Genomic DNA, 57,671 nt, shown 5'->3' on the forward strand with positions numbered 1-57,671 from the left:
CCCTTTATATGGCGGTACAGTTAGGTTTTAGCCAACAAGATGCACAGTATACCCAATATATGTACAACACACTTTCGGTTAATCCAGCTTATGCAGGTTCCCGAGATGTTCTGAGTATTGCGTTATTACATAGGTCCCAATGGTTAGGAAGGGACGGAGCGCCAAACACACAAACTTTAAACGTGCATGGACCTACCTCTGACCGAGTTGGTCTGGGATTGTCAATCGTACATGACGAAATTGGCAACAATACCACCCAGAACACTTATGTTGATGCTGCATTTTCCTACACTATAAACACCTCTGAATCCGATAAAATATCCTTCGGACTAAAAGCAGGAGGTCATTTGTTAAACGTTGATTTTAATAATCTGAGAAATTACAGTGCCAGTGCCAACACAATTACGGATACTGAATTGTACCGAAAGTTTACCCCTAATATTGGCGCGGGAATCTATTTTCATAACAACAAATTCTATACGGGTCTATCTGTCCCGAATATTTTACAGACCGAACATTTTGAGAGCGCGGGAGGAAATGACAATTTAGTCTCGGTGGATAGAATGACATGGTATCTAATTTCCGGATATGTTTTTGATCTATCCGAATCGTTAAAATTCAAACCTGCCTTTTTGTTGAAAGCTACCCCAGGTGCTCCGCTACAGGCGGATGTATCTGCCAATTTTTTAATGAACGACAAATTCACCCTTGGTGCGGCATACCGCTGGGATGCTGCTATAAGTGGTCTATTTGGTTTTCAGATGGCAAAGGAGTTCATGTTGGGGCTTGCCTATGATAGTGATATATCAGAATTGGGTGGGACCAAATTTAACAACGGCTCTTTTGAAGTGTTCTTGAGATATGAATTCATTAAAAAAGATAAAATCGATTTAACCCCTCGATTCTTTTAAAATACGAAGCATGAAACTCAATTTACATCACATAGGGATGATTTTATTACTGCTTCCGGTTTTCGCTCTGTCACAAAAGAAAACCAAGACCGCAGAAGATAATTTTGACCATTATGGATATATGGTGAACATGTCCACCTATGAAGAGTTGAGCAAGCAAGGGTTGACTGATGAGGAAATATGTAAGAACCTTGGAAATACGGCCTATTTAAATGCCAAATACGATGAGGCTACGTATTGGTTTTCAAAACTTTTTGAACTGAACGATAGTTCCATAGATTCAGACTATTTTTATCGTTATGCCCAAGCTTTAAAGTCGACCAAAAATTACCGCGAATCCGAAATTTGGATGAACAAGTTCAAAAAAGCCAATACGAACGATGTTAGGGCATTGAAACACAGCGAAGATGAAAATTATCTGAAAGAGTTGATGGCACCATCAATGGAGTTCACAGTCGAAAATTTAAGTTCCATCAATTCAAAGGAATCGGACTTTGCACCATCCTTTTATCAAAATCAGCTCATATTTTCAACCGCAAGGGACTTGGAAACTAGTAAAAGAACCTCAACCCCCTATTTGAATCTATATCAAGCTACAAAACCGAACGATGGAAAATATAGTACCGCCACCTCCTTTGATAAGGAACTAAAATCAATGGCCAATGAATCGTCCACAAGTTTTTCTAAAGATGGAAAAACGGTCTATTTCACTAGAAACAATTTCAAAAAAGGTGGTTTCAGTAGGGACAAAAAAGGAATAAGCAGGTTAAAAATTTACCGTGCAACATTAAACTCGGGTCTATGGGGGAATATTGAAGAACTGCCCTTTAATAGTGATTCGTATTCCGTAGCACATCCTTCAATGAACGAGGAGGGTACAAAATTATATTTCTCATCGGACATGCCTGGTTCTTTAGGCGCATCGGACATTTTTGTGGTAGACATACATCCCGACGGCTCTTTTGGAACCCCAGAAAACTTGGGCCCGAAAGTAAATACGGAGAGTAGAGAGTCTTTTCCCTTTATTTCCGAGTCCGGCATTTTATATTTTGCATCGGATGGTCATCAGGGGTTAGGTGGTCTTGACATCTTCTCTATCGATTTAAAAAAATATGATAATGTTACTAATCTCGGTAATCCCATAAATAGTCCCTATGATGACTTCTCGATGGTATTTGACGAGGAGCGGACCATCGGTTTTTTTGCTTCCAATCGGCCCGGTGGAATTGGAGGAGATGACATTTATTACCTGAAGACCATAGACTGTATGGTCACTATTTCTGGGATAGCTACCGATAAGGATAGTGAAAAAGCGATTCCAAACGTAATAATGACCGCTTATGATGCATCTGGTGGTACCATTGGGGAAACCATAGCCAATAGAGAAGGTGAGTTTGAGATACAAATACCTTGTCAGGAAAACCAATATTCAGTTGTCGGAAATCTGGAAGGTTATGAAGAAGGATCACTTTTGCTTTTCACATCACCAAATGAGAAATATATCAAGAATGTCAAAGTTGAGATGGAGGAAAGCAGCAAAAAAGCCGTATTGGGTGCCGATCTTGTAAAGGTCTTAAAATTAGATCCTATTTATTTTGACCTCAACAGTTCCTATCTTCGGGAGGATGCTTTTGAAAACTTGGACAAGGTCGTTGCCTATATGCAGAAAAGACCGGAGGTAAAGGTTGAAATTGGATCTCATACCGATAGTAGAGAGGAAGACAATTACAATCTATGGTTATCGGACAGAAGGGCAAAAAGAACCGTCTCCTATATCATCTCAAGAGGAATTGACGAGAATAGAATTTCCGGTAGAGGGTATGGTGAAACACAATTAATAAACCGATGTGCCAACGGTATTATATGTTCTGATAAAGATCACCAATTAAATAGACGCTCCGAATTTATTATTGTAGATTAAATCCCTATTTTTCAATTGATTTGTCGTAAAGGTGAATTGGGTGAAAAAAATGGGGTTTCCCCATTATTTTTTCAAAAGAGTGGTAATTTTGTATAAAGACTCCACCATGAAAATAACCTTTAGAAAACTTGCCAAACTAGCACTAATACTAGTGTATCTGGTCATTGTAGCAGGTGCGGTCGTACGTATGACCGGAAGCGGTATGGGTTGTCCGGATTGGCCAAAATGTTTTGGGTATTATATCCCTCCCACGGAAGCTTCTGAACTCCAGTGGCAACCGGAGAGCCCATATAAAAAAGGTCAGGTAATCATAAAGGATGAAACATTACGGGTAGCAGCCAAGGATTTTATATCCACTTCATCTTTTGATGAAACTAATTGGCAGATGTATACGAAGCATGATTATGCAATTTTTAACCCTTGGCATACGTGGATAGAATACATTAACCGACTCTTTGGTGCCCTAGCGGGTTTGGCTACCCTTGCTTTGGCCTTAAGTTCCATCACCTACTGGAAAAAACAAAAAAGAGTCACCATTTTCTCATGGCTGGTAGTATTTGGCATGGGTTTTCAGGCCTGGCTGGGGGCCACCGTAGTATATTCCGTCTTGGAACCTGTAAAAATAACCTTGCACATGCTTATGGCCTTGATCATCGTGGCAATACTACTTTATATTATTTACAGGGTAAACAATGAGGACAAGAGAATCATTTTTGACAAAACAATACTTGTTTTAGCTTGTTTTGCATTGATTTTGACCATCGTTCAAATAATTCTTGGCACGCAGGTCAGGCAGTTTGTGGACCATCAGATTGATATGGTAGGAGATACCGCTAAGAGGTTATGGCTGGCAGACCCAACATGGGTATTTTATGTACATCGAAGTTTTTCCATTATTGTCATTCTTTTAAATGCCTTTTTAGCCTACAGAATCTTCAAACTAAATCTAGGACATGTAAAAATCGTCTGGATTCTATTTCTCCTGGTGGTCGAGGCGTTCTCAGGAATGGCCATGTATTACTTGGATTTTCCCTTTGCCAGCCAACCGTTGCATCTCGTGGTAGCTTCCATTTTGTTCGGGGTGCAGTTCTATCTGGTTTTAGATGCCCTTAAGCCAAAAACAAGTCTCAATTCTTTGTAACTTTGGCATCCCACAAATTAATTAGGTATGGTCTATAAAATCAGGATAATACTGGATGCCGAAGAGGATATCTTCAGGGATTTGGAAATTGAAGCCCATGATACGTTGGAGGAATTTCATAATGCGATAACCCAAGCCTTTGGCTTTTTGGGGAACGAAATGGCATCCTTTTACACCTGCGATGAAAATTGGAAACAGGATGAGGAAATCGCCCTTTTCGATATGAGCGAAACAGGTTCTGATGTTCGATTAATGAACGAAACTTTTTTGGAGGATGTGTTGACCGAGGACAGTCCAAAAATGATCTATGTTTATGACTTCTTGAATATGTGGACCTTTTTTGTGGAACTGGCGGATATCGTGGAGAAAGAAGATGGCCGACCCTACCCCAATATATTGTTCGGCTTTGGGGAACTGCCCGAGTCGCCCCCGGAAAGAAAATTCGAATCTGAAAACAGTGCCTTCGACTTTGACGATACCTTTGAAAACTATGACGACCTCGACTTTGATGAGAATTGGAATTAGTTAGTTGTTAGTTGTTAGTTGTTAGTTGTTAGTTGTTAGTTGTTAGTTGTTAGTTGTTAGTTGAAGTAAAAAACATTTTACCTCAAAGCAATCCATTTAAACCATAAAATTTCATGATCAACTTATATGCCACCCAGATCGAACATATATCCATACACAGGGTAGGAAACAAAAATAAGGGCGAAGGAATATTTTTGTCCGCAGAACCGTTTGCACTAAACGACGAGACTACAGGTCTATTAAAAGAATACTTTTTTAAACCTTTTCGTGAAAAGGAGGAGAATTATTTTAAGCTCTCAAACGACGTGGATGTAGAATTCAACGAACTCTACAAGTTGGCCAGCACCGTTTTTCAGGATACCTCAAATGCACATGCGGCCTCCAAAAAAATAGCAACCTTATTGTTTGAACAGTCCAACCACCCCCATATTAAAAGCGGCGAGGTATATGTGACCTATTTGACAGGAGTGCATTTGGACAATGAAAAGGTTGACGCCTTGGGTATATTCAAAAGCGAGCTTAAACATGACTTCCTACAGTTCAAGGAGAATGAATCCAATTTGGACATTATCGTCCAACAAGGCATCAACATCAATAAGCTGGACAAAGGATGCCTGATCCTTAATGTCAACAAGGAAGATGGATATAAAGTACTCTCGGTTGACAGTAATAAATACGATACAAAATACTGGTTGGAAAACTTTTTGGGCGTGGAACCGCTGTCCGATGACAATTTCAAGACCAAGAACTACTTAAAATTCTGCCAGAACTTTGCCAAGGACGTGGTTTTACCTGCCGAAGACAAGCAACAAGAAGTGTTGTTCATGAACAGGGCCGTAAACCATTTTGCAAAGAACGACGCCTTTGAGGAAACAAATTTTCTAAACGAGGTTATGGAGAACCCGGCCCTGATACCGGAATTTAAACATTACAAAGTTGAGAAAGGCCCAAAATACAGTATTGAGGATGTTTCCAATTTCGATATTGCCAACAAGGCCGTTTCCGATGCTCGAAAAAAGATAAAAAACGTAATAAACCTCGACACGAATATCCAAATCAAATTGGATTTTATCAATCCAGAATCCGCCGAAAAATTTGTGGAAAAAGGTTGGGACGAGGAGCGACAGATGTATTACTACCTAGTCTATTTTAACAAGGAGCAGAAAAGTTGATGGTTGATGGTTGATGGTTGTAAAGATAATCATCTTAAATTCATATAGTTACATTCCTCACGCCAAATTTCTTTGGTATCCCAACCTAAAAACTAACAACTACGAACTAAAAACTATATTTTGATATTCTGCTCAATAATCTGTTTCATACTGACATCCTCATAGTTACGGCGTACAAAATTTAAGGCAAGGTCAAGCACTTCGCCCATCGTTTTGCATTTACTGAAATTCGAATCAGAGGTCAAGGTGCCAATCTGTTCCTTCAAAAGGGCGATATTCTCTTCCGTAGAAATCGTATCCTCCTTACAGATTGCCCGTAGTTTTTTGATTCGGTTTCCGGAACTAAGAATTCGCTTGGCCACCATGGAACGCTCCTCCAATTTGTATTGGTCGACCGAATCCCTAAGCAGTTTTTCCCGTACCATTTCTACCATTTGATAATTTTCCTTGAAAAACTGGGGTCGGTATACCTTTAGTTTTCCTTCAAAACACTGTTGGTCAAAATCGATGGCACGGATTTTATAGACCACATGGTCAAAATCATGGGTTGGTACGATGACATAATTGTAAGAACGCATATCTCCAAGCAACCGTATCATACATCGCTCATTGAATTTGACAAATTCCTTGGCAAGCTGGGCTTTTTCCGGTTCGGAACACTTGGGCAGCATATTTTTGATGAACTCATCGCCCGGAATCCCTGCGATGTGCTCCTCGATCAGCGTATCCTTGTATACCAAAAAGTTCAGGTTATAGGGAGAAAGCATGTGCTCCAATTCCAGCCCATAGATACGGGAGGCATCGGTACGTTTTATGTAGAAATAGGTAAAGTTGTCGTTCAGAATATTTCGGATCTTAATTCGAAAAGGTTTGGAGTTTCCAAAGGTGCAAAAGTCCACCGCATCCACATTTAGGTATTGATGGATGTTGTTACTACCATCGGAATGTAAAATCGAATAGACTTTTTTAAGACTATCGTCTATTTCCTTTCGGTCAAATTCGGAATAATACACCCGTATCCAAAGGGTATCCTCATCATTGTTGTCATACACCACGACCGAGCCTGAAAATCGGAGCAAATCATCATAAAATATCGGAATTTCGCTTTTCCTGTTGTAGTGTTTTAGATAACCGTCCAAGGCCTCGCTAACGGGATAGGCCGGCTTTTTTTTTGACATTAATTTTTCTTCCATGACACTTCAATTCATTCTTAAAGATACAACAATCGAAACACTAAGGTAAACAGCTCCTTTTATCGATAGGCAGTTGAAATCATTGGGTTTACTAATAACCATACTACAATAAAGCTTGCAGATACCACAAGAAAAATGGCATTGGCAACAATACATTGCCCATAATACTGTAATGAGTTTTTTTTGGGAGTTGTAACTCACGCTTTTATCAAAAATGAAAAGAATTCTCTTTGTTTTATTACTAGTCTTAGGGATAACCGGTAACGCGCAGTTGAGCGACCTTCACTATTTACCACCCTTAAAACAAGGACAGAACAACCAAGGTATACAGGAACAGGCAATCTATCTCTCCACGCCTGAGCCTACTACATTTACGGTAAATGCCTACAGAGGTACAAACCCAACCCCAATAGCTTCCTTTAACATCTCAAATATTAGTCCCGCCACTTGGACTCTGGCCAATGGAGATAACAATATTACCTTGGTGAACAATGCCAATACAGGCGTTGTTCTAAACAACAGTGGGTTACGTTTCGAATCCCCAAGCGGCAATCGATTCTACGTTAATTATCGAGGAAAATCATCTGCCCAAGCTGCATCATTGACGGCCAAAGGTAGGCAGGCAATGGGTACCCGATTTAAGTGGGGCGGTGTTCCCAATTTAGGGGGTAGGCACGCATCCAAATCCAATACCTTGGGTATCATGGCAACAGAGGATAACACTACGGTACGCGTATTTGGATATGATCCCAATTGTACGTTTCGTATTGGCAATAATGCAAACGCCATTACAGCCGATACCTACACCATCACTTTAGACGCCAACGAATCCTTTGTTTTTGAAAACTATATCGGAAATGTTAATCCGCCTTCTCTAGCGCAACAGCAAGGATGGATAGGAGCATCTATTGAATCCGACAAGAATATTGTTATAAGTAACGGCTCGGTCAACTTTGGTCGTCAAGTAAACAATAGTAATAGGGATGCGGGTATCGATCAACCGGTTCCTGAAAACCGACTCGGAAAAGATTATGTTTTCGTAAGGGGCAATGGTAATACTAATGGATGGACGGAATTTCCCTTGCTCATCGCTACGGAGGACAATACCCAAATATTTGTCAATGGCAGTACAACTCCATTGGCTACTCTTAATAACGGTGACTTTTTTGAAGTTCCCAGTAGTTATTATTCATCCAGTACTGTAGGGGCTAATATGTTTGTGCAAACTTCAAAGAACGTATATGCCTATCAATGTTTGGCCGGAAGTAGCGGTGCTCAAACAGCGGGATTGAACTTTGTGGCTCCTGTAAATTGTTTGTTACCCGATGTCATGGACAATATTCCGGATATTAGGAACATAGCAGGAACAACTGTTACTGGTGGAATCACAATAATTGCTGCAGTTAATACCCCGGATTCAAATATATCGATAACGGATGGTAATGGACCTGTTACACTACCGCCATCAAGCCCAGTGGCGGGATCTTCAGAATGGAAAACCTTTTATGTTCCCAATTTGAACGGAAACGTGAGCGTGCAATCCACCGGACCCATGGCCGTTGGATTTTTTGGTGTAAACAATAATCAAGGAGTCGCAGGTTATTTCTCTGGATTTGATACGGTGCCAGAGGTTACCTTGGAAATTAGAGGAGGATCTGGATGCTTTGTAGGTTCTGAAATTTTTGAAGCAACAAGTAATTTCGATGCGTACCAATGGTATGAGGATGGTGTTTTAATTCCTGGGGCAAACGGTCCTAGTTATGCTCCTACTGGAGCTGGTGACTTCTTCGTAAGAGGTACCAAAGGACCTTGTACCTATGATAGTAATACCATTCAGGCGCTTTATTGCGACCCGGATGTAGTCCTAACCAAGACCGTTGACAATGATGAAATCATGGAAGGGGAAACGGCCACTTTTACGGTACGGGTAAGAAATAATGGAATTGGACCCCTTACAAACCTCCGAATTACAGATAACATTCCAGCCGGACTCACCTTGGAAAATGCTTTTACCATCCATGGTACTTGGAGTGGTAGTACATGGAATATTGGCACCTTGAATGGCGGGGACGTCGCACAACTAGAACTTACCGTTCGCGCAGATGAAATCGATACCCTACCTCTTTTAGGTTTAATAAATACCGTTACCAATACCCAAGACCAAACGGATACTAATACCACACCGGACAGCCCTACCGCATTGATTACGGTCCATAACGATACGGACAATGACGGCGTCAGGGATATCACTGATTTGGATGATGACAATGACGGAATTTATGACGAGGATGAATGTGATACCTTGGCCTTCAACATCGCCAATGGAAATGGCCATACCAGCCCTTTGGTCAGTGTGGACAATTATCTGATCGTAGATATTTTCAGCGTGGATAACTCGTTTAATCTAAACCTAAACGGGAATGATGTAGCGGGTGAAATCCAGTTCCAATTGGGTGCGGCAGGAAATTTTGCACGATTTACGGATGGTACTACCTACGGACAGGCCGGAAACCCAAATATTTGGACCGTAAACAGTTCCAACGGAAGCCCAACGATTAGGGTGATTATTGATCAATCCGGACAATTTCAGATTTTTGGGGCAAGAAGCTCCAACGGTCCTTTGGAACCCATGTTCTTGGACACGCCACCGGCACCTGTTTCATGGAATCCTTCTGGAAGTAATTCGTTCACCATTGGCCAACAAGTGGTAGGACCAACAAATATGCGGGGTGTACTATTGACCGCAGGTTGCGATACCGATAATGATGGAATTCCCGATCATTTGGATTTGGACAGCGACGGCGATGGCTGTAGCGATGCCAACGAATTTTATAAGGATGGTAATGCCGATGGTGGCGATGATGGTGTATATGGGGCAGGTGTTCCTGCAGTAGACCCTACTGACGGAACCGTAAACGCGGCATCCTATGTTCAGGTGTTCGCTCCTGAAATTTTGCTGGGCAACACCTCAGAAAACTTGGGTGGGGCATCCCTAACGGGACAGTCCATAAACTTAGGCCAATCGTTCCAATACGTGCTTCGTTTTCAAAATACGGGCGATGACGATGCCACAAACTATTCCATACGAAATATACTTCCAGCGAATGTAGCCTTGGATGGCATCAATACTTCCGATGCTCCGGGGGTTACCTCCAACCACGATCCTGTAACCAATGAAATCGTATTTCAAGTACCGGATAATTTGGTGGAAGTGGGAGACCCTGAGTATACCATACGTATTATGGTGACCCTTTCCGGAAATTGTTCAGATTTTGTGGATGCCTGTTCGGGCACCCTGGTCAATGAGGCTTATTCTACCTATCAGGGTACATTGAATCCCGCCACCTTTACGGATGAGGGCGGGGCAAATTCAACCTCCCCTTGTGACGTACCTCCTCAAGTTGCTACCAATGACATTTTAAGTGATTTGGCAAACTGTAACGTGGCACGTACCGTTCAGCTATGTGGTGATTTCGCCATCTTAACCGCAGGAAGTGGTTTTGCCACCTATACCTGGGCCATCGACGCCAACGGCAACGGACAAATAGACGCCGGGGAACCTGCGATCAATGATGGTAATCCGGACAATAATCCCGCGACACTTTTGGTAACGGATATTGGAAACTACATCGTTGAAAAATCCGGTGCTTCCGGTTGTTTGGATTTGGTGGAACTGATTACCGTAGAACGTTTTGGGACCACCCAGACCAACCCCATTATCGACTATTTCAATATGGTTAACGCGGACCCCAATCCGGATAACGATATCCAAGGGGAAATCGTAACCTGTTCCATCGATGGGGACTTACTTCCCAAAATATTTTTGTGTGGTGAAAATGACGAGGCTACCCTGCAATTGGGCATTTCCGATGCCCAGAGCATCGTTTGGCAAAAATTGGACGAAGGCAGTTGCTCGGCTACGGGAGATGATTGTGCAAACAAAAATGGGACCTGTACTTGGACAAATATGGCCGTACAGGACAATTTTACCATAACCGATAGCGGTGAGTACCGCGTAGTCATCAATTATTTGAACGGATGTTTTAGCCGTTTTTATTTCAACGTGTTCAAAAATACGTTGGATCTTGATTATACTTCGGATGATATTCTTTGCAGTACGCCAGGTAACATTCGTATCACCAATGTTGGATCGGGATATGGTTTTCAGTTGGTGGATGCTTCGGATGATTCCGTTGTCGTACCTTTTTCGGCCAACAACGGGCCTAGTTTTGATATTACGAACAGCGGGTCTTACTATGTGGAAGTAACACAGCTAGATCCAATTACAGGAAATCCAATGGACGGTGCCTGTATTTTTACCACAGAGGATATCGGGATTTTGGAGCGCGACTTCCAGGTAAACATTACAACCGTTGCGGCGGAATGCGGTGCCCCGGGAGCCATTAACATCCAAGCCTTGAACGTATTGCCAAATTACAGTTATGAACTTCGTTTGGACGACGGCAGCAACGGTGGATTGGGCACTTTTGTGGACAGTCAACTGATTTCCCCTGATAATACCTATTCGTTTACCAGTGTAAATGCCGGTGATTATATCGTAATCACCACTACCGATGATGGCTGTACCGATACCCAGAACATTACGGTAGCGGAAATACCGGAACTTACGTTAAGTGCTGTTACTACGGATAACATTACCTGTAATCCAGGGGTAATCACCTTGACCCCAAATGGTGGGCAACCCAACCCCGACTATTTTATGGCCATTTGGAGCAAGGATGGAACCGATCTGTATCCAAGTCCGCCAAATATGCTGAACATTCTGGTAACGGATATCCAGACGGCCAGCAACTTTACATTTTCGGATGCTTCAGATGCAGGAGTTTATGAATTCATCGTGTTTGACGACAGTGGATGTTATGCCATTTCGAATTCGGTGGAAATCGAATTTTTGGGTACTCCGTCCATATCGGCGTCCCACACGGACATCATTTGTGCGGATTCGTCCACATCATCCTTAACGATAAACGTTACGGGCGGAACGTCGCCCTATCAATACAGTTTGGACGGTGTAACCTTCCAAACCCAAAATACCTTTGTAAACCTTCCTGCCGGGTTCTATACGATTTCCGTTATGGATTCCAGCGGAACCCCAACGTCCAGATGTATCGAAACCCTGGAGTATGAAATTGACCAGCCCTTCCGTTTGACCGCCTCGGCGGCCATCGTGGAAGATGCTTCGTGCAACCCAAGTGGTGCCTTGGTCAAGATTTTAAATGCCAGTGGCGGTGAGGCCCCCTATGAATATAGTTTCGACGGCGGAAGCAATTTTGCTGCCTTGAACGAGCGATACCTAATGCCGGGAACCTATCAATTGGTCGTACGCGACAATTTAGGCTGTAGCTATGATATGGACCTAACGGTACCGGCGCCGGCCGCGGATCCCAATCTTTCCTACACGGTGGATTATGACTGTGATGGCTTGGGAACGATCACGATAAATACATCGAACACGACCGACTTTGACTATACCTATACCCTCAACGGTACTTTGAACACACCCGGGGATAGCAATATTTTTGGTGGTGTAGCGGCGGGTACACACACCGTTACCATTGATTATTCAAGTAGCATAACACCCGATCAGACGACCTTGTTCTTTGAAAACTTTGGGGCAGGACCTAGCACCCAGATCGGTGAAATTGGTCCGGATTATTGCTTTGAACCCCAAAACGGTTCCTTGACCCCATGTAACCGTGGACCTGCAGGAATATTGGTAAACGGAGAGTATACGGTTACGAATTTTGTGACCAATCCTTTGACTACCTTGACCAGTCCGCAAGATCATACCGGGTTGACCGATGGCCGCTTCCTGGCCATCGATATCTCAACGTTCTCCGATACGGGTAGCCCCGTATTGAATTCCATTCTTTGGGCGAAAAGGAATGTTGAAGTATTGCCCAATGAGGAAATCACCTTGAATTTCTGGGCCTACAACCTCATGAACTTGGGTGGTGCAGGTAACAATCCAGAGGTGTTGATCGAGATATTGGATAATGGTGGTACTGTAATACATAGCGAAGTGGTGCCGGAAATTCCAAAAAACATCAGCAACACAGATTGGCACGAGCGTACCATTACCTTTAACCCAGGTGCCAATACAGATATTGATATCGTCTTCAGGAACAATGTGAACAGCAATGATGGCAATGACCTTATTTTGGATGACATTACAGCCTTTCAAGTGCCTTCCGTTTGCCCGACCAGTCAAGATTTGACCGTAGTCGTTGAGGCCAACCAAGCTTTTGAAGCGCAACTATTGTCGGTAACCGACCCAAGTTGTAACGGTTCTGCGGATGGATACATTCGTTTTGAAGTGGACAACTTTACCAGCGGCATTGGTTTTGAGTACTCTTTGGACGGTACCAACTGGACCAGTTCCTTAACGTCTCCTGTGACCACGGCCGCAAATTTATCCGATGGTAGCTATACGGTTCAAGTGCGAAAATTGGACGATACGGCCTGCGCCGTTTCCTTCCCGATTACCTTGACGGAACCATCGGCCATTATACCGGCTTTAAGCCAGATATCGGACTATACCTGCTTTAACACAGGGGCTACTTTGGAAGCTTCGGCATCGGGTGGAAACCCAAGTTACGAGTACCAATTGGAGAACACTGCAGGAACAGTGATAGCTCCTTATCAGACCAATACACAATTTACCAATGTGCCGGATGGCGATTATCTGGTTCGTGTTCGGGATACGAATGCCTGCGAAGTGTTATTGACCCTGACAAGTGCAGTAACGGTGACCCCTCCTGCGGCCATCGTGTTCACGACCACGCCTACGGCATGTTATTCCGGTACCAACGATGGCTCTATCGTAGTGGATGTTACGGCAGGTAACGGGGATTATGAATTTAGGATCAACGGAGGTCCATGGATTACGCCAACGCCAGCATCGGCGATTTCCTATACCTTCTCTGGGCTTTCCGCCGGTAGTTATGATGTTGAAGTAAGGGACCAATTGGGTTGCCCAACCGCACCCAACACCCAAACGGTGGTCATCAGTCCGCTTTTGGAGTTGGATGTGGACATCACACCGCTTAGTGCCTGTGGCGATGGAATGATTACCGCCACGGCTACGGGAGGAAACGGCACCCTATTGTACGCCATCGTACCCGCAAATACGAGTCCGGCAGGCTTGTACAGTGCCACAAATACCCTTACGGTTACCGAGGCCATGGCCATCGCAAACCCAGCTGGCTGGGATGTATATGTCCAAGACAACAATGGTGCTCCGGCCATATGTACGGCAGTTCGAGAAGATATTATTTTTACTCCGGTTACCGCATTATCGATTAGTGCCGTTCCAACAGACCCAGAATGTTTTAATGGATTGGGAGCAATAGATATAACTATATCGGGTGGTACAGGCCCTTACATCTACACCTTAATGGACCTAACACCTGCTGATGGAATCGACTATGGCAGAAACAGTTCTAACATTTCTGCACTTTCATTAACCTACAATGGCATTGGAACGGGCGATTATCAAGTCACTATCAATGATACCAATGGTTGTACGGTAGTCTCTCCTATAGTAACAATCAATAACGCCGTGGAAATTACCGCGGATATCATTCCGATATTACCCGCAGCTTGTAACGACCCAGATCCATTGGAATATGGATTTGAATTCGCCAATGTCGTTACGCCAACCGGTACAGTCGAATACAGTGCCGATGGTGGAACTACATGGCAGGCTTCCAATGAATTGCGAGGCTATGCCTCCGGTACTGAGGTTTTCCCTTCCATTAGGGTTACTTTGGCCAGCGGAACGGTATGCCAAAAGGATTTTGACCGATACATCATTCCATTCCCATTGGACGACTTGGATATTACCCTCTCCGCCATCATTATAGGCTGTAACGATTTGCAAGTAACCGTTGAGGGTAGTGAAGGAAATCCAATTCCTGGTTATGAATATACCTATACGGATGACCCTGCCAATTTCAATACGTTTGCCGCCAATCCGGCCGTATGGACGGCACCCTTGCCGAGCGGTACAGCCCATACCTTTGCGAACATCGATCCGGTCACACCGCAGTATCCCGAAGTGCCCTTGCTGGTTCCCGGTAGAACATACGTGTTTTACGTACGGGACGGGGCCGGATGTATCAGACAAAGTAATGTCAACGTAAACGAGATTCCGGGCATCAATCTGCCTATAGAAATCACAACGGACATACAACCCAGTTGCGATAGTTCAGCAAATGGTGTCATCACCTTTAATTTGAACCCTACAACATCCTATCCAAACATGCGATGGGAGATCTATGAACTTGGCAACACCACGCCTATAGAAACCAGCGGTGGAATCGTAGCTTTTAATAGTAGCATTACCACTTCCGTACCCCTAGCGGAAGGTGAATATTATATGGATGTGATCCAAGTGGACGGAAGCAATGTGGATGCCTGTAGGGGCGCGAGTGAAAACGCTTACGTGCCGGAATTGGCACCATTATCAGCGACAGCTACGGCCACCAGGGATATTTCCTGTAATTTGCCAGGGCTCATTTCGATTACCGGAATTACAGGAGGCGGTGGGGCTCCCTACTCCTATGACATTACCGGTCCGGCCGGGTTTACGGCCTTGACGGGCACTTTGGACAACCCGGTGGAAATTCCTGTGAATTCCCCAGCAGGGAATTACACGGTAACTTTATTTGACCAATACGGTTGTTCCTTCGTGACCAACACGGTGACGATGAGCTTAACACCCAACCCAACATTGAGCGTGACCCAGGACAATTGTGTCTCGCCCATTACGGTGAACGCTGTTGGAGCTTCGGCCGCAGGTAACCTTCGCTATGCGATGGTGATCAATGGCAATCCGGCACCCACGACCTTTGAAAATAACGGAGGTGTGTTTACCAATGTAATACCGGGAGCCTATGACGTATATGTTATGGACGGAAATGGATGTACCAATGTTGAAAGCAATTTCACGGTAAATCCGGTGTTATCGGCAGATGCAACCCTAACTAAACTATTGGATTGTACCGCATCGCCCGATGCCATAATCGGTATCGAAGTCTTGGCCGGTTCTGGTAGCTATGAGTACAGTATCAGCAATACTGCGGGTGCCCCTGCCGTACCTCAAGGTCCGGTTCCTGGGACTACCTTCGATTATCACGCGCCAATGCCAGGTACCTATACCATTACCATTTACGATACCACTACGCCCAATAGTGCGAGCTGTAACCGAAACTTTACCATCAATGTCCCTAACAGGGTCGTACCGGTCATCAAACCGTCGATCATTGCGAACGATGTGAGCTGTTTTGGTGCCAGTGATGGAAGTATTACCATTAGTACCACCAACGGCGCGGCAGCTCCGTATACTTTTGAGATTACGTCCATGGACGGTGCCGCTATCAGTATTTTGCCATCGAGTACGACGGGCAATTCTGCCACCTTCACAGGATTGGCCCCTGCCACGGCAGGTGGTTATGTGGTGACCGTAACGGGAAATCCCGCTACGAACAACTGTTCCGTGGATAGTGTGGTCATTCCGATTGGTGAGCCTGCCCTTATTAGCGTACCTGCGCCGACCGTAGTCGAATTTGGTTGTGCCAGCGGTAATACCATGGACAACGCATCCATTTCCATTAGCGGGGTTACAGGTGGTAGCAACAACTACGTACGTTATGAGTTTATTGAGGAGGACGACCCAAATACCATGGCCGTAGAGGCACCGGTAACGGTACAGTCCGGAACAAACCCAACATACATTGAAACAGATATTGCCGGAGGTATGTATACCATCAATGTATATGATGACCAAGGTTGCTTGGGAACTACCACGGCGACCATAGCCCCCTTCGATTTGATGGGCACTCCTAGCGTTCATGTAGTTAGTCCGATCAGTTGTCCGAACCCGGATGAGGACATTTCCATAGACATCGTTAGCAACATGACCAGCTTCGCGACCCACCCGGCCAATTATCAATTTAGACAATTGCCCTCGGGCGCCTATCAGGCAGGTAACACCTTTTCGAACTTGGCCGCGGGCACCTATATCTTCGCTGTTTTAAATGTGAATACGGGCTGTGAAGTGACTGTATCCCATACCGTTGCGGCACCCAATACTTTTGATATTACCTTGAGCAATATTACCAACGTCATCTGTTTTGGCGATGATGGAAGCATAGACCTCAACGTGGCCGATGCCACCTATACCGGAGACTACAACTGGGAAATCATAAATGCCGATGGCACTCCGACGGCCAGAACGGACGATGCCGGTACATTGACCGGTTCAGGTACCGTTGCCAACATTCCGGCAGCGGCAGGCAACTATATCGTTCGGGTAACGCAAGTGGCATTCCCGGAATGTTTCCAGGAAAGGTCATTTACGATCAATACGCCAACGGCACCGATAACCTTGAACCCAATTGCCTTGACCGACGTTGGTTGTTCCAATGACCAAGGTGAGGCGACCATTATGCCAGCGGGCGGACAGGGACCGTATACCATAACGCTTACCCCTGCTTTGGGTACACCGGTAACACGAACCAATGTGTACAGTCATGTTTTCCAAGGATTGGGCGCGGGTACTTATACGGTCAGTGTTACGGATGCCTTGGGTTGTAACCAGCTTACCGGCACCAACAGCTTTAGTTTGGTGGTACCGGACCCCATAACCGGCAGTTCGTCAAGCACCGCTTTGGTCTGTGAGGGTGATACAGATGCTTCGATTACGGTGACCTTGAACCCAAGAAACGTAACGACCAACTACAGATATGTACTGAACAAGTATGCCGAAGGGGCAAGAACGACCTTGTTGAGTACCTCTGTTTCCCAAACGAATCATACGTTCAACAATTTGGGCGCTGGTTTCTATAGTGTTCTCGTCACCGATGATATGGGATGTACCGCTACCTTCGATGAGGATATAATTGAACCTTCAGATGTGGAGGCCTTGTTGGTTACCAACCAGCCCATGACCTGCCAGAACGGTGCCGAATTGCTATTGGTAGCTTCGGGCGGAACGGCCCCTTACCAATGGAGTGTTGATGGCCTTTCGTTCAGTCCAATGAACGAGACCATTACTTCAGATACGCATTTGTTCACCAATGTATCCGCCGGAAATTATCGGTATTACATCATGGACAGCAACAGCTGTGTATCCATCCTCTCCAATTCCGTTGGTGTAGAAAATATACCTCCGCTAACGGTGGACGTTGACCCATCCGCAGCATTCATCAATTGTAACGGGGATGCGACCGCCGTGATTTTGGCAGACGCCGATGGCGGATTAGGAAACTATCAATTCGCCCTGTTCAGGGATGCGGCCGCCACGGATCAAGTGCGACCCAACCAGAACAACGATACGTTCGCGGATTTGCCTATGGGAACCTACTACATTAGGGTACAAAGTGGGGATTGTGAAGTTATTTCACAAGTGATACAAATCGACGAACCGGCACCCTTGGTGGTAACTCCTGATATTACGGAAATCAGTTGTTCCGATGCCAATGATGGAGCCATCACCTTGGATGTTCAAGGGGGAACGGGCAATTATCAATATGCCATTTCACCCAACCTGAACCAATTTGACGGTCAAAATACTTTTGATGAACTGGAAGAAGGTTCGTATACGGTAATTGTGCAGGATGGCAACGGTTGTTTTGAAGTTGTCCAATTTGAACTGATTGCACCGGAACCATTGGAAATGGAGACTTCCAGCACACCGGAGATATGTGCCGGTGATGGGGACGGAACCATTTCCATTACCGTGACGGGAGGTACGGCGCCATACAGTACCGCACTAAATTCCAATGGGGATGCAGATTTTGTACAGGACCGTCTGCTCTTTGAAAACTTGGCCGGAGGTACGTATATCGTTTTTGCAAGGGACGCCAATGGGTGTACAACCAATCAGACCATTACTGTTGCAAACGGTGCCAACCTCAATGCCACTGCAGAGGTAATCTATGAATGTTCCGGGGATACTCCGGACAATAGAATTCAATTGGTATTGGAAGACCCAAGTGTGGCCGTTGATGTACTGTATGCCTTGGATTCAAACGACCCCAATGATTATGTGCTAGAACCAAATTTTGCCAATTTGGCTCCCGGAAGTCATTATATTCTATTGGTACATGCCAATGGCTGTACAAACACCATCGACTTTGAGGTGCAAAGTTTTGAACCTCTGCAATTAATTTTAGAACAGAACAATCTAAATGAGATTACGGCGGTGGCATCTGGCGGAAGTGGTGATTACACCTTCTATTTTGGTGATCGAAACAATGGGGAGGACAATACCATTTTTATTACCAGAACGGATACCTATACGGTACGCGTTGTAGATGTCTATGGATGTGAAGCGATGGCCACCATTTTCATGGAGTTCATCGATATTGAAATACCCAACTTCTTTACCCCTGATGGGGATGGACAAAATGATCGATGGATTCCTAAAAATATTGAGCAATACCCAGACCTGTTCATCAAGATTTTTGATAGATATGGCCGTGAGGTTTATCTACTTGCAGACGATAGGAACGGTTGGGACGGACTATATCAGGATACCGATCTACCAACTGGAGATTACTGGTATATTCTGAAACTAAACGGTGAAGAGGACAAGCGGGAATTCATAGGACATTTTACCTTATATCGTTAAACCCAACCAAATTATATGGTAAGCCCGTGCATTTGTGCCACGGGCTTTTTTTTGTCAAAAAGGCCTTTTTCATTGACTTGATCGATGAAATACCACAATAATTGACCCGTTCACAACAAACTCTTGCCTTCCCTTTATAATCCTTTTTTATTTGTAGTTCAAAGGTTTACTAAAAATCAAAGAACGTGTACCCTTTAAAGAAGACACTTTTATTGGTACTTTTTTTAGTTGTTGGATATTCCCATGCCCAATTGAGCGACCTGCATTATTTGCCACCTTTAAGGCAAGGACAGAATAATGGGGCCATTCAACAACAGGCAGTATACCTTTCAACACCGGAAACTACGGCGTTTACCGTAAATGTGTATCGGGGTACGAATCCCGTTCCCATAACTTCGTTTACCATTTCCAATGTAGCACCTGCCATCTATAACCTTCCCAATGGTGATAATGATATCACTTTGGTGACCAATAGCAGCACCGGGGTGGTCTTGAACAATAGTGGACTCCGGTTTGAATCTGCGGGAGGGGAAAAATTTTACGTAAACTATCGGGGCCGTTCAGGTTCACAGGCGGCATCCTTGACCTCAAAGGGAAGAGTAGCCATGGGAACCAATTTTAAATGGGGGGGCGTACCCAACCTGGGCAGCCATGTTTCCAAATCAAACACCTTGGGGATTATGGCAACAGAAGATAATACGACCATTACCCTTTCGGGTTATGACCCCAACTGTGAATTTAGGGTGGGTAACAACAGAGCAGGAATTACAGCAAACTCCCACACAATAACCCTTGATGCAAATGAGTCCTTCGTCTATGAAACCTATATTGGAAACTCACCTACCTTGGCACATGAAAGGGGATGGATCGGTGCCTCTATCGTTTCCGACAAAGATATTGTGATTAGCAACGGCTCCCTTAATTATGGTAGACAAGTAGGCAATAGTAACAGGGATGCGGGCATTGACCAACCCGTACCTGAAAATAGATTGGGCAAGGAGTATATTTTCGTTAGGGGAAATGGAAATAGCAATGGATGGACAGAGTTCCCATTAATTATTGCAACCGAGAACAATACCCAAATTTTTGTCAATGGGTCGGCAACACCCATTGCTACGTTGAACGAAGGTGATTTTTTTGAGGTACCCAGTAGCAACTACTCATCCAACTCAGTAGGGGCGAACATGTATATTGAAACTTCAAAAGATGTATATGCTTACCAATGTGTGGGAGGGTCAACGGCAGCTTATACCCAAGGCCTGAACTTTGTGGCCCCTGTAAATTGTCTTCTGCCCGATTCCATGGACAACATTCCCAGCATAACCGATGCGGCAGGGGTTTCCATTACCGGTGGGGTGACCATCATTGCCGCTACGACAACTCCAGATGCCAACATAACCGTAACTGATGGTGGGGGCGTTGTAACGCTTCCAGCCTCCTCTCCCGTTGCCGGTACGACGGACTGGAAAACCTTTTACCTTCCCAGTCTAACCGGTAATGTAAGTGTGCAGTCTACCGGACCCATAGCCGTTGGTTTTTTCGGTTTCAATGGGGCAAGGGGTCTAGCCGGATATTATTCGGGTTTTGATACCGTTCCCAATATCAATTTACAAATTACAGGCAACAGTTGCCTTCCGGGTGCCATATTGGAAATTGCATCGGGCGAAGTCTTTGATGCCTACCAATGGTACAGCGATGGAGCTTTGATCCCGGGGGCCACGTCGTCTTCTTATACCGCAACTACGGCGGGAGACTATTATTTAAGGGTAACCAGGGGACCCTGTAGTTATGACTCGAACTCCATATCGGTATTTTATTGCAACCCTGATATTGTGCTCAATAAGACTGCGGATGTTACGACCGTATCGGAAGGGAATAATGTAACCTTTACCATAACGGTCGAAAACCTGGGTATCGACCCTGCGACCAATCTAGTCGTTTCGGACCCTATACCCTCCGGACTTTCCATCCTATCGACCACGACATCCCATGGCAGTTGGACAGCTCCCAATTGGAACGTTGGCACTTTGAACAGTGGCCAATTGGAAACGCTGACAATTACAGCTGTGGCGGATGCAAACAATTCGGTTATTCCAGCGGTATCGGTCACAAATTCGGTCACCAACAGTCAGGATCAAACCGATAATAATATCACTTCGGACAATCCAAACGTATCCGTCATTATCCATAACGATTTTGACGATGATGGCGTTGTCGATCTTTCGGACGAGGACGATGACAACGACGGAATCTATGATGCCACGGAACTCAATAGTTGCTCAGGAGGATTGGATTATGAGTTTTACAATGTATCGCCAGCAGGCAACACGGTAGATAACATTCCTACCTCTGGGGCACTCGCAACCGGAGTGGCAACCAACATCGATGTATCCGGTTTGGCGGCCACCCATACGCCCGGGGATGGCGAAACGTATTCGGTTCGGTATACCGGGTATATTGAAATAGCCACGAGCGGCAGCTACACCTTTTTTACAAATTCAGATGATGGATCTAAGCTATATATTGATGCCCTAGAAGTGGTTGACAATGACGGCCTACACGCCATGAACGAGGAATCCGGCACCATAGCACTTTCGGCTGGAGTTCATTGGTTGGAAATAGTCTTCTTTGAACTTACAGGAGGCGATAATTTGATCGTTCAGTACCAAGGGCCTTCGATAACCAAACAGAATATCCCATTCTCAATCCTATACCCTGTCTCCTGTGAAAGCGATACCGACGGATTCCCGGACCATCTGGACCTTGATGCGGACAACGACTCCTGCTCAGATGCCAATGAAGCCTATAACGACCCAAATACCGATGGGGGCGACGACATGGTCTACGGTTCCGGCATACCAACCGTAAACCCGGATGGAACCGTATTTACAGCGGCCTACCCTACCCCGGCCGATGTGGATACCAACGGAACCCCTGAATTCCAAGAAGCGGGTGCCGTACCAACAATTACGGTGGCACCCGCCAATTCACATACTTTTGTGAACACCAACGATACTTTTTCGTCGACCGATGATGGGGACACGTACCAGTGGCAGGTCAGCACTGATGGGGGCACTACCTTTACGGATATTTCGGACGGACCCGAATACAGCGGAACAACGACCAACACCCTCACAATCATTACCCCTGAAGTGGACAAGAACGGCTATCAATACCGGGTCCTTATTGCCAGCGATACCTTTGTATGTGGGAATACGGTCTCTTCCCCTGCAACACTGACGGTAGGCCCCAGGACCATCATTACCAACCGTAGAATAACTATTAGGGTTAATAAAAATTAGTTTTTACTTATTAAGGATCAGCTGCCAACGTAAGGAAAATCAGGTCATTTTAAGTATTCCACACCATTTATCGAAGTTTTGGTTTACGGGATTGGCCCGTTCACAACAAAAGATTGTCCATGCGGTGGTATTCGTATTATTTTGAGACGTAGTACTTCTAGGTATGGAAATAAAAAAATTAGGGTTACTGATCCTATTTTTGATTTTTGGAATTTTAAAAAGTAACGCTCAGTTGAGCGACTTACATTATTTGCCTCCCTTAAAACAAGGAAGTAATAATAGTTCCGTTAAGGAACAGGCCATTTATATGTCAACCCCTGAGAGCACGGCCTTTACAGTAAATGCCTATAGAGGCACAAGTACTATACCCATAGCAAGCTTCAGTATTTCAAATGCAACTCCTGCAAGATATGATTTACCAAATGGCGATAATGGCATTACCATGGTTCAGAACAACGATACGGGTATTGTCATTACAACGGGCGGACTTCGATTTGAATCTACCGGTGGCCAACGGTTTTATGTAAACTATCGGGGCAGTAGCGGAGCCCAATCCACTTCGTTGACATCAAAAGGTAGACAAGCGATGGGAACCAACTTTAAATGGGGCGGTGCGCCTAATTATGCCACTACCAGTGACATTTCGACCTCCTTGGGCATAATGGCCACGGAAAACAACACCACGGTGGATATTTTTGGGTACAACCCAGGCTGCGAGTTCCGTTTGCAAAACGACAGGGATGGCATATTGGACGATGCTATCCAAGTTGTGCTAAACGCAGGCGAAAGTTTTGTACTCGAAGCCTACACTACGGAAACTGCTGCGAACGTGGATGGCTGGTTGGGCGCCTCCATAACGTCGGACAAAAATATAGTCATAAGCAATGGTGGTCTTAATTACGGTGTGGTACCAACCTCCTCTAGCAGTAGGGACGCCGGTATCGACCAACCTGTACCGGAAGACAATTTGGGCAAGGATTATGTATTCATAAGAGGCGGTGGTCAGGATAGTACCGAATTTCCCATAATCATCGCCACCCAGAACAACACACAAATATTTGTCAATGGAAATACGACTCCAATGGCCACCATCAATGAAGGGGATTATTTTATAGTGCCCGGCACCAATTATTCAAGTGCTAGCCCGGGCGCCAATATGTACGTTCGAACATCCAAGGACGCATACGCCTATCAAAACTTGGCGGGCAGTACCGGAGTGCAGACCGTTGGATTAAATTTTGTTGCTCCCCTAAATTGTTTGATACCGGATAAAGTCGACAATATTCCAGATATAACCGATGCCGCTGGAACTACCTTAAATGGTGGTATCACGATCATTGCATCCGCAACAACCCCAGATGCCAACATTGTAGTGACAGATGGTAGTGGTGCAGTCACCAAACCCGCAGCCTTAACAATTTCTGGTAATACAGACTGGAAAACTTTCTATATACCCAACTTAACTGGAAACGTGGACGTTCAATCCACCGGTCCCATAGCGGTAGGGTTCTTTGGAGCAAATGGCAACCGGGGTATCGCTGGGTATTTTTCCGGCTTTGACGTGGCACCCAATGTAGACCTTCAGATTACCGGTACGCAGTGTTTACCAGGTTCCAATTTGGAAGTTGTTGGAGAAGTCTTTGATGCCTACCAGTGGTTTTATGAAGGCAACCCCATTTCTGGCGCCACTTCGGACACCTATAACCCAACAGTGGCCGGTGATTACTATGTACGCGTGACCAAAGGCCCCTGTACCTATGACTCCAACACCTTGGCAGCCTACTATTGCAATCCTGATATTCAACTCATAAAGACCGCGGACCAAACTATGATCAATGAAGGGGAGAATATCACCTTTACCATTACCGTGCAGAATTTTGGTGTAGATCCCGCCACCAATTTGGTAGTGACCGATGCATTGCCAACGGGACTGTCCCTTTTATCGGCATCGCCCAGTACAGGTTCATGGACATCTCCCAATTGGAACGTAGGTACTTTGAACAGCGGACAGTTGGAGACTATTACTATTACCGCTGTGGCTGTTTTTAATTCGTTACCCAACCAAATACGCCATTTGGCAAATATTGCCTTAAATACCCAAAATCAGGTGGACAGCAATCTTAGCTTGGACAGACCTTCCGTGGCTATTATCGTAAACAATGATTTTGACAACGATGGAATAATCGACGTCGTAGATCTTGACGATGATAATGATGGTATTCTTGATTGCACGGAATCGAATGGAACAATTACCAATGGTACCTTTGGTTGGTATTTAAATACACCCTCAGGAACATTGGCCATGGATAACACCAGTAATCCTGAATTAAATTCCTGGTTCTTGTCCTCTACTTCAAACCTTTCATATAGCGGTATAACCGCGAGTACTCCCTTTAGCGCGGTTCAAATAGACAATATGCCATCAACTTCCCTTGAAGAGGCCTTATATAATAATGACTATATAGAAGTGTCCTTTACCACGGCAGATAATCTATCCAACCCCATATTGCACAATATAAACTGGGGCTGGTATCAACCTAGCGGCGGTGACTCCTATACCATGAGTGCTTTCTTATCGGCTGATGGTTTCATTAGCAGTATACTTACTAAGGAAGATTTGGTCATAACCAACAATGCCACTACATATCAGGTATTTGACCTCATGGACCAAACTTTTATACCACTTTTACCAGATACTACCTATACATTAAGGGTCTATGTATATAATCAAATAGATGACGATGGAGAAAATTATTCATTTTTTGATGACATTAATTTTACCATTTCTTCCTGTCGTGGAATGGACAGTGACTCTGATAACGTAATAGACAGTTACGAACTTGACTCGGACAACGATGGTTGCTCGGACTCAAATGAGGCCTACAACAACATCAATGCCGACGGAGGCGACGACATGGTCTACGGTTCCGGTGTACCTTCCGTAAACGCCAATGGCACAGTAGTAGCAGCGGCCTACCCTACTCCTGCCGATATGGATACCAATGGCACGCCTGAATTCCAAGAAGCAGGAAACGTACCTACAATCACGGTAGCACCTGCAAATTCGCATACTTTTGTAAACACAAACGACACTTTTTCGTCGACCGATGACGGGGATACGTACCAATGGCAAGTCAGCACGGATGGGGGCACTACCTTTACGGATATTTCGGACGGACCCGAATACAGCGGAACAACGACCAACACCCTCACAATCATTACCCCTGAAGTGGACAAGAACGGCTATCAATACCGGGTCCTTATTGCCAGCGATACCTTTGTATGTGGGAATACGGTCTCTTCCCCAGCAACACTGACGGTAGGCCCTAGAACAATCATCACCAACCGTAGGATTACCTTCAGGGTCAATAAGAATTAGGCATTTTTTGTAACAATTACTCAAACCGCTCGTCAAGTAAGTACAATCAATCAAAAAACTACTTGCTTTGAGCACTATTCTTACCGTTAACAATCTTACCAAAAAATTTGGGTATTTAACCGCCGTAAAGAATTTGTCATTTTCCATTGAAAAGGGCAATGTATACGGTATTCTGGGGCCCAACGGAAGTGGAAAATCGACCACTTTGGGCATCGTCCTGAACGTGGTGAATAAAACCAGTGGGAACTTTTATTGGTTCGATGGAAATACCTCTACACACCAGTCCTTAAAAAAAGTGGGTGCCATCATTGAGCGTCCCAATTTCTACCCTTATATGACGGCCGTACAAAACTTGAAACTAGTATGTAAGATCAAGGAAGTTGGCACCGAAAAAATCGATGAGAAATTGGAGTTGGTGGGCCTTTTGGATAGAAAACACAGCAAGTTCAGTACCTATTCCCTGGGTATGAAACAGCGCTTGGCCATTGCATCGGCCCTTCTTAACGACCCTGAAATCCTTATCTTGGACGAACCAACCAATGGCTTGGATCCACAGGGAATCCATCAAATCAGGGAAATCATCAAAAAAATAGCGGCACATGGCACCACCATTTTACTGGCTTCCCATTTGTTGGACGAGGTTGAAAAAGTATGCAGCCATGTAATCATCTTGAGAAAAGGTGAAAAATTATATTCCGGCCCGGTCGATGGAATGATGGCCAGTCACGGTTTCTTTGAACTGAAGGCCAATGACATGGAAAAATTGGCCCAATCCCTTAAAACCAACGAAAAATTTGGGAATGTAAAGCAAGAGAATGGATTGATTACCGCATTCCCAACGGAAGAAATGGACGCCAAATCCCTGAACGAATCGCTTTTTAAAGAGGGTATAGTTCTATCCCATTTGGTGAAAAGAAAGGAAAGCCTTGAGGAACAGTTCCTAACACTTACAAAAAATCAATCAAATTAACCGAAGACCATGATACGTTTATTAGAAATAGAATTCATAAAACTATGGAATAATAGGGCCAGCAAGGTGTTGATCATCTCCTATTTTTTTATCCTTACCTCCATCGCACTTGTTGCAGCGATTAAGTTCGATATTGGGCCTGTTAAGTTTCACTTGGCAGAAATCGGAATATTTAACTTCCCCTATATTTGGCACTTCAACACCTTCGTTACCGCCTTTTTTAAATTGTTTTTGGCCATAGTTATCGTATCCATGATGTCCAATGAGTACAGCAATAAGACCATAAAGCAAAATCTTATAGACGGACTATCCAAAAAAGAATTTATTCTTTCCAAGTTCCTGACAGTAGTATCCTTTTCCGTCATCTCTACTGTGTTTGTTTTCTTGGTCTCCTTAATATTAGGTCTTATATATTCAGATTATGACGAGTTGTCCATCATATTTTCCGATTTGAAATTTCTGGCAGCCTTCTTTTTTAAGTTGATGGGTTTTTTCTCCTTCTGTCTTTTCCTTGGGATTTTGGTAAAACGTTCTGCTTTTGCCCTAGGGTTTCTCATTTTATGGCAAATTTTCGAAGGAATAACGAGAGGTTTAATCCGCTGGAAATTATTTGATGGGGATACGACGGATGCAATAATGGGTTTTTTTCCTTTGCAATCGATGTTCAACCTAATCAAAGAACCTTTTACACGTTTGGAAGCTGTTCAAACGGTTGCGGACCAAGTGGGTGAATCCATAAAACTAAATTATCACTTGCATTGGTATGAATTCTTGATCGTAATTGCTTGGACTGCCATATTCATTTATCTTTCCTATGCTTTACTTAAAAAGCGTGACCTTTAAAATTACGTGTTATCGATGTTATATTGTATTTAACATCCATACTTAGCCTAAAATTTCATTTTGTAGTATATTGTATTGTTTAAAGCTATGAAAATGAAAAAGGGCGCATCAATATGTAGGGTATTGGCCATGCCAATACTTCTCCTAATAGCTTTTTGTTTCAACTTCAGAATCTATTCCCAAGAATGCCCTACCCTAATTTCCCCATTGGATGGTGATACTGACGTTCCTGTTGACAATCTAATCCAATGGACGGCCGTCGATGGTATCATAGGGTATTTGGTATCTTTAGGAACCACTCCCGGAGGGGGCGAAATCATAAACAGAAGATCCTCCGGCCTTAATAACTTTTATCAACCTGAAGTAGGTTTGCCTTCCAATACGGTGGTTTATGTAACCATCAGCCTATTTCTCCCGGATGCTCCAATTAAAGTCTGTCCCTTAAGAATATTTACAACGGAAACGGTTACGACAGCCCCGGATTGTACGGAATTGATTAATCCGCTTAATAATGAAACAGATGTTCTGGTAAATAGCAACCTCAGATGGAATTATGCTACCGGGGCAACGGACTATAGACTTTCCGTAGGTACCTCTTCAGGGAACTATGATATTGTTGACAGTCAACTAACGGGAAATAGACTGGTGTATGGTTTTGGGGAACCGTTGGAATTGGACCAAGAATATTTCGTGTTGATAGTTCCTTTAAATGAAAATGGAGAGGCAACAGGATGTATTGAGGAGCGCTTTACAACAGGAATACCTACCGTAAGTTGCCAGGATTCCGATTTCCCTACGATTACCATACCGGACCAAATTGGACTTTGCGAAGATCAAGGGTTTGGCATCATTGACTCCAAGGATATTGCTAGGGGATACCGATGGATTTTTATCGATTCTGATGGATCCGAAACTATTCTCTCGGAAGATTCACAACTTAGATATGAAAGAGTGGGACAATATAGACTGGAGCTTTACAATATCCTTAACCAGTTCGGTGGCGCCATTGAGTGTCCTGTTTCCAAAAATTTTGAGGTGGTTTATTCAGAAACACCGATAATTTCGGATGTCTTGATAACGCGGCAAAATTCAGGTTTAACATTGGACATCAGAACGGAGAGTAGCGGAAGTTTTGAATTTTCTCTGGATGGTCCAAATTCGAATTTTCAAGATAGTCCGATCTTTAGAAATGTGGAACCGGGGGAAAGAACCGTATATGTAAGAGACCGATATGGATGTGGAGTTGTGGAAAGAGCGATTGAAAAAGAACTTTCCCCACAGGATTTTCCCGTATTCTTTACCCCGAATGGCGATGGTTACAATGATTTTTGGCAGTACAGAAAACCAGAGGATTCCAATGAAATACCCTATGAGGTCATTCATATTTTTGATCGTTACGGAAATTTTTTGGCGCAAATAGACCCAACCTCCACAGGTTGGAACGGTATTTTTAATGGGCGCGAAATGCCGGCATCTGATTATTGGTTCAGGGCAATTTCATTTACAAAGAAAGAGGTAAAAGGACATTTTACCCTCAAACGGTAGGTTGAACCTTAAATTCAACATAATATCATTCCTTTTTTGGCAAGAATTCTATTAACCAAGTTAACTATAGTTATAGTCTTTCGTACTTTTAAAGTATGAAATTTAACGTAGTATCGGAATTTAGTCCTACAGGAGATCAGCCCAATGCGATAAAACAACTTTCAAACGGTATCAAGGAGGGTGAAAAGTATCAGACCCTGCTGGGAGTAACCGGATCAGGTAAGACGTTTACCATTGCAAATGTTATCGAAGAAGTACAAAGGCCTACTTTGGTCTTGGCCCATAACAAGACCTTGGCGGCACAGCTTTATTCCGAGTTCAAACAGTTTTTTCCAAAAAATGCCATTGAATATTTTGTCTCGTATTACGACTATTATCAACCGGAAGCCTACATTCCCACAAGTGGAGTGTATATCGAAAAGGACCTTTCCATTAATGAGGATATCGAAAAACTAAGACTCAGTGCCACTTCCTCCTTATTGTCTGGAAGAAGGGACGTGCTGGTGGTAGCCTCCGTATCCTGCCTGTATGGTATTGGAAATCCCATCGAATTTCAAAAGAACGTGATTTCCATCCAAAAAGATCAGGTCATTTCCAGAACCAAGTTTTTACATCAGTTGGTACAAAGTCTTTATTCAAGGACTACGGCGGATTTTAGAAATGGAAATTTTAGGGTAAAGGGAGATGTAGTCGATGTCTTTCCAAGTTATGCGGACCACGCCTTCAGAATTCATTTTTTTGGGGATGAAATTGAGGAAATAGAAGCTTTTGACCCATTCAACAACACAATTTTGGAAGTGTATGATAGCCTGAATATCTATCCGGCCAACATGTTCGTGACCTCACAGGATGTTTTGCAAAATGCCATACACAACATTCAGGACGATTTGGTAAAACAAATCGATTATTTCAAGGAAATAGGAAAACCTCTTGAAGCCAAAAGACTGGAGGAGCGGACCAACTTTGACTTGGAAATGATCCGGGAATTGGGTTATTGCTCGGGTATAGAGAATTACTCCAGATATCTTGATGGTAGGGAACCGGGAACAAGGCCTTTCTGTTTGTTGGATTATTTCCCAAAGGACTACCTTATGGTCATCGATGAAAGCCACGTAACCGTACCGCAGGTCCATGCCATGTACGGTGGCGACCGTTCCAGAAAGGTGAATTTGGTGGATTATGGCTTTAGATTGCCCGCTGCAATGGACAATAGACCCTTAAAGTTTGAGGAGTTCGAGGCACTACAAAATCAGGTCATTTATGTAAGTGCCACGCCTGCGGATTACGAATTGCAATTGAGCCAGGGTATCTATGTGGAGCAGGTGATTCGCCCTACCGGGTTGTTGGACCCTATCATTGAAGTCCGCCCAAGCCTGAATCAGATAGATGACTTAGTGGAGGAAATCCATCAACGTGTTGAACGGGACGAACGGATTTTGGTTACCACACTTACCAAGAGGATGGCGGAAGAACTTGCCAAGTATTTGGATCGCATAAGTGTTCGATGCAGGTACATCCATAGCGACGTCGATACCCTGGAACGTGTGGAGATCATGCAGGACCTTAGAAAGGGGATTTTTGATGTGCTGATAGGCGTCAATCTTTTGAGGGAAGGATTGGACCTACCTGAGGTTTCCTTGGTCGCAATTTTGGATGCGGACAAGGAAGGGTTTTTACGAAACAATAGATCTTTGACACAGACCGTTGGTCGTGCGGCCAGAAACCTAAATGGTAAGGCCATAATGTATGCCGATAAGATTACGGAAAGCATGCAAAAGACCATTGACGAAACAAATTACAGAAGGGAAAAACAGATACAGTATAATACCGAAAACAACATTACGCCAAAGGCCTTGAACAAAAATTTGGACAGCGTACTATCCAAAAATTCGGTCTCCACCTATCATTACCAAAAAGAGGAATTGAGAGCGGCGGAACCCGATTTGGAATACCTTACCAAAGATCAATTGGATAAGCTTATCAGGGAAAAGAGAAAGGCCATGGAGAAGGCGGCAAAGGAGCTGGATTTTATGCAGGCGGCCAAACTAAGGGACGAAATAAAGGCGCTTCAGGAACAGGAAACCTAGGATTGCACTAAAAATTCCGTGTTTTCGATACTTATAAAGTAACCAATTATATAGAATCGATTAAAAATTTGATTTACAATTTTTTATAATTATTTTTAGACAAATCTAAAACGAAGTATTCCCCAATAATTAATATGAAAAAGTGGTTTTTCCTAGCGATTCTGACCTGCTTTATGGTATATCAAAAAAGTTGGTCCCAAAAAGTTTCGGCCGAAAAAATTGAAGCCATGACCGATGAAATCTTCGTTGAATCGGTTTTCAATTTACGACAATTTTTAACACTTCCAAACGATGGTAATTTTCCCGAACAGATAGCTGCAAATTTGACTTGGTGCGACAGTGCTTTTTCTGCGTTGAACTTCAGGACCCAGGTGATAGAAACAGCAGGTGCCCCGCTCCTATTCGCTGAAAAAATAGTTCGAAAAAAAGGGAAATCGGTTTTGTTCTATTTACAAATCGATGGGCAACCGGTGGACACTACAAAATGGTTTCAGCCCAATCCATTTAAACCGGTTCTGAAAGAAAAACAGCATGGAAAATGGGAAATCATCGACTTTGAAAAATTAAGGGAGGATGTTGATTTTGATTGGCGCATTTTTGCCCGCTCATCCTCAGATTCCAAAGGTCCCGCAATGTCCTTTTTGACCGCTTTGCAAATCCTGGATTTAAAGAAAATAAAACCCGAATTCAATATCAAGGTCATCATGGATTTTCAGGAAGAACTGGGCTCGCCCCACCTACCCAAAGCGGTCGCTCAAAACAGGGAACTTTTGGATGCGGAAATGCTGTTCATAATGGATGGCACAAGGCATCTATCCAACTTGCCAACACTAACGTATGGAGCAAGGGGCATCGCCACGGCGACCCTAAGGATTTTTGGCCCAAAATACGGATTGCATAGCGGACAGTATGGAAACTTTGCGCCAAATCCGGTTTTTGAGGCATCCCGACTCATTGCCAGTATGAAGGACGAAAAGGGCAAGGTAACCATACCGGGGTTTTACGAAGGTGTTCAGCTCACGGAAAGCGACAAGAGAAGTTTGGCCGCCATACCGGAAAATCTAGACAGCACCTTGGTAAACCTAGGTATTGCCGCCCCAGATGAAGTAGCGCCCACCTATCAGGAAGCATTGCAATATCCGTCTTTGAATATCAGGGGTATGAAGTCGGCATGGGTTGAAAAAGAAGTTCGGACCATAATTCCATCCGAAGTAATCATCGAAATCGATATGCGCTTGGTTCCAGAGACTCCGGGAGAACGACAGGTAATGCTTCTAAAGAAACATATTGAAAATTTTGGGTATCACCTCGTGGATTCCTTACCATCGATTGAGGAACGGGCAACCTACCCTAAACTGGCATCTTTCAAGTATCGATTGGGGTCGCAACCGTTTCGGACGGATATGGATAGCGCAATTGGCCTTTTTCTAAATAGTGCTATGAGCAGAGTGTTTGGTAACAATATCGTAAATATGCGTACCACCGGCGGCTCACAACCCATGGCCCCATTTATAAAAACCTTGGAAATACCCGCAGTATCCATTCGCATTCCGAATCCTGACAATGCCATCCACGGGCCCAACGAGAATTTACGTTTGGGAAATTACAGGGAAGGTATCATGAGCTGCTTGGCCATTCTCACGGAAAAACTGGAGTAAATAAATACCTAAGGGAACGCCCACTAGGCAACCATAGAAAACCAAATGACAGATTTGAGGTAAGCCCTGCGGTATTGATTCTATTGACGGCACCAATAAAAAAGTGCCCTGATCTCTCAGGACACTTTTCAACTAACCAACTCAACCAAACATCATGAAATCCATTGAAGGATTGCACAATTCTTTTATGATAATTCTATCATTCTCTTAGGCTTTGGCAACGCCTCTTCTTTTTTCGGCAAGGCAAATCGCAATATTCCATTCTCATAGGAAGCATCGATTTTATCCGCATCAACGGATTCAGGAAGTGTGAAGGACCTCTTGAAAGAAGCGTATCCAAATTCCCTCCTCGTGTAATTACCTTCCTTCGTCTCGTTCTCTGTTTTTACTTCGGAGGAAATCGTTAAAAGATTGTCATCAATCTCAATGTTAAAATCCTCTTTCTTCCTTCCGGGAACCGACATTTCCAATTCAAACCCGGTTTCATTTTCTTTAATGTTCACTGCTGGAACGGTACTGTTGAAATTTTCCATTCCACCAAACCAATCAGGTTTGAAAATCTCGTTCATCAATGAAGGAAACAACACGTCATTTCTTTTAATTAGGTTCATAACTTTTATATTTTTTTAGATTAAACTTTGTTACGCCTAGCATAAGACAAATCCTATACCACTGAAAATTTTATGTCAATATGTCCTAATTACTCAAAGCAATGATGTCAATATGACATTATTTTATTTTTTGAGTTCGTTTAAAATGCTTTTTAAGTAAGGAATTGTCAGCCCTCTGACTAGATTTATAGCAACATAAATCAATGAACCGAATCAAGAATATATTTTACAGGGTACGAAGTAAGATCGCTTTCTATCCCACAATTATTTCGGTTACCGGAATATTGGTCGCCTTTCTGTTTATTTATCTGGAACAGAGGGGCATTTCCAAATTCCTTATGGACATGGCCCCAGGTCTCGTCATTGATAATACGGAAACCGCAAGAACGCTTTTAAGCACGTTGATCGGCGGGTTGATTTCCTTGATGGTATTCAGTTTTTCCATGGTTATGATATTACTGAACCAAGCCTCCAGCAACTTTTCCCCTAGGGTGCTACCTGGTATAATTTCCGATGAGAAACACCAAATTGTATTGGGGCTTTATCTGGCCGTGATTCTATACAATATTTTCATTCTGGTCTCTATTGAACCGACCGACCCCTCCTACCAAACCCCGGGATTTTCGGTACTGATTGCCATTATTCTAACGGTTCTATGTTTGGCTTCCTTTATCTATTTCATTCACAACATATCCCAATCCATACAGGTTGGAACGATTCTTTACGCCATCCACTCTAGAACCAAGAAAAGTCTATTGGAAGTTTTGGAGACCGAAGTAAAAAACGATATCGATTTTCCAGAGATGCACAATTGGTCGGCTTTAAAACTGGACAAATCGGGCTATTTTCAGGGCGTACTTAAGGATGATTTGTTGGATATCTGTCTTGAGAACGAACTAAAAATCGCTTTTATAATCCGAAAAGGCCAGTTTATCCTAAGTAATCAAGTAGGAATTTTAACGAACAAATCTATTTCGGAAGAAATTAAAGCAAAGATTTTCAAGTGCTTGATCATCTCTAAGGAAGAACTTACAGGTGATAATTATATTTATGGTTTTCGGCAAATTTCCGAAATCGGCATAAAGGCCATGTCCCCGGGAATCAATGACCCTGGGACTGCCCTTAATAGTATTGACTACCTTACGGAATTGTTCACCTTTCTCATGCAGACCAGGGATTTTGAATACTTAAGCAAGGAGGATGGAACAAATCAGGTGCGATTCATACGAAATAGCTTTCCTGAAGTGCTGTACAATGTCTTGGCAACCTACAGGCCCTATTGCGCCCACGATATCATGGTCACCGGCAAACTATTGAACATGCTCTCTTCATTACGCCAAAGAACGGTTAATTCACAACAAAGCAATGCCATAGTATTGGAAACGGATAATCTAAAAAAGGATATGGAAAAAATGATAAAAAACCAACGGGACCTTACCCAACTGAGGGATGGATTTCATGTATGGTCCTAATTATAATGTGCCTTGAAAATATTGATGATTATCTCTGGCGGAACTATTTTGTTGGGGTACTCGTGCATAATGGACAACACCTGCTCAATGGCCGATGGCGGCAGCCCCATACGTAGGCCAATATCATGTAAGCGCTCAATCTCCTTGAGGTTATTTTCATCATCGATGTTCATCAATAGAATCAACCGATTGAATTGGACCAACCGTTCCGCTTGGGATTTTGGAATTATGTGCTCCACTTCTCTTTGAAAAAGCCCATCGAACTCCCTTTTACTCACTTCAAGGCTCTGTGCCACATTAAAAAGAAAATCATATTCCGATTGCTTTAAGGTATTATCAACCCTGGCAAAAGCGATCATTTCAGAGAGAATACTCAATTTTTCCTTTAAGGTGTTCACTGCAATTCCTTTATACATTTATTTCTATGGAGATAACAACAAAATTGAAAGAATAGTATAGTTTAATCTATGAAAAACAGTTATTTAACAAATATGATCGGGTTTCCCGTTCAACGGATTCTTTTATGTCCATGTACAGCGATCAGGAACCAATAATAATGATAACTTGCATGAAATTTAAAGTTTATGACAAACAACGATATATTTAAAAAATTGAGGGTTGCCCTAAAGCTTCGGGATGACGAAATTGTGGAAATCCTGACCCTGGTCGACTTTAAGATTTCAAAAAGTGAATTGGGTGCTTTTTTTAGAAAGGAGGACCACCCAAACTATATGGAATGTGGTGATCAAATACTTCGTAATTTCCTGAACGGACTTGTCATATACCTGAGAGGGACCCGGGAAAATCCTAAAAATCCAGGTGAAGTTCTCTTGGGCAAGGAACCCACCAAGAATTTCGACAAAACCAAAAGTTTTAAAAAACAACAATTGAAAAACGTGGATACCAACTTAAGTCATGGAAAATACAAGAACAAAAAAAAATCCTGATGCCGGCATCAGGATTTTTTGTTTGATTTCTAAATTGTTAAGAGGCAATCCTCACAGGCACGGTATAAAGCTTACCTTCCTCCACATTCGAAACGTCCACTTTTTGGTAGTTCAACCTTCCCTTCACAAATCGCTCCAAATTTACGGATTCCGTATCCACGGATAACACAACGATTTCCCCTGCACTGTTCAAGGTGAACCGTACTTGTGCAGTAAGGTCGGACTCCATTTCAGTAAAGGAATTGTTTTCCAACATTTTGGTAATTTGATTGGAAAGACTCTTTTCAGGTTCAACACCTGTTGCATCGTTGGCCAAAACATTTCCTGTTGCTAATAGCAAAGCTGCTACAAAAACTAAACTTAATTTTCTCATGACTTGTTGTTTTTTGACTTCCATTTCTGAAAGTTGATTAATAATTGATTGATGATGATTTACTAAAAAGACGCCTCAAAAATGAGAATGTTACAACAGAACATCGTTTTAACATTTTTTTAATCAAAATCATCGCTTCTAATAGCAAGTCAAAGTTACATTGAAAAGGTTTGCTGTGACGGTTACTGACAAGTCTTAACCAAACCTTCAAATGAGTAAGCCGGCGATGAACCTAAATTTAAAATAGGCATTTCCACATGCATGGGATTCCCTTAAGGGAGTTAAAAAAGGTTTCGATTATTGTCAACCTTTCAATAAATGTTGTGCAAAATTTGCGGCAAATTCGCGTTAACAATAAAAAAAAGGCAATGTTACGGTAACATTGCCTTTCTATAAAAAATATTCTTTAGGAATACTTATTTCAATACTTCCTCCACTTTATCGGCAGCTTCCTTGAACTGTACCGCGGAATGGACCGCTAATCCAGAATTGTCAATAATCTCCTTGGCCAACTCCGCATTGGTTCCTTGCAAACGCACGATAATGGGAACCTTGATACTATCGCCCATATTCTTATAGGCATCTACTACACCTTGGGCGACCCTGTCACAACGCACGATTCCTCCAAAAATATTGATAAGGATTGCCTTTACGTTGGGATCCTTTAGAATAATCCTAAAAGCTTCTTCCACCCTTTTGGCATCGGCGGTACCGCCAACATCCAAGAAGTTTGCAGGCTCACCTCCGGCCATTTTGATCAAATCCATGGTAGCCATTGCCAAACCGGCACCATTTACCATACATCCCACGTTTCCATCCAAATCCACGTAGTTTAGACCTACTGCCCTTGCTTCGACCTCGATTGGATTTTCTTCCCGCAAATCCCTCATTTCGGCATATTGCTTTCTGCGATAAAGCGCGTTGTCATCAATGGAAACCTTAGCATCCACCGCCATAATCTTATCATCGGATGTTTTCAAAACAGGGTTGATTTCGAACATACTGGAATCGCTCTGTACATAGGCCTTGTACAAGGCCGAAACAAATTTGGTCATTTCCTTAAATGCGGTTCCTGATAGGCCCAAATTGAAGGCTATTTTTCTCGCTTGGAAACCAAGAAGTCCCGTTGCTGGGTCGATCTCCTCGGTAAAAATCAAATGCGGTGTCTTTTCGGCCACTTCTTCTATATCCATACCGCCTTCGGTAGAATACATGATCATATTTCTGCCTGTACTCCTGTTTAATAAGACCGACATATAAAATTCACTGGTTTCACTATCACCGGGATAGTAAACATCCTCGGCCACCAAAACCTGATGTACTTTTTTACCCTCGGCGGAAGTTTGAGGAGTGACCAGGTTCATACCTATAATTTGTCCTGCAAGCTCCTCGACCTCCTTCAAATTTTTGGCCAATTTAACGCCACCACCTTTTCCGCGACCACCGGCGTGAACCTGCGCTTTGATCACATGCCATCCGGTTCCCGTTTCCGCTGTCAATTGTTTGGCCGCGTCAACCGCTTCCTTGGCACTATGCGCTACGATTCCTCTTTGTATGCGAACGCCAAAACTTGATAATATCTCTTTTCCTTGATATTCGTGAAGGTTCATATTAGGGTAGTTTTATTTGTTGGGCAAAAATAGGAAAGACAGGGTAATTATTGAAAATTAAACTTGATTAAATGAATAAGGTCCTGCCAATTCGTTCAAACTTGTCCACATTAACTTTCAATATTTTTGAAATCCAAGGGGTCAAAATTCTTAAAATGGCCGTTCAATTCAATAATTTTCCGGGTTCTTTCCACTTGGGATAGCACATTGATCGTTGTCACCAGATGGTTATAAATAAATTCCAGTCGCTCCTGTTCCTTGGATATTTTTAATAACTGGTATTCTTGTTCATAGGAAAGCCCTATTTTATGTGCCAACACAAAACTATTGTACTTGGCCAGGTCAATCGGTGTGTTTGGAAGTTCCATAATCGCATAAAGTTCCCGAATCTTTTTCACCACCTCTGCCTTATAACTGGCCGGACAGATATAATCATACTCCAATAATTCCACAAGTCCGCCAGGGTATAGCTTCTCCCCCATTTGCGGCTCAAATAGAACGACCTTAAATACTTGTCTGGCCACACATACAACATCCATCTCCCCTCCTTCATAAGTGTTGACCACTTCTACCAGTTGCACCTCCGTCCCGTACTCCAATCGATTGTTATGGAAAACCGGTATTCCAAAGGTAATGGCCTCTTCCCTACAATCCTGGATCAGCTGTTTGTACCTGGGCTCAAAAATATGCAAGGGCACAGTTTCGCCGGGAAAGAAAACGGATTTTAAAGGAAAAAGAGGTAGTTTCATTAAAATATAAATGATGTGATTATCAATGCAGTTTATTAACCCATTGATACTTTATGAAAAACTGAATTTCTTTCTAAATTACAAAGCTTGTATATAGCATACAAGCAAAAGATGGATTTTACTGTTACATTTGACACATTTTGTTGTATTATTCTATTTTACAGGCTAAATATTTGTGGGAATCCTTTGTTACTACTAGCTTTGTCAAAAATATATCGCTATGAACAATGCGGATTTACTGAAAATCGCCAAAACGTACGGAGACCCCGTCTACGTTTATGACTCCGAAAAAATAACCTCCCAGTTCAATAGGCTTACCAAAGCCTTTGGTACCGTAAAGAAATTGAAGTTGAATTACGCTGCCAAGGCTCTATCCAATATCACCATTTTAAAATTGATGAACAGTTTGGGAAGTGGCCTGGATACCGTATCCATTCAGGAAGTACAACTGGGTCTATTGGCAGGTTTTAAACCAGAGTCCATCATTTTCACCCCCAACGGCGTCTCTTTGGAAGAAATTGAGGAGGCGGCCAAATTGGGCGTTCGGATCAACATTGACAACCTTTCCATCTTGGAACAGTTTGGTAGCAAGCATCCGGACATTCCGGTTTGTATCCGGATAAATCCGCATGTAATGGCTGGAGGAAACTCGAAAATATCCGTAGGCCATATCGATTCCAAATTCGGTATAAGCATACATCAAATACCGCATTTATTGCGAATTGTGGAGCTTACTAAAATGAATATCAACGGAATACACATGCATACCGGAAGCGATATTTTGGACATCGATGTATTCCTCTACGCTTCGGAAATCCTTTTTGAAACCGCCAAAAACTTTAAAAATTTGGATTTTATCGATTTTGGAAGTGGATTCAAGGTTCCCTATAAAGAAGGCGATATTGAGACGAACGTTGAGGAACTGGGAAAAAAGTTGGGTTCAAGATTCAATGAATTCTGCAAAGAATATGGCAAAGACCTTACCCTGGCCTTCGAGCCCGGAAAATTCCTCGTAAGTGAAGCCGGATTCTTTTTGGCCAAAGTGAACGTTGTAAAACAAACTACCTCTACCGTTTTTGCCAGTGTGGATACGGGCTTCAATCACTTGATCAGGCCCATGCTCTATGGGGCTACCCATTCCATTGAAAACATTTCCAATCCGGAGGGAAGGGAGCGCTATTATTCGGTGGTGGGCTACATCTGCGAAACGGACACTTTTGCTAGCAACAGAAGAATCAATGAGATATCAGAAGGGGATATTCTGTGTTTCAAGAATGCGGGAGCCTATTGCTTTACCATGGCCAGCAATTACAATTCCAGGTTTAGACCGCCGGAAGTTTTATGGCACAAAGGTCAGGCGATTTTGATACGGGAACGTGAGACCTTTGACGATTTAATTAAGAATCAGGTAGATGTAAAGGACTTATTTGCGGTAAAGCAACCTGAGAAAGTGAAATAAAGACCCAAAAAAAACGTTAGCTTTGGTATAATTGTTGGACTAACTCCATAACAAGTATGAACTCTAGCGTTTCCTTACATATCAAAAATCTATTTTTAGTCGCGTTTTTACTGATTTCTGCTGGGTCGCAGGCCCAAGAGGTGAAATGGCTTTCTTGGAACGAAGCCGCAGCATTGGCAGCTACGGATAAAAATCCAAAAAAAGTATTTGTCGATGTCTACACCGATTGGTGCGGATGGTGCAAAAAAATGGATAAGGATACATTCCAAAACCCGGAAGTGGCCGCCTACATGACGGAAAACTTCTACATGGTCAAGCTTGACGGCGAAGGTGCGGAGCCTATAGAATTCAAGGGAAAAACCTATAAGTTTGTGCCATCGGGCAGAAAAGGCTACCATGAGCTCGCAGCAGCCCTGATGCAGGGAAGATTAAGCTATCCTACCACCATATTCCTTGATGAAAAATTCAATATGCTCTCACCGGTGCCCGGCTATCAAAAACCGGAACCTTTCCTAAATATCGCCCGATACTTTGGTGAGGATATTTATAAGGAAAAGGATTGGAAAACCTACGCTGAAGCGGGAAAATAAGTTGCTACAGTATTGCTGTGACCAAAAAACCCAAATAGGTTCCCAAGGCATTTCCCAAAGTCCCAACCAATATTGCCGGAAGCACAAGTTCTTGGCGCCCAAAGGTCTCCGCTAAGGCAATCGCAGAAGCTCCACCTCCAACATTTGCCTGACTTGCTATGGCCACCATATCCCAATCCCTTAAAAAAAGACCACCAAGAAGCACAATAATGACACCATGTAAGAAAACGGCCAACACGGTAAAGGAGAAAAGGATTAATCCTACTTCCTTAAGTTGAACCACGGCATCAATTTCACAATAAGCACCTATAACGGCTAGAAATAGATATACGGTATATAGACCAAGGGTTTGGGCTCCTTTTATTTTTTCGACGAAAGGAAATTGGGCCATTACAATCCCCAAGGTTGAAATGATGAGAATACTGGGTATCCTAGGTATTAATGTGTGTAAAACATCCGAGAGTAGATAGGCCCCCACACCCAAAAAAACGATAAGGCTTAACTCTTCTAATGTCAGTGGTTCCGTGGTACCCTGCTGCTCCTTCAAGGGTTCCTTTTCCAGTATGCGCCGATCCGCTATAAACCTTCTTAGCACGTGCGGAAGGGCAATGGTCGCCATGATCCATAGTGCCGTTATCACATTGTCCACGGCAATGGTACCCGCATATAACAACCCATTTTCCTGAAAACCATATATAAGGGCCACCGCATTAAAATTGACACTCCCTCCCGTGTAGGTACCCGTTAGCATCCCCGCCAAAACTTTGGCTTCCGGGCCCAACACGCCTTGGGGACCAACAATGACCCAGGCAAGAAGAATACCTGCCACCGTTGCCAAAGAACCGAATAAAAACAATAGCAACATGGGTACACCTGCTTTTTTAATGGCCCTAATATTTGCTCCTAGAAGAAGGTAGAAAATGGAAATCGGGGCCAAGTAGGTAAATACTGCATCATATAAAGGTATACTGTTGGATGCGGAAGGAATTATTTGGAGGTTGGCACAAACTGCGGTAAACAATATAACCAAAAGGGCTCCTCCCAATGGTTTGCCCCAAGAGGTCTTGGCCGCCCTGACCGATAGCCAAACCATTAGACAAAGTACGGCGAATACGAAAAGGGGTTGGTTGGTGAAGTTCATTTTGCACAAGATACTAAAAAGTTCGTGGTATATTCCCAACATCTGAAACCGAACCAAAGATGACTTGTACCATGGAATTTTAATCGCTACTTTTCTATCTCAAAATCAATTTATGCGTTACACCTTCCTACTTGGTATCATACTAATAGTTTCTTGCAAACCGAATGGCAGCAACCCTATACAAGCTGAACCAGGGGTGTCTTTGGAATTGGCTCAAGAACGGTCCGAGACCTTCAAAAACATACAGTATAAACTCCATTTTCACATACCGGATTCCTTGGAAAAACCCATATTCGCCAGTGAAACACTGACATTTGAACTTCTGGGCAGTAAGGATTTCTATTTGGATTTTAAGGAGCATCCAGATCATTTAAAAAAAATCGTGGTCAATGGAAGACCCATTGAAATCCAGCACCAAAACGAGCACATCAGAATTCCAAAGTCCAATTTGGTAAAGGGGAAAAACTCCTTGGAAATCGATTTTTTAGCCGGTGAACTTTCACTAAACAGAAATGAAGACTATCTATACACCCTTCTGGTACCAGATCGGGCACGAACGCTTTTTCCCTGCTTTGACCAGCCTAATTTAAAAGCTACCTACTCGCTGACAATTACCGCCCCTGAAAACTGGAAAGTACTCTGTGCCGCTCCAGAAATTGACCAGTTCACCAAAAACGGATGTACGGAACATCGGTTTGGGGAGTCGGACAAAATGAGCACGTATCTTTTTTCCTTCGTGGCGGGAAAGTTTAAATCCGAAGAAATGGCCATAGCCAATTTTCCTATGAAAATGTTATATCGGGAAACCGATGAAGAAAAAATCAGTTATAGTATCGATTCCATTTTCCAGTTGCACCACAGTTCCAAAGTGTTTCTCGAATCCTATACCGATTTTCCCTTCCCCTTTCAAAAACTCGAATTTGCCACGATTCCAGGCTTTCAATACGGCGGTATGGAACATGTGGGGGCCATTCAATACAAGGAAAGTTCCCTTTTTTTGGATGGCAGCGCTACGGAAAACAGAAAACTGGGCAGGGCCAAACTGATTGCCCATGAAACTTCCCATATGTGGTTTGGGGATTTGGTAACCATGGACTGGTTCAATGATGTTTGGATGAAGGAAGTTTTTGCCAACTTCATGGCGGATAAAATCGTAAATCCCGCGTTTCCTACCATAAACCATGAATTGGCATTTATGGTGGGCCATTACCCAAGTGCTTACGGTGAAGACCGTACAAAAGGTACGAATCCTATCAGGCAAGAATTGAAAAACCTCAACAATGCGGGTTCGCTTTATGGCAGTATCATCTATAACAAGGCGCCCATTATGATGCGACAGTTGGAAGCGGTCTTGGGTAAGGAAAACTTTCAAAAAGGTATTCAGGAATACATAAAAACCTATCAAAATTCGAATGCGAATTGGAACGACCTCGTGAAAATTTTGGATAACCGTACGGATATAGACCTTCTTTCTTGGAGCGAGGTCTGGGTAAATAGTTCCGGCAGGCCCATTTTCAAGGATAGTGTAACATATACGGAGGTCGGCAAGATTTCCTCTTTGGAATTGATACAAATGGCCGAAGATGCTTCGGACCAAATTTGGCCCCAGATTTTTGAGATTTCCTTGGTCTATCCCGATTCCATCCTAAGAATTCCGGTGGAATTTACCGGTGACAAACTGGAAGTCACCCAGGCCCTTGGACTTCAGAAACCACTCGCAGTCCTTTATAATTCCGATGGTATGGGATATGGCGTATTTCCAATACATCCTGAAGCTTTTGAGACTATAGCGATCATGTGTGATGAAGTCGCTAGAGGTTCCCTGTACATAAACGCCTATGAAAATGCTTTGAACGGTGCTATTGAACCTTTGGAGCTACTGCGTTTTTATGAAAACCGATTGTATCTGGAAGAAAATGAATTGTTAGCGAATTTGTTATCGGGGTATTTGAAGAGCTTGTTCTGGAAATACTTATCGGAAGAGGAACGTCACTTGGAGCAATCCAAAATAACGGATAATTTGTGGTCCCAATTGCAAAAGGACCTTACCCCTAACAAGAAAAAGACCTTGTTCTCGACCTTCCAGTCGGTGGCTTACACAGGAGCTTCCTTCCAACAGTTGTACGATATTTGGTCCAAAAAAATCGAAATATCCAATCTTCGACTGAACAAGGATGACTTTACCGAAATGGCCTTGGACCTAGCACTCTATCAACATCCTGAATCACAGGAAATTTTGCAAACGGCTAAAAACGCCCTTGACAATCCGGACAAATTGGAACGCTTCAACTTCCTGCTACCTTCCGTTTCACAGGATGCATCGGTAAAAAGCGACTTTATGGAATCCATGAAACTTGAAAAGAACCGTTCAAAGGAAGTTTGGACGGCATCGGCATTGAATAATATTAATCATCCCCTCCACCAAGAATTTGCCTTGAAACACCTTAGGCCCAGTCTAAACCTTTTGGATGAAATACAACAAACAGGCGATATTTTCTTTCCAAAACGCTGGTTGAGCAGCACCATAGGTAATCATACCTCAAACGAAGCCTACGAAATCATGCAAGAATATTTGAAGGATAATCCGGAACTAAACCCCTCCCTTAAAAACAAGTTATGGCAAGCCGCCGATGACCTTCGAAGGGTTCAACTTCTAAACAAAAAGATAATCCAATAAACTAAAATAGGATATCAGTTGACATTAATCAACAGTTATAGTGGAAATACCCCATCTAACTGCCGAGTTGTTCTCCTCGTCGGCCTTAACTATTACGTAAAACTGGGAACCTGCGGAATTAAAAAAGCCAAAATACCCGTGAGACGAGAAAAGGGAAAAATTGCCATTCGTATCCGTTCCTAAAAACTTTGGCAACTCTATTTCGCCTTGGAAGTTGTAAAAATCTTCGGTGTATTTTTTAACAACACCTCCAGGTTTATAATCCCAATCCCATAACCCTTCGTCTACGATAGTATATATTACATTTGCTTCTGCATGGGAATCCATAGTCGAAATACGTTTTCCTTGCTCACCTAATAATTTTCCGCTATATGTCATATCATTCGTTTGATTCTCTGAAGCGTTAAATACATTCCTGGCCCTAGAAAATAATTTATCCCCAGATTCAGATATCCAAATATTTCCGCTAAATTCAAAATCACCGTGATATGGAGAATCGTAAAGATAATGTGCAGTCCCTCCAGAAATGTCATACTTTTCAAAATCGGACGGGGAAAGACCATTATCTGCGCCATAAATATAACTGCCGCTAGGATGCAACTTGGCCCTAGTCCCCGCATAAATGGTATTTCCTGTGTTTTGTGTCTCATTTCCAGTGGACAAATCAATACACCTAATACGTTCATGCTGATCTACACGTGGAAAGGCATATGCCCAATTGTTTGGTCCCAAAACAATATCAAATACGTCCGTTGTGACGCTGTACATTTGAATCAATTCCATAGATGATAAATTTATATAGGAAATATATCCATCATGACCAACTACGGCTAAATTACCATCTTGACTAATAGATACGCTGGTAGGCGGTAAGTTCAAATCCAATGATTGAATTCCCTGAGAAACTGGATTAATATTAAGAATTTGGTTTGGAAATTCTGAAACCGCAATTATTTTGTCATAATTTCGATCATATTCAGCATCCACAATTTGACCATTATCCAATATCCATTTTTCCTCTTTATAGGCCTTTATATTGACAGGCAGCTCCAAAGCGTTCTGTTGATTATTTCCAATATTTAAAGAATATTCATAGATATTCGTTTCTAACTCGGTTCTATCAACAGTTGAGGTTACCAAAATAGAATCACCTATAGCCAAAAAACCTGAGTCTGGAGAAACTGTTAAATAATCATTTTGATTATTAATGGTCCAATTAAAGTCCAAACCACCTGAATTTTTAATGTAAAACTCGGTTGAATCTTCTTGATAATCAAATTCCAGAATGCTCTTTGATATGGCCATTTGAGAAATTTGAGGAGTTTCTATAAATACCGATACATCCATCAACTTTTTACCAGCCGAACTTGAAATTATTTCTACCGAACCAGTGTTCCAACCAACGTTTAAACCGGAAACCTCCGTGGTAACCAAAATTTCATCAATCGTACCGTCCAAAATACCACTGGAAGGAGAAAAAGAAATCCAGTTTGGCTTACTACCTATTCGCCACTCGAGTCTTCCTTCAGGTTGGGAAGAAATAAAAATGGTACCTGATTCACCTTGTAACAACTCCAAATTGTTCGGAGAAACTATCAACTGTAAATCTTTGCCTATATCTGAATCATTTTCATTAGAACACGATAGGAGAAAGAATATTCCACAAAGAAATTTAATTGCAAAAAAGGGCTTACTTTTTCCCATATAGTTTTATACTAATTTATCAATCAAACGAGGAATAAGGAAGAATATTTTGAGCAGCTACCTCTAAAGATAATCTTCTATAATAATCCAAATAATCTACCTACTATAATTAGGAGATTCCTTGGTAATGGTCACATCATGTGGATGGCTCTCGTTGATTCCGCTCGCTGTAATCTTTACGAATCGACCTGTCTCCTTTAATGTCGCGATGTCCTTGGCCCCACAGTAGCCCATCCCGGCCCTAAGCCCGCCAACAAATTGATGGATGCTTTCGAACAAGTCACCTTTATAGGGAACCCTACCCACAATGCCCTCAGGAACCAATTTTTTGATATCGTCCTCCACATCCTGAAAGTAACGGTCCTTGCTACCTTGCTTCATGGCTTCCACGGAGCCCATGCCCCTATAACTTTTGAATTTTCGGCCTTCGTAGATAATGGTTTCCCCGGGGGACTCCTTCGTTCCAGCCAAAAGCGAACCTAACATAACAGTGTCCGCACCTGCGGCAATAGCCTTGGGAATATCGCCTGTGTAACGAATACCGCCATCTGCAATAACGGGAACCCCGGAACCTTTAATGGCTGCAGCGACCTCCAACACGGCCGAGAATTGTGGAAATCCTACTCCGGCCACGACCCTCGTGGTACAAATAGAGCCAGGACCAATCCCGACTTTGACGGCATCGGCACCAGCATCCACCAAATATTTTGCAGCTTCGCCCGTGGCAATATTCCCCACGATCACATCCAGATCCGGAAATTTCTTTTTGACTTCCTTTAGTATGGTAACCACGCCTTTCGTATGTCCGTGGGCGGTATCGATAACAACGGCATCCACTCCGGCATTCACCAAGGCCTCCGCGCGATCCACGGCATCCATGGTCACCCCCAAAGCCGCAGCAACGCGCAAACGGCCATACTGGTCCTTGTTGGCAATGGGCTTTTGGGTAAGTTTGGTGATGTCCCTAAAGGTGATGAGACCGATTAATTTGTTGTTCTTGTCTACGACCGGAAGTTTTTCAATTTTGTGCTCCTGTAAGATGTCCTCAGCTTCGGATAGGGAAGTTCCTTCCCCCGCGGTGACCAAGTTCTCCGAGGTCATTACCTCCGAAATGGGTCGGTCATTATTCTTTTCGAATCGTAAATCCCTATTTGTTACGATTCCAATCAGCTTGCCTTCATCATCCACAATGGGAATTCCGCCAATACTGTGTTCCTTCATATTGGCCTTGGCATCCTTGACCGTGGAATGCAACGGCATGGTCACGGGATCCAAGATCATTCCACTTTCCGCCCTTTTGACCTTCCTCACTTTAAGGGCCTGCTGCTCTATCGTCATGTTTTTGTGAAGCACCCCTATGCCGCCTTCTTGCGCGATTGCAATTGCCATGCGGGATTCGGTCACGGTATCCATCGCCGCAGAAATTATGGGGACATTGATGGTTATATTTCGGGTGAACTTGGATTGGATATTTACTTCGCGGGGCAGTACTTCTGAATACGCAGGTACCAAAAGTACGTCGTCATACGTAAGGCCTTCTCCAAGAATTTTATTAAGGTGGGCTTCCATGCAATTAAGGATTTAATTGCGTGCAAATATACGCTTTTTAATTGGGATAATTCATTCGATAGAAAGGGGTATTCAATCAAAGTAGCTACGAAAGGTACCCTAATCTTGAAAATCCTAAAAAAAGCGTTCATTCATTCCTATTTTTTAAGTCAAATTAATGTAACCGACATAAAAAAACCGAGCAATTCAAGGAGAATTACTCGGTCATAAGGAATCCTATCAACCTATTTTATTCCAGCGCTGTTTCGCCCTCGTTGGGATTGTACACATAATTGAAGGTATAAACCCTGGATTCATTTAAAAATGCATCCGGCTCCGCAGGTGCGTCCCTATAATAACTTATAATCTCGACCTTGGCAAATTTCCCATCATGGGTCCTAAATACCAAAATCCTGCCCGGAATAGGGGTCACCGTAAAGGTGGCCGGATTGTAATTGTACCATCCTTCGCCGCTTCCCGCAGGTACGGCAAAGGAACCTGCCGCATCCTGATCAAAGGAGAGTCCATCGGCACTTGTGATATCGGAAAAAATCCCATTTTGTACCGTTGCCCCACCATTGCCGTTCCTCGTAGGCTCCTCATTGGTACCCGTAGCCGTACCGCCATTCACCGCTATGGTCGTACCTCGAAAGGCAATGTCCCAATCCGTTTCACTGTCCGTAACGGCCCCGGTCTCAAAACTAAATTTTGTAAATGGGCCTCCTATGGGTTGTCCCTGCCCCCCTGTTTGTGGGGCTTCTAAATTAGACACGGTGTCCGAAACCAGATTGGATAGGACCGTAAAGGTGGCTGCCGATGTTTTTCTGAACCCGTTCGCCGATATTTCAATCTGTCCGGAAGTTGCCCCGGATGGAACCGTAGTTACAATTTCGGTAGTGGAGACCGAAGTAACAGTGGCCGGAATTCCATTGAATGAAACTGAAATATTGGAAGCGTCCGATGGAAAATCGGTTCCGGTAATTCTAATTTCGGTACCCACGGTGCCGGATTCTGGTGAAATAGTGGTTACCGTAAATTCCGATACCGCGTCGCCATCATCATCGCTACAGGCCAAAAAGGAAAAAACCACCATTAGAAAGGTAAAAAGTTTTAACGTTGTTTTCATAAAAATCTAAATTTAAAATGTAATGTTTAATCGAGTGAATAATTGAATACCAGGATTTATCAGAACCTCGTTATCCTGTAAAGCGAGGGGGTTGCTCCCCTTAAAGTCCAAAAGATTGTTGGCTCCCAACTGTAGCTGGTAATGCTTGAAGAGGGTTTTTCCCAAGGATAGGTTCACCAAGGAATACCCGTCCACAAAACTGTTGTCAAAATCGTCCAGAAGGTCGTTCCCGTTTCTATCGGTAAGTCCGAACTTGCTCCTATAAACGACCCTTAAATTGGCATTGGCATCCCATTTTGGGATTTCATAAAATACCTTGAAATTAAAGGTGTGGCGGGAACGGTTTTCCAGACCAAAGTACTGGCTTCGCTCCAAACGCACGGTCTGTAGGGTTTCCGGGTCGCGCGCAAAAACGTTCCCTTGTACTAAGGCATCTTCCTGGTCCTTATCATAGGCGAATAGTAGTTGATATCCACCGGAAAGACTCAGGTTTTTAATGCCGTTGAATTTAATATCGGTTTCAAGTCCCTGCGTGTACACCCGTTCCCGATTGATATAGCCAAAAACGTTCTGACCGTTGGTCTTGGAGGCAAGGATTTGGGTGTCGATAAGATTCGTGAAATCGTTGCGGAACAGGTTGACCTCGGTCGTTAATTTTCCCGATTTTAGGGTCATGCCCAAATTATATCCAATGGAACTTTCCGCATTGAGCCGTTGACCCAATTGGGCAGGGTTTACGGCCAAATTGGCAATCTCACCATTTTCCTGCAATCGCTGAATGCCCTGTGCTTCCACTTCCTTGCCAAAAACAGAGTACCCCCCACCCGATGCATTGGTAAAATCGAGGTACAACTGCCTAAAATCCGGGGCCTTGAAACCGCTGCCCACGGAACCTTTGACGGCAAGGCTTGGCGATATTTCATACCGCGCCGAAAGTTTAGGGCTCAGTTGGGAATTGTATTCGCTGTGATTGTCAAACCGAATGCCCGCAATCACATTTAGGCCTTCCAAAGGCGTAAAATCATACTGGGAAAAGACATATTGCGAAAAAAAGGAAACGTTATTGGCGAAAAGGTTTCGCTGTAAGGTTTCCAAATTGCCCCCTACGCCCAGTGTAAAGGTGTTTTCCCCAAATTTTTGGTTAAACCTTACCTCTGGACGGAACAGTTTCTGATTGAAGTCGTTCGCCAAAAGCACCTCATCGGTCAAAATATCCAACGATTCCTCATCGGTTATATAATTGGTATAGTAAAGTTCATATTGTAGATTCGTTTTGGAAGAAGGGTCGTGATTAGCCCGTACCAATAGGTTTAAATCCTGTTCCATGCTGGTACTGGGGGCTACGTCAAAGTCCTGATGAAAGAATCGGCCAGAGACGAAGAAATCAAGTTTTTCCGATGCATCGTAGAAAAGGCGGCCGCTCAACGTATAGTTGTCAAAAGGATTTACCGTCTGCCCTACATCACCGGAGGCTAGGTCATAACCATCCGTGCTGAGCCTATCCACAAAAAAGGAATAACCAAGATCCTCCTTACGTTGGTTGATGCTAAAATTACTGTTATGATGGTTGAACGTGGCCATGCGATGGCTTAGCTGTCCGCTGATGTTCTCTGATGAAGGCTTTTCAGTAATAATATTGATGACGCCCCCAAGGGCTTCGGAACCAAAGAGACTACTAGAGGGGCCTTTGACCACCTCGATCTGCTTGATGTTGCCAATGGCAAACCGACTCAGATCCAAATTGCCAGAACTGCGCCCCACTACGGGAACACCATCGATCAAAACCAATACGTAATCCGAGGCAATTCCTTGTATTTGTACTCCTTCGCCCCCGCCAACGGTGGCATCGGGAGTCATGATGATTCCCGTTTGTTCGTTCAAAATCTCGTCTAACCGAGTAACCCCTGTTTGCTCCAATTGGGTTTTAGGAATCAAGGTTACCGGCAAGGGCAGTGAGGATAATTGTCTAACCGTTCTGGTAGCTGTGACTACTACCTCCTCCAAATCTTGTGTCAGAATGGAGTCTCTTCTTTCTTCCACCTGTCCTATGGTGAATGTTAGGTAAAGCGTGAAAAAAATTAACGTTAAATTATTTTTATTTAGACTCATTCTGTATAAATTTGGCTCAAAAATAATTATTATTTTAAATCAGTCTAAATAAACTGAATAAAAAAATCAACGAATCCTAAACTTTAACATCTATAAAAAATGAAAAGAGTACAGTTGTTTACCGTAATGTTCGTTCTGGTGGGAGCGAGCGTTTTTGCCCAGACCAAAAAGGAGAAGGACCAAGAATCCATAAAGGAGATGTGCGGCTGTTTTGAAGTAACCTTCAACTTTGCCGAAACCTTTAATTACAGTCAGGATTCCTTGTACAAACCTTCCAAGACAAAGGTGGATAAAGGTCTGGAATGGGCCCAATTGGTAACTGATGAAGACGACAAGATCGTAATTCAGCATATTCTACAGGTAGGCAATCCAGCAGAACCCATGATCGTAAAACACTGGAGACAGGATTGGTTGTATGAAAACACGGATTTCTATTTATACAATGGTGATAACGAATGGAACTACACCCAAAAACCTAAAAATGAAGTCGCGGGACAGTGGACACAAAAAGTCTATCAGGTAGACGACAGTCCAAGGTATGAAGGGAGTGCCTCTTGGGTGCATGTGGATGGAACCAGTTATTGGGAAAACACAACACCTGCCCCATTGCCCAGAAGGGAATACACGACCCGGGGCGATTACAACCTCACCATGCGCGGTAACCGACATGAAATTACCTCCGATGGATGGGTGCACGATCAAGACAATTCCAAAATAGTCCGTAAGGATGGAGAGGCCGATTTCATCTTGGCCAAGGAAAAAGGCTACAATACCTATGTAAAGGTTCCAGATGCACGCTGTAAAGCTGCGGCCGATTGGTGGATCGCGAATGATGGCAAATGGGCCATGGTCCGTGACAAATGGGACGAGGTGTTCGCAAAAGAAACCGATTTGGTGTTAAAGGAAAAGGTGGACAACAAGGTACTTTACAAGCACTTGTTCGAAGATGAAGTTTCAAGTGCCGATAAAATTGGAGCGGTCATAGATTCCTTCGTCGTAGAAGAAAATTCCAAAGTAGCCCTTAAAAGCAAATAAGTCATGAAGAACATTTTAAGTGCCATCTTCACGGCAGCATTTTGTTTGGGTTTGGCAGCACAGGAAAACCCTTTTTTGAAAAGGGAATATTGGAACAATAATCCTTCCATACAAGAGGTTGAGGCTACGATACAGGAAGGACACGACATTACGGAGCGTAACGCCGCCTATTTTGATGGTCCCACCTACGCCATTTTACAAAAGGTAAATACCAAAACCATGGCACATATCATCGCCAAAGAAGGTAACGGTGTTGCTAAATTGACCCATGATGGCAGAATTTACCTGCACTGGGCCGCGTACGCAGGAAACCTGGAATTGGTCAAATACCTACTCGACCAGGGTTCTGATGCCGCGGCAGTGGACGCCCATGGCTATTCCGTAATCAACTTTGCTGCTAATTCTGGAGTAACGGATACCCAAATTTTTGATGCCCTTCTTGAAAATGGAGCGGACGTAAAAGCGACCACCCACAACGGTGCAAACGCTTTGTTACTGGCATCCTCTGGAGCTGATACTTTTGAGTTGCTCCAATATTTTATGGATAAAGGGCTACCGCTAAACAGTGCGGACGATACTGGTAACGGGGTCTTCCAGTATGCCTCCCGTGGCGGGGATATCGCCCTGCTAAAGACCTTGGCAGAAAATAGACTGGATTATAAAAAAGTAACTACTGATGGAGAGAATGCCCTCTTTATGGCTGCCAGAGGAACACGTAGGAATCAAAACGGCAAGGAGGTCTTTGAATATTTGGAAGGTCTTGGTCTTTCCAACCAACTTGTAAACAAAGAAGGCAAAAACCTGCTGCATATAATTTCAGGAAGGAATAAGGACCTTCCCTTGTTCGAACATTTTATAGCATCGGGGGTTTCGACAAATTTGAAGGACAAGGAAGGCCAAACCCCATTTATGATTGCTGCATCCGGAAACGTCCTTGAGGTTGTTGAGCTTTTGGCAAAACATGTGGAGGATATGGATTTAACCAATGACAAAGGTAGAAATGCGCTAATGATGGCTGTGGAAAGGAATAGTGCCGAGGTGGTCGATTTCCTATTGGAACGTGGTGCAGACGCAAGCGCATTGGATACCGACGGGAATTCTCTTGTCTATTACCTGATTCAAAATTACAATCCCCAAAATACCGCCCCGTTTGAAAAAAAGTGGAACCTACTTCAAGAAGCCGGACTAACTATGACCGAAAAGCAGGGCCATGGTAACACGCTCTTACATCTTGCGGCCAAGGCCAACAACTTGGCACTCTTAAAGCGATTGGAGGATTTGGAAATCGATGTCAATCAAAAAAATGAGGATGGAATCACTGCACTTCACTTTGCCGCAATGTCATCCGATAACGAAGACATGTTAAAGTATCTGATTTCCATGGGGGCGGACGTGAGTGCAAAAACCGAATTTGAAGAAACGGTCTACGATCTGGCGAACGAAAACGAATTGTTACAAAAGCACAACGTAGCGTTGGATTTTTTAAAAATATAATTTAAAGAATGAAAAAGTTTTTTATCCCGATAATGACTATCGTCAGTTTAGCCCTACTGGCCTTTGGCAAAGCTACTGAAACCACCTCCTATAAATGTATGATCCAGCTCACCAATTACGAAGGCGAAGGAGCCTACATCGTGGTGTCCATTTTGGACGGTAATGGCAAGTATCAAGAAACCTTGTACGTTCAGGGCGATGATAATGAATGGTACCGTGACCTGGAAGAATGGTGGAAGCAAATTTATGGTATCAGACGGCCTAACCTCGATGCTATAGTGGGTGAGACCGTTACGGGCGGGCAACGCAAAATGACCGTTTTGAACATCCCGACGGATAAAATCGACGCTGGATACAAAATCCGATTTGAATCCGCCGTAGAGGACCAGGAATATTATAAGGACGATCTGGAGTTTGACCTTACCACGGAAAATCTATCGGCCAAAAAGGAAGGCAAGGGCTTTATCCGATATGTACGAATGATTCAACAATAAAATACGTGTATGACCATCTCTATTTGGAGGTATAGTCACTTACTTTTGGCCCTATCCACGGGCCTTTTTTTGATTTTGGCATCCATAACTGGGATTATATTGGCTTTTGAGCCTATACAGGGAGTCTTGAAACCCTATAATCCCGTAGCGTTATCGGAAGTGACCCTGGCCGAAACCATAGGTACACTTCAAGCGGAGTACGAGGAGGTTTTGAGCATTGAAGTGGATGCGAACGATTTTGTCCTTGCCGATGTGCTTACCTACGATGGCGAAGGCAAACGGTTCTACATCCATCCCAAAACTGGTGAGTCTCTGGGCGAACCGTCCCCGCAACATCCTATTTTTCAATTTACGACGAACCTGCACCGCTCCCTCTTTTTAAAAAGCGTAGGTCGATTTTTCGTGGGCCTGGTTTCTTTTTTACTTTGTCTTATTGCAATAACGGGCCTGGTACTTATCATAAAAAGGCAGGGCGGTATTTCAAAATTATTTTCCAAGGTCCACAAGGATTATTTTGAATTGCGATACCATGTCATTTTGGGTCGATGGTTTCTGGTTCCGATTCTCATTTTGGCCGCGACAGGAGCATTTCTATTCGCTGAAAAATTCTCCTTGCTTCCCAGCACGCTCGTTGTTCATGAAAGGGTTAATCCCGATTTGGACGTGGACGAATCGGTAAGGCCCCAAGAATTGGACATTTTCAAAACAATTTCCTTGGCCGATGTACGAAACGTAAATTTTCCCTTCACCCCTTTTCCCGAGGATTATTTTGAGGTTGCACTCAGGGACAAGGAAATCTATGTCCACCAATATACGGGCGAAATTTTAAGCGAAAAACCATATCCGTTCACATTCTTGGCAAGCAAACTAAGCCTGACCTTGCACACGGGACAAGGTTCTATGCTATGGTCTTTGGTGTTATTACTGGCCAGTGCCTCCCTACTGTTTTTTATCTACTCGGGTTTTGTGATGTGGCGTAAACGCATCCAAAACTCGGTAAAATTTAACCATAAAAATGCCGATGTATGTTCGCATGTCATTTTGGTAGGCTCCGAAACCGGGACCACTTTCGGCTTCGCCAAGTTACTTGAAAAAGCATTGAACAAAATGGGGAAGGAAGTACTTGTTTGTCAACTCAATGAGTATAAAACGTTTAAAAAAGCGGAACATCTATTTATCCTGACGGCGACCTACGGGGAAGGGGACCCTCCCACCAATGCTCGAAATTTTATGGATTTATTGGAGACCGTACAGCAACCAAATCCGTTGAAATATGCTGTCATCGGTTTTGGTTCCACCCTCTATCCCAACTATTGCAAATACGCCATCGATGTTGAAAAAGCACTTGCTGCAACATCCGGTTTTGAGCAAACGATACCCATTTACAAAATCGACAATCAATCCTATGATGCCTTTAGGGAATGGGCCATACAATGGAGCAAAGCGACGGGGGAGCATTTGGAACTTCCGGCAATGGGCATCAAAAATAAAATTCCAAAACTGCATGAATTTGAAGTGGTATCCAAAATCGAACCCAATAGGGACGATACCTTTTTAATCCGACTCAAAGCAAAAGGCAATGCCAAGTTCCAATCTGGGGATTTGTTGGAATACAGACCCACGGAGGATGGAATCCCCAGGTGGTTTTCCATTGCCAAACTAGGCCAGGAAATGCTACTGAGCATCAAGAAACACGAATTTGGTATCGTTTCAAATTACCTAGATTCTCTAAAACCCTTGGAAAACCTTAAAGCTGGCATTAAAGCAAATCCCCATTTCCATTTTCCAAAAAAGGCGAAGGAGATTATCTGTATTTCTAATGGTACGGGTATTGCCCCCTTTTTGGGAATCATTGCGGAAAACAATAGGAAAATTCCGATTCACATGTATTGGGGTGGCCGATACAAAACCTCCCTAGAAATCTACACCCCCTATTTGGAGCATCTCAAAAGTGCCGGAAAACTAAAGACCCTAGAAGTGGCCCTGTCACGTACCGAAGGTTCCAATACGTATGTCCAGGACCTTGTGAAACGAGATTCCCAATTCATTTCCAAAAGCCTAAAAAACGGTGCGGTCGTCATGATTTGTGGGGCATTACGTATGCAGAAAGATGTACTGGAAATTCTTGAAAAAAGTACCTTGGAACACCTCGCTACGTCCCTATGCGATTTTGAAGCCAAGGGGCAATTGAAAATGGATTGTTATTAAATACTACGTCGCATAGGCTCACTTCCTTAAAAAAAACCATATTGATGGATTGGCAAGTTGTTCCCGGTAAACCCCAAAAGCCTTTGGTAAATCATTCAAGGAATAGAAGTCAAATTTATTTTTATTTGTTCTAAATAAGTTTTGCAAATAGAATAGAACCCAATACATTTGCCCAAATTATTTTGAATAAGTCTAATTAAAATGAAAAAGTGCATCGCTATCCCCATTCTCTTACTAAGTATATTCTTGAAAGGGCAACAGCCAACACAGACTACAACTATGGATTCCATCCATTTGAACGAGGTTACCCTAAAAGCCAATGCCATTTTAGGTAGTAAATTCGAGGCAAAGAATAGAACAGGATCGGCTTTTTACATTTCTCCCAAGGAAATCAAGAAATTCAATTATACCGATATCAATCGAACACTTCGAGGGGTACCGGGAGTAAACGTTTACGAGGAGGATGGATTTGGCCTTAGACCCAACATCAGTCTAAGGGGTACCTCTCCTGAGCGAAGTTCTAAAATCACACTCATGGAAGATGGTGTTCTCATTGCACCTGCTCCGTATAGCGCTCCCTCGGCATATTATTTCCCCACCATAGCCCGCATGCAGGCCGTAGAGATACTCAAAGGTAGTAGTCAGGTGCAATATGGCCCATACACTACCGGAGGGGCATTAAATATGATTTCCACGGAGGTGCCGGACAGTTTTGGCATCTTTTTAAATTCGAGCTTTGGAAGCTTCAACAGTGGCCGAATCCATACCCAGGTAGGGGATACGAAAAAAAACTTTGGATATGCCATTGAATACCTGAACTATAATTCCAATGGTTTCAAAGATTTGGACAATGGAGAGAATACGGGCTTTGATAAAAATGACCTGGTCGCAAAATTTAGGGTCAATTCCAATGCCGATGCCAAAGTTCCGCAATCCGTTGAATTGAAGTTCCAATATTCCAATGAAGATTCCAACGAAACATATTTGGGACTTACTGAGACCGACTTTTCCCTAAACCC

The 57,671-nt window shown here is 43.4% G+C and carries 34 protein-coding genes (2 of these 34 cut by a window edge); 23 read left to right on the forward strand and 11 right to left on the reverse strand.

Annotated elements, in window-relative coordinates; all coding sequences use genetic code 11:
• The 5 genes from F0361_RS00550 to F0361_RS00570 form a co-directional block, all read left to right on the forward strand.
• Positions 1-911: the 3' portion of a PorP/SprF family type IX secretion system membrane protein gene (locus F0361_RS00550; protein ID WP_154916775.1), read on the forward strand. It extends 37 nt beyond the left edge of the window; only the last 911 of its 948 coding nucleotides appear in the window; the start codon falls outside the window, past its left edge; the stop codon is at positions 909-911.
• A gap of 10 nt (positions 912-921) precedes the next feature.
• Positions 922-2,832: an OmpA family protein gene (locus tag F0361_RS00555; protein WP_246160780.1), complete on the forward strand. Its 1,911-nt coding sequence runs from the start codon at positions 922-924 to the stop codon at positions 2,830-2,832.
• A gap of 106 nt (positions 2,833-2,938) precedes the next feature.
• Positions 2,939-3,973 (forward strand): COX15/CtaA family protein, encoded by a 1,035-nt coding sequence (locus tag F0361_RS00560; protein WP_154916777.1) that lies wholly within the window; start codon positions 2,939-2,941, stop codon positions 3,971-3,973.
• A gap of 27 nt (positions 3,974-4,000) precedes the next feature.
• A complete protein-coding gene (locus tag F0361_RS00565; RefSeq protein WP_154916779.1) occupies positions 4,001-4,498 on the forward strand; it encodes an IS1096 element passenger TnpR family protein in 498 nt (165 codons plus the stop codon).
• 113 nt (positions 4,499-4,611) lie between these two features.
• Positions 4,612-5,670: a nucleoid-associated protein gene (locus F0361_RS00570; RefSeq protein ID WP_154916781.1), complete on the forward strand. Its 1,059-nt coding sequence runs from the start codon at positions 4,612-4,614 to the stop codon at positions 5,668-5,670.
• A gap of 113 nt (positions 5,671-5,783) precedes the next feature.
• On the opposite strand, the gene F0361_RS00575 is transcribed toward F0361_RS00570, so the two are convergent.
• On the reverse strand, positions 5,784-6,848 hold the full coding sequence (locus F0361_RS00575; protein ID WP_246160781.1) for a hypothetical protein: 1,065 nt from the start codon (positions 6,846-6,848) through the stop codon (positions 5,784-5,786).
• Positions 6,849-7,077: 229 nt separating this feature from the next.
• On the opposite strand from F0361_RS00575, the gene F0361_RS00580 reads away from it, so the two are divergent.
• From F0361_RS00580 to F0361_RS00615, 8 genes are all read left to right on the forward strand, one after another.
• On the forward strand, positions 7,078-19,521 hold the full coding sequence (locus tag F0361_RS00580) for a T9SS type B sorting domain-containing protein (protein WP_154916784.1): 12,444 nt from the start codon (positions 7,078-7,080) through the stop codon (positions 19,519-19,521).
• A gap of 185 nt (positions 19,522-19,706) precedes the next feature.
• Positions 19,707-22,823, forward strand: a complete 3,117-nt coding sequence (locus F0361_RS00585; protein WP_161598178.1) for a PA14 domain-containing protein — start codon at positions 19,707-19,709, stop codon at positions 22,821-22,823.
• A gap of 232 nt (positions 22,824-23,055) precedes the next feature.
• Positions 23,056-26,202 (forward strand): DUF11 domain-containing protein, encoded by a 3,147-nt coding sequence (locus tag F0361_RS00590; protein WP_246160782.1) that lies wholly within the window; start codon positions 23,056-23,058, stop codon positions 26,200-26,202.
• Positions 26,203-26,269: 67 nt separating this feature from the next.
• A complete protein-coding gene (locus tag F0361_RS00595; protein WP_154916786.1) occupies positions 26,270-27,172 on the forward strand; it encodes an ABC transporter ATP-binding protein in 903 nt (300 codons plus the stop codon).
• A 9-nt stretch (positions 27,173-27,181) separates the two neighbouring features.
• Positions 27,182-28,015, forward strand: a complete 834-nt coding sequence (locus F0361_RS00600) for an ABC transporter permease (protein WP_154916787.1) — start codon at positions 27,182-27,184, stop codon at positions 28,013-28,015.
• A 93-nt stretch (positions 28,016-28,108) separates the two neighbouring features.
• Positions 28,109-29,560: a T9SS type B sorting domain-containing protein gene (locus tag F0361_RS00605; RefSeq protein ID WP_161598179.1), complete on the forward strand. Its 1,452-nt coding sequence runs from the start codon at positions 28,109-28,111 to the stop codon at positions 29,558-29,560.
• 95 nt (positions 29,561-29,655) lie between these two features.
• Complete coding sequence (gene uvrB / locus F0361_RS00610) at positions 29,656-31,647, forward strand: excinuclease ABC subunit UvrB (RefSeq protein ID WP_154916789.1); 1,992 nt, start codon at positions 29,656-29,658, stop codon at positions 31,645-31,647.
• A gap of 134 nt (positions 31,648-31,781) precedes the next feature.
• Positions 31,782-33,305, forward strand: a complete 1,524-nt coding sequence (locus tag F0361_RS00615) for a M20/M25/M40 family metallo-hydrolase (RefSeq protein ID WP_154916790.1) — start codon at positions 31,782-31,784, stop codon at positions 33,303-33,305.
• A gap of 185 nt (positions 33,306-33,490) precedes the next feature.
• On the opposite strand, the gene F0361_RS00620 is transcribed toward F0361_RS00615, so the two are convergent.
• Positions 33,491-33,916: an Hsp20/alpha crystallin family protein gene (locus F0361_RS00620; RefSeq protein ID WP_138257569.1), complete on the reverse strand. Its 426-nt coding sequence runs from the start codon at positions 33,914-33,916 to the stop codon at positions 33,491-33,493.
• A gap of 203 nt (positions 33,917-34,119) precedes the next feature.
• Here F0361_RS00620 and F0361_RS00625 point away from each other — a divergent pair, with 203 nt between their 5' ends.
• Entirely contained in the window at positions 34,120-35,388 is a 1,269-nt protein-coding gene (locus tag F0361_RS00625) for a DUF2254 domain-containing protein (protein WP_154916791.1), read from the forward strand.
• Here the strand turns inward: F0361_RS00625 and F0361_RS00630 are convergent.
• On the reverse strand, positions 35,385-35,804 hold the full coding sequence (locus tag F0361_RS00630; RefSeq protein ID WP_246160783.1) for a TerB family tellurite resistance protein: 420 nt from the start codon (positions 35,802-35,804) through the stop codon (positions 35,385-35,387). The two genes, F0361_RS00625 and F0361_RS00630, sit on opposite strands and share 4 nt — an antisense overlap.
• Before the next feature lie 168 nt (positions 35,805-35,972).
• Between F0361_RS00630 and F0361_RS00635 the strand changes: the two genes are divergently transcribed.
• The gene (locus F0361_RS00635) at positions 35,973-36,335 is read left to right on the forward strand and encodes a DUF1456 family protein (RefSeq protein WP_138257567.1); all 363 of its coding nucleotides are present in this window, start codon (positions 35,973-35,975) and stop codon (positions 36,333-36,335) included.
• A gap of 37 nt (positions 36,336-36,372) precedes the next feature.
• Here the strand turns inward: F0361_RS00635 and F0361_RS00640 are convergent, their stop codons facing one another.
• From F0361_RS00640 to F0361_RS00650, 3 genes are all read right to left on the reverse strand, one after another.
• Positions 36,373-36,708, reverse strand: a complete 336-nt coding sequence (locus F0361_RS00640; protein ID WP_138257566.1) for a hypothetical protein — start codon at positions 36,706-36,708, stop codon at positions 36,373-36,375.
• A 416-nt stretch (positions 36,709-37,124) separates the two neighbouring features.
• Entirely contained in the window at positions 37,125-38,318 is a 1,194-nt protein-coding gene (gene sucC / locus F0361_RS00645) for an ADP-forming succinate--CoA ligase subunit beta (protein ID WP_138257565.1), read from the reverse strand.
• 110 nt (positions 38,319-38,428) lie between these two features.
• The gene (locus F0361_RS00650; RefSeq protein ID WP_154916792.1) at positions 38,429-39,067 is read right to left on the reverse strand and encodes an LON peptidase substrate-binding domain-containing protein; all 639 of its coding nucleotides are present in this window, start codon (positions 39,065-39,067) and stop codon (positions 38,429-38,431) included.
• Between the two features lie 220 nt (positions 39,068-39,287).
• On the opposite strand from F0361_RS00650, the gene lysA reads away from it, so the two are divergent.
• A complete protein-coding gene (gene lysA / locus F0361_RS00655) occupies positions 39,288-40,526 on the forward strand; it encodes a diaminopimelate decarboxylase (RefSeq protein ID WP_138257563.1) in 1,239 nt (412 codons plus the stop codon).
• Between the two features lie 56 nt (positions 40,527-40,582).
• Positions 40,583-41,116 carry a thioredoxin family protein gene (locus F0361_RS00660; protein ID WP_154916793.1) on the forward strand — a complete coding sequence of 178 codons (534 nt, stop codon included), beginning with the start codon at positions 40,583-40,585 and terminating at the stop codon, positions 41,114-41,116.
• A gap of 4 nt (positions 41,117-41,120) precedes the next feature.
• Here F0361_RS00660 and F0361_RS00665 read toward each other — a convergent pair whose 3' ends face one another.
• A complete protein-coding gene (locus F0361_RS00665) occupies positions 41,121-42,257 on the reverse strand; it encodes a DUF819 family protein (RefSeq protein ID WP_154916794.1) in 1,137 nt (378 codons plus the stop codon).
• 112 nt (positions 42,258-42,369) lie between these two features.
• Here F0361_RS00665 and F0361_RS00670 point away from each other — a divergent pair, with 112 nt between their 5' ends.
• A complete protein-coding gene (locus F0361_RS00670; protein ID WP_154916795.1) occupies positions 42,370-44,934 on the forward strand; it encodes a M1 family metallopeptidase in 2,565 nt (854 codons plus the stop codon).
• Positions 44,935-44,958: 24 nt separating this feature from the next.
• Here the strand turns inward: F0361_RS00670 and F0361_RS00675 are convergent, their stop codons facing one another.
• The 4 genes from F0361_RS00675 to F0361_RS00690 form a co-directional block, all read right to left on the reverse strand.
• Entirely contained in the window at positions 44,959-46,638 is a 1,680-nt protein-coding gene (locus tag F0361_RS00675; protein WP_154916796.1) for a BACON domain-containing protein, read from the reverse strand.
• Positions 46,639-46,734: 96 nt separating this feature from the next.
• Positions 46,735-48,207, reverse strand: a complete 1,473-nt coding sequence (gene guaB / locus F0361_RS00680; RefSeq protein WP_154916797.1) for an IMP dehydrogenase — start codon at positions 48,205-48,207, stop codon at positions 46,735-46,737.
• Positions 48,208-48,436: 229 nt separating this feature from the next.
• Positions 48,437-49,312, reverse strand: coding sequence for an IPT/TIG domain-containing protein (locus tag F0361_RS00685; RefSeq protein WP_246160784.1), 876 nt, complete (start codon positions 49,310-49,312; stop codon positions 48,437-48,439).
• 12 nt (positions 49,313-49,324) lie between these two features.
• Positions 49,325-51,421, reverse strand: a complete 2,097-nt coding sequence (locus F0361_RS00690) for a TonB-dependent receptor plug domain-containing protein (protein WP_154916798.1) — start codon at positions 51,419-51,421, stop codon at positions 49,325-49,327.
• Between the two features lie 99 nt (positions 51,422-51,520).
• On the opposite strand from F0361_RS00690, the gene F0361_RS00695 reads away from it, so the two are divergent.
• From F0361_RS00695 to F0361_RS00715, 5 genes are all read left to right on the forward strand, one after another.
• Positions 51,521-52,456 carry a DUF6607 family protein gene (locus F0361_RS00695; RefSeq protein ID WP_154916799.1) on the forward strand — a complete coding sequence of 312 codons (936 nt, stop codon included), beginning with the start codon at positions 51,521-51,523 and terminating at the stop codon, positions 52,454-52,456.
• 3 nt (positions 52,457-52,459) lie between these two features.
• Entirely contained in the window at positions 52,460-53,950 is a 1,491-nt protein-coding gene (locus F0361_RS00700; protein ID WP_154916800.1) for an ankyrin repeat domain-containing protein, read from the forward strand.
• A gap of 8 nt (positions 53,951-53,958) precedes the next feature.
• Positions 53,959-54,444 (forward strand): DUF2271 domain-containing protein, encoded by a 486-nt coding sequence (locus F0361_RS00705; RefSeq protein ID WP_154916801.1) that lies wholly within the window; start codon positions 53,959-53,961, stop codon positions 54,442-54,444.
• Positions 54,445-54,453: 9 nt separating this feature from the next.
• Positions 54,454-56,652 (forward strand): PepSY domain-containing protein, encoded by a 2,199-nt coding sequence (locus F0361_RS00710; protein ID WP_154916802.1) that lies wholly within the window; start codon positions 54,454-54,456, stop codon positions 56,650-56,652.
• A gap of 201 nt (positions 56,653-56,853) precedes the next feature.
• On the forward strand, positions 56,854-57,671 hold the start of the coding sequence (locus tag F0361_RS00715; RefSeq protein ID WP_154916803.1) for a TonB-dependent receptor family protein. It continues 1,405 nt past the right edge of the window; the window shows 818 of its 2,223 coding nt (coding positions 1-818); its start codon is at positions 56,854-56,856; the stop codon falls past the right edge of the window.

The organism is Maribacter flavus (genome assembly GCF_008386635.1).
In the GTDB taxonomy this organism is placed as follows: Bacteria; Bacteroidota; Bacteroidia; order Flavobacteriales; family Flavobacteriaceae; genus Maribacter; species Maribacter flavus.

What these genes read in the sequence shown, in the direction of transcription:
- F0361_RS00555 (WP_246160780.1), top strand. Translation starts at nt 922, where the DNA reads ATGAAACTCAATTTACATCACATAGGGATGATTTTATTACTGCTTCCG.
- F0361_RS00560 (WP_154916777.1), top strand. Translation starts at nt 2,939, where the DNA reads ATGAAAATAACCTTTAGAAAACTTGCCAAACTAGCACTAATACTAGTG.
- F0361_RS00565 (WP_154916779.1), top strand. Translation starts at nt 4,001, where the DNA reads ATGGTCTATAAAATCAGGATAATACTGGATGCCGAAGAGGATATCTTC.
- F0361_RS00570 (WP_154916781.1), top strand. Translation starts at nt 4,612, where the DNA reads ATGATCAACTTATATGCCACCCAGATCGAACATATATCCATACACAGG.
- F0361_RS00575 (WP_246160781.1), bottom strand. Translation starts at nt 6,848, where the DNA reads ATGTCAAAAAAAAAGCCGGCCTATCCCGTTAGCGAGGCCTTGGACGGT.
- F0361_RS00580 (WP_154916784.1), top strand. Translation starts at nt 7,078, where the DNA reads ATGAAAAGAATTCTCTTTGTTTTATTACTAGTCTTAGGGATAACCGGT.
- F0361_RS00600 (WP_154916787.1), top strand. Translation starts at nt 27,182, where the DNA reads ATGATACGTTTATTAGAAATAGAATTCATAAAACTATGGAATAATAGG.
- F0361_RS00605 (WP_161598179.1), top strand. Translation starts at nt 28,109, where the DNA reads ATGAAAAAGGGCGCATCAATATGTAGGGTATTGGCCATGCCAATACTT.
- uvrB (WP_154916789.1), top strand. Translation starts at nt 29,656, where the DNA reads ATGAAATTTAACGTAGTATCGGAATTTAGTCCTACAGGAGATCAGCCC.
- F0361_RS00615 (WP_154916790.1), top strand. Translation starts at nt 31,782, where the DNA reads ATGAAAAAGTGGTTTTTCCTAGCGATTCTGACCTGCTTTATGGTATAT.
- F0361_RS00620 (WP_138257569.1), bottom strand. Translation starts at nt 33,916, where the DNA reads ATGAACCTAATTAAAAGAAATGACGTGTTGTTTCCTTCATTGATGAAC.
- F0361_RS00625 (WP_154916791.1), top strand. Translation starts at nt 34,120, where the DNA reads ATGAACCGAATCAAGAATATATTTTACAGGGTACGAAGTAAGATCGCT.
- F0361_RS00630 (WP_246160783.1), bottom strand. Translation starts at nt 35,804, where the DNA reads ATGTATAAAGGAATTGCAGTGAACACCTTAAAGGAAAAATTGAGTATT.
- F0361_RS00635 (WP_138257567.1), top strand. Translation starts at nt 35,973, where the DNA reads ATGACAAACAACGATATATTTAAAAAATTGAGGGTTGCCCTAAAGCTT.
- F0361_RS00640 (WP_138257566.1), bottom strand. Translation starts at nt 36,708, where the DNA reads ATGAGAAAATTAAGTTTAGTTTTTGTAGCAGCTTTGCTATTAGCAACA.
- sucC (WP_138257565.1), bottom strand. Translation starts at nt 38,318, where the DNA reads ATGAACCTTCACGAATATCAAGGAAAAGAGATATTATCAAGTTTTGGC.
- F0361_RS00650 (WP_154916792.1), bottom strand. Translation starts at nt 39,067, where the DNA reads ATGAAACTACCTCTTTTTCCTTTAAAATCCGTTTTCTTTCCCGGCGAA.
- lysA (WP_138257563.1), top strand. Translation starts at nt 39,288, where the DNA reads ATGAACAATGCGGATTTACTGAAAATCGCCAAAACGTACGGAGACCCC.
- F0361_RS00660 (WP_154916793.1), top strand. Translation starts at nt 40,583, where the DNA reads ATGAACTCTAGCGTTTCCTTACATATCAAAAATCTATTTTTAGTCGCG.
- F0361_RS00665 (WP_154916794.1), bottom strand. Translation starts at nt 42,257, where the DNA reads ATGAACTTCACCAACCAACCCCTTTTCGTATTCGCCGTACTTTGTCTA.
- F0361_RS00670 (WP_154916795.1), top strand. Translation starts at nt 42,370, where the DNA reads ATGCGTTACACCTTCCTACTTGGTATCATACTAATAGTTTCTTGCAAA.
- F0361_RS00675 (WP_154916796.1), bottom strand. Translation starts at nt 46,638, where the DNA reads ATGGGAAAAAGTAAGCCCTTTTTTGCAATTAAATTTCTTTGTGGAATA.
- guaB (WP_154916797.1), bottom strand. Translation starts at nt 48,207, where the DNA reads ATGGAAGCCCACCTTAATAAAATTCTTGGAGAAGGCCTTACGTATGAC.
- F0361_RS00685 (WP_246160784.1), bottom strand. Translation starts at nt 49,312, where the DNA reads ATGAAAACAACGTTAAAACTTTTTACCTTTCTAATGGTGGTTTTTTCC.
- F0361_RS00690 (WP_154916798.1), bottom strand. Translation starts at nt 51,421, where the DNA reads ATGAGTCTAAATAAAAATAATTTAACGTTAATTTTTTTCACGCTTTAC.
- F0361_RS00695 (WP_154916799.1), top strand. Translation starts at nt 51,521, where the DNA reads ATGAAAAGAGTACAGTTGTTTACCGTAATGTTCGTTCTGGTGGGAGCG.
- F0361_RS00700 (WP_154916800.1), top strand. Translation starts at nt 52,460, where the DNA reads ATGAAGAACATTTTAAGTGCCATCTTCACGGCAGCATTTTGTTTGGGT.
- F0361_RS00705 (WP_154916801.1), top strand. Translation starts at nt 53,959, where the DNA reads ATGAAAAAGTTTTTTATCCCGATAATGACTATCGTCAGTTTAGCCCTA.
- F0361_RS00710 (WP_154916802.1), top strand. Translation starts at nt 54,454, where the DNA reads ATGACCATCTCTATTTGGAGGTATAGTCACTTACTTTTGGCCCTATCC.